Origin of the sequence: Elioraea rosea (genome assembly GCF_007644105.1) — a bacterium.
GTDB classification, from domain to species: Bacteria; Pseudomonadota; Alphaproteobacteria; order Acetobacterales; family Acetobacteraceae; genus Elioraea_A; species Elioraea_A rosea.
Window position 1 is genome coordinate 111,199 of the sequence record NZ_VFAC01000006.1, and the last position, 43,152, is coordinate 154,350.

Annotated in this window: 38 protein-coding genes (1 of these 38 only partly in view); 14 read left to right on the forward strand and 24 right to left on the reverse strand. The window is 70.1% G+C overall.

What is annotated here, in order from left to right; genetic code table 11:
- The 8 genes from FIF60_RS06555 to FIF60_RS06590 form a co-directional block, all read right to left on the reverse strand.
- Nucleotides 1-62 carry the start of an ABC transporter permease gene (locus tag FIF60_RS06555; RefSeq protein ID WP_144185077.1) on the reverse strand. Its footprint begins 880 nt before the window's first position, so 62 of the gene's 942 nt are visible here — the first part of the coding sequence; it begins with the start codon at nucleotides 60-62; its stop codon lies off the left edge, out of view.
- A gap of 57 nt (nucleotides 63-119) precedes the next feature.
- The gene (locus FIF60_RS06560) at nucleotides 120-1,709 is read right to left on the reverse strand and encodes an ABC transporter substrate-binding protein (protein ID WP_144185079.1); all 1,590 of its coding nucleotides are present in this window, start codon (nucleotides 1,707-1,709) and stop codon (nucleotides 120-122) included.
- Between the two features lie 24 nt (nucleotides 1,710-1,733).
- Nucleotides 1,734-3,347: an ABC transporter substrate-binding protein gene (locus FIF60_RS06565; RefSeq protein WP_144185081.1), complete on the reverse strand. Its 1,614-nt coding sequence runs from the start codon at nucleotides 3,345-3,347 to the stop codon at nucleotides 1,734-1,736.
- Nucleotides 3,348-3,494: 147 nt separating this feature from the next.
- Nucleotides 3,495-5,093: an ABC transporter substrate-binding protein gene (locus FIF60_RS06570; protein WP_144185083.1), complete on the reverse strand. Its 1,599-nt coding sequence runs from the start codon at nucleotides 5,091-5,093 to the stop codon at nucleotides 3,495-3,497.
- Between the two features lie 208 nt (nucleotides 5,094-5,301).
- Nucleotides 5,302-6,888 (reverse strand): ABC transporter substrate-binding protein, encoded by a 1,587-nt coding sequence (locus FIF60_RS06575; protein WP_144185085.1) that lies wholly within the window; start codon nucleotides 6,886-6,888, stop codon nucleotides 5,302-5,304.
- 18 nt (nucleotides 6,889-6,906) lie between these two features.
- A complete protein-coding gene (locus tag FIF60_RS06580) occupies nucleotides 6,907-8,487 on the reverse strand; it encodes an ABC transporter substrate-binding protein (protein WP_408869789.1) in 1,581 nt (526 codons plus the stop codon).
- Nucleotides 8,487-10,076 (reverse strand): ABC transporter substrate-binding protein, encoded by a 1,590-nt coding sequence (locus FIF60_RS06585; RefSeq protein WP_144185089.1) that lies wholly within the window; start codon nucleotides 10,074-10,076, stop codon nucleotides 8,487-8,489. Before FIF60_RS06585 ends, FIF60_RS06580 begins: the two co-directional genes overlap by 1 nt.
- A 14-nt stretch (nucleotides 10,077-10,090) precedes the next feature.
- The gene (locus FIF60_RS06590; RefSeq protein ID WP_144185091.1) at nucleotides 10,091-11,695 is read right to left on the reverse strand and encodes an ABC transporter substrate-binding protein; all 1,605 of its coding nucleotides are present in this window, start codon (nucleotides 11,693-11,695) and stop codon (nucleotides 10,091-10,093) included.
- Between the two features lie 97 nt (nucleotides 11,696-11,792).
- Here FIF60_RS06590 and FIF60_RS06595 point away from each other — a divergent pair, with 97 nt between their 5' ends.
- Nucleotides 11,793-12,422, forward strand: a complete 630-nt coding sequence (locus FIF60_RS06595) for a histidine phosphatase family protein (protein WP_144185093.1) — start codon at nucleotides 11,793-11,795, stop codon at nucleotides 12,420-12,422.
- On the opposite strand, the gene FIF60_RS06600 is transcribed toward FIF60_RS06595, so the two are convergent.
- Genes FIF60_RS06600 through FIF60_RS06610 form a run of 3 tightly spaced genes read right to left on the reverse strand, consistent with a single transcriptional unit; the run spans nucleotide 12,419 to nucleotide 15,553 of the window.
- Nucleotides 12,419-13,966, reverse strand: coding sequence for an aldehyde dehydrogenase family protein (locus tag FIF60_RS06600; RefSeq protein WP_239451523.1), 1,548 nt, complete (start codon nucleotides 13,964-13,966; stop codon nucleotides 12,419-12,421). The two genes, FIF60_RS06595 and FIF60_RS06600, sit on opposite strands and share 4 nt — an antisense overlap.
- On the reverse strand, nucleotides 13,959-14,801 hold the full coding sequence (locus tag FIF60_RS06605) for an NAD(P)-dependent oxidoreductase (protein WP_144185095.1): 843 nt from the start codon (nucleotides 14,799-14,801) through the stop codon (nucleotides 13,959-13,961). Before FIF60_RS06605 ends, FIF60_RS06600 begins: the two co-directional genes overlap by 8 nt.
- Nucleotides 14,801-15,553 carry an SDR family NAD(P)-dependent oxidoreductase gene (locus FIF60_RS06610; protein ID WP_144185097.1) on the reverse strand — a complete coding sequence of 251 codons (753 nt, stop codon included), beginning with the start codon at nucleotides 15,551-15,553 and terminating at the stop codon, nucleotides 14,801-14,803. The genes FIF60_RS06605 and FIF60_RS06610 overlap by 1 nt, the downstream gene beginning before the upstream one ends.
- A 112-nt stretch (nucleotides 15,554-15,665) precedes the next feature.
- On the opposite strand from FIF60_RS06610, the gene FIF60_RS06615 reads away from it, so the two are divergent.
- From FIF60_RS06615 to FIF60_RS06635, 5 genes are all read left to right on the forward strand, one after another.
- Entirely contained in the window at nucleotides 15,666-16,526 is an 861-nt protein-coding gene (locus FIF60_RS06615) for a metallophosphoesterase family protein (protein WP_158639095.1), read from the forward strand.
- Nucleotides 16,527-16,621: 95 nt separating this feature from the next.
- Entirely contained in the window at nucleotides 16,622-17,092 is a 471-nt protein-coding gene (locus tag FIF60_RS06620) for a GtrA family protein (protein ID WP_144185101.1), read from the forward strand.
- Nucleotides 17,093-17,583: 491 nt separating this feature from the next.
- Entirely contained in the window at nucleotides 17,584-19,197 is a 1,614-nt protein-coding gene (locus tag FIF60_RS06625) for an undecaprenyl-phosphate glucose phosphotransferase (protein ID WP_158639096.1), read from the forward strand.
- Nucleotides 19,198-19,270: 73 nt separating this feature from the next.
- A complete protein-coding gene (locus FIF60_RS06630; protein ID WP_144185167.1) occupies nucleotides 19,271-20,263 on the forward strand; it encodes a glycosyltransferase family 2 protein in 993 nt (330 codons plus the stop codon).
- Nucleotides 20,263-21,291 (forward strand): glycosyltransferase family 2 protein, encoded by a 1,029-nt coding sequence (locus FIF60_RS06635; RefSeq protein WP_144185105.1) that lies wholly within the window; start codon nucleotides 20,263-20,265, stop codon nucleotides 21,289-21,291. Before FIF60_RS06630 ends, FIF60_RS06635 begins: the two co-directional genes overlap by 1 nt.
- 57 nt (nucleotides 21,292-21,348) lie before the next feature.
- Here FIF60_RS06635 and FIF60_RS22030 read toward each other — a convergent pair whose 3' ends face one another.
- The 3 genes from FIF60_RS22030 to FIF60_RS06650 all read right to left on the reverse strand — a co-directional run bounded on the left by FIF60_RS22030 (nucleotide 21,349) and on the right by FIF60_RS06650 (nucleotide 24,218).
- Entirely contained in the window at nucleotides 21,349-21,999 is a 651-nt protein-coding gene (locus FIF60_RS22030; protein ID WP_144185107.1) for a PEP-CTERM sorting domain-containing protein, read from the reverse strand.
- Nucleotides 22,000-22,168: 169 nt separating this feature from the next.
- A complete protein-coding gene (locus FIF60_RS06645) occupies nucleotides 22,169-22,939 on the reverse strand; it encodes a WecB/TagA/CpsF family glycosyltransferase (protein WP_204251126.1) in 771 nt (256 codons plus the stop codon).
- Nucleotides 22,940-22,943: 4 nt separating this feature from the next.
- Nucleotides 22,944-24,218 (reverse strand): outer membrane beta-barrel protein, encoded by a 1,275-nt coding sequence (locus FIF60_RS06650; protein WP_158639097.1) that lies wholly within the window; start codon nucleotides 24,216-24,218, stop codon nucleotides 22,944-22,946.
- A 282-nt stretch (nucleotides 24,219-24,500) separates the two neighbouring features.
- Between FIF60_RS06650 and FIF60_RS06655 the strand changes: the two genes are divergently transcribed.
- From FIF60_RS06655 to FIF60_RS06680, 6 genes are read left to right on the forward strand one after another with little or no spacing between them, the layout of a single operon-like run.
- On the forward strand, nucleotides 24,501-24,959 hold the full coding sequence (locus FIF60_RS06655) for a hypothetical protein (protein WP_144185111.1): 459 nt from the start codon (nucleotides 24,501-24,503) through the stop codon (nucleotides 24,957-24,959).
- A gap of 10 nt (nucleotides 24,960-24,969) precedes the next feature.
- Nucleotides 24,970-26,718, forward strand: a complete 1,749-nt coding sequence (locus tag FIF60_RS06660; protein WP_144185113.1) for a type I secretion system permease/ATPase — start codon at nucleotides 24,970-24,972, stop codon at nucleotides 26,716-26,718.
- Complete coding sequence (locus FIF60_RS06665) at nucleotides 26,715-28,124, forward strand: HlyD family type I secretion periplasmic adaptor subunit (RefSeq protein ID WP_144185115.1); 1,410 nt, start codon at nucleotides 26,715-26,717, stop codon at nucleotides 28,122-28,124. Before FIF60_RS06660 ends, FIF60_RS06665 begins: the two co-directional genes overlap by 4 nt.
- Nucleotides 28,125-28,167: 43 nt before the next feature.
- Complete coding sequence (locus FIF60_RS06670; RefSeq protein ID WP_144185117.1) at nucleotides 28,168-28,458, forward strand: hypothetical protein; 291 nt, start codon at nucleotides 28,168-28,170, stop codon at nucleotides 28,456-28,458.
- Between the two features lie 9 nt (nucleotides 28,459-28,467).
- Nucleotides 28,468-29,409 carry a glycosyltransferase family 2 protein gene (locus FIF60_RS06675; protein WP_144185119.1) on the forward strand — a complete coding sequence of 314 codons (942 nt, stop codon included), beginning with the start codon at nucleotides 28,468-28,470 and terminating at the stop codon, nucleotides 29,407-29,409.
- A complete protein-coding gene (locus FIF60_RS06680; protein WP_144185121.1) occupies nucleotides 29,409-30,332 on the forward strand; it encodes a glycosyltransferase family 2 protein in 924 nt (307 codons plus the stop codon). The genes FIF60_RS06675 and FIF60_RS06680 overlap by 1 nt, the downstream gene beginning before the upstream one ends.
- A gap of 3 nt (nucleotides 30,333-30,335) precedes the next feature.
- Here the strand turns inward: FIF60_RS06680 and FIF60_RS06685 are convergent, their stop codons facing one another.
- The 6 genes from FIF60_RS06685 to FIF60_RS06710 are packed head-to-tail and all read right to left on the reverse strand — an operon-like array spanning nucleotide 30,336 to nucleotide 36,418.
- A complete protein-coding gene (locus FIF60_RS06685) occupies nucleotides 30,336-31,799 on the reverse strand; it encodes an oligosaccharide flippase family protein (RefSeq protein ID WP_144185123.1) in 1,464 nt (487 codons plus the stop codon).
- A 25-nt stretch (nucleotides 31,800-31,824) separates the two neighbouring features.
- Nucleotides 31,825-32,754 (reverse strand): polysaccharide pyruvyl transferase family protein, encoded by a 930-nt coding sequence (locus tag FIF60_RS06690; protein ID WP_144185125.1) that lies wholly within the window; start codon nucleotides 32,752-32,754, stop codon nucleotides 31,825-31,827.
- Nucleotides 32,754-33,821 carry a polysaccharide pyruvyl transferase family protein gene (locus tag FIF60_RS06695; protein ID WP_144185127.1) on the reverse strand — a complete coding sequence of 356 codons (1,068 nt, stop codon included), beginning with the start codon at nucleotides 33,819-33,821 and terminating at the stop codon, nucleotides 32,754-32,756. The genes FIF60_RS06690 and FIF60_RS06695 overlap by 1 nt, the downstream gene beginning before the upstream one ends.
- Nucleotides 33,814-34,680, reverse strand: coding sequence for a glycosyltransferase (locus FIF60_RS06700; protein ID WP_144185129.1), 867 nt, complete (start codon nucleotides 34,678-34,680; stop codon nucleotides 33,814-33,816). The genes FIF60_RS06695 and FIF60_RS06700 overlap by 8 nt, the downstream gene beginning before the upstream one ends.
- Complete coding sequence (locus tag FIF60_RS06705) at nucleotides 34,677-35,438, reverse strand: glycosyltransferase family 32 protein (protein WP_144185131.1); 762 nt, start codon at nucleotides 35,436-35,438, stop codon at nucleotides 34,677-34,679. Before FIF60_RS06705 ends, FIF60_RS06700 begins: the two co-directional genes overlap by 4 nt.
- Nucleotides 35,435-36,418 (reverse strand): glycosyltransferase, encoded by a 984-nt coding sequence (locus tag FIF60_RS06710; RefSeq protein WP_144185133.1) that lies wholly within the window; start codon nucleotides 36,416-36,418, stop codon nucleotides 35,435-35,437. The genes FIF60_RS06705 and FIF60_RS06710 overlap by 4 nt, the downstream gene beginning before the upstream one ends.
- A gap of 239 nt (nucleotides 36,419-36,657) precedes the next feature.
- Between FIF60_RS06710 and FIF60_RS06715 the strand changes: the two genes are divergently transcribed.
- Entirely contained in the window at nucleotides 36,658-37,101 is a 444-nt protein-coding gene (locus tag FIF60_RS06715) for a hypothetical protein (RefSeq protein ID WP_144185135.1), read from the forward strand.
- Here FIF60_RS06715 and FIF60_RS21500 read toward each other — a convergent pair.
- Genes FIF60_RS21500 through FIF60_RS06730 form a run of 3 tightly spaced genes read right to left on the reverse strand, consistent with a single transcriptional unit; the run spans nucleotide 37,083 to nucleotide 41,735 of the window.
- The gene (locus FIF60_RS21500) at nucleotides 37,083-38,468 is read right to left on the reverse strand and encodes a hypothetical protein (protein WP_158639098.1); all 1,386 of its coding nucleotides are present in this window, start codon (nucleotides 38,466-38,468) and stop codon (nucleotides 37,083-37,085) included. The genes FIF60_RS06715 and FIF60_RS21500 overlap by 19 nt on opposite strands.
- Nucleotides 38,461-39,447: a UDP-glucose 4-epimerase GalE gene (gene galE, locus FIF60_RS06725; RefSeq protein ID WP_144185137.1), complete on the reverse strand. Its 987-nt coding sequence runs from the start codon at nucleotides 39,445-39,447 to the stop codon at nucleotides 38,461-38,463. The genes FIF60_RS21500 and galE overlap by 8 nt, the downstream gene beginning before the upstream one ends.
- Before the next feature lie 11 nt (nucleotides 39,448-39,458).
- Complete coding sequence (locus tag FIF60_RS06730) at nucleotides 39,459-41,735, reverse strand: GumC family protein (protein WP_144185139.1); 2,277 nt, start codon at nucleotides 41,733-41,735, stop codon at nucleotides 39,459-39,461.
- Nucleotides 41,736-42,059: 324 nt separating this feature from the next.
- Between FIF60_RS06730 and FIF60_RS06735 the strand changes: the two genes are divergently transcribed.
- Nucleotides 42,060-42,629, forward strand: a complete 570-nt coding sequence (locus FIF60_RS06735) for a polysaccharide biosynthesis/export family protein (protein ID WP_144185141.1) — start codon at nucleotides 42,060-42,062, stop codon at nucleotides 42,627-42,629.
- Nucleotides 42,630-42,632: 3 nt separating this feature from the next.
- Here FIF60_RS06735 and FIF60_RS06740 read toward each other — a convergent pair.
- A partial coding sequence (locus FIF60_RS06740) for a DUF882 domain-containing protein (RefSeq protein ID WP_144185143.1) occupies nucleotides 42,633-43,152 on the reverse strand: 520 nt, incomplete at its 5' end.

A 43,152-nucleotide genomic window follows, 5' to 3' on the forward strand; every position in this document is an offset into this window, starting at 1 on the left:
AAGGCGACGATCAGCATCACCGGAATGGTGGCCAGAACGCGCCGTGCGATGTACGCGAGCATCGCCCTAGCCGCCCCGCGGCAACGAGATTGCGCCGATGTCGATCACGCCACTCACCCTCATGTCTTCTGAACACCCCAGAACACCGGCATCGGCCCCTTGCCGACGCCGCTGACGCTCCGCCGCCACGCCTGATACGACATGAAGAGCCCGTTGGGCACCCATGTCATGAACTCCATCGAGGCGGCGTTCAGCCGTGCCACCGCCTCGCGCTCTTCCGCAACCCCCTCGGCCGCGAACCACCCTGCGATCGCCGCCTCGATCCCCGCGTTGCTCGGCCAGCCGAACCAGGCATCCGGCCCGTTGGTGCGGAGCGCGGTGTAGGAGGCAGGGGTCGCACAGTCCGCGCCCGCGTGCCAGGTGTGGAACACGTTCCACCCGCCCTGGTCCGGCCGGTCCTTGCGGGCACGGCGCTGCGCCACCGATCCCCAATCGGTCGCAACCCGCTCGACGGAGAGGCCGAGCTCGCCGAGCAGGCGCTCGCTCACGTCCGCCATCGCCTTCAGCGGCGCCACATCGTCCGCCGACAGGAGAACGACCGGCGCGCCCTGCTGCCCCGCGGCGACGACGAGGCGACGCGCGCCCTCGAGGTCACGCGGGCCGCTCAGGATCTCGCCCCCCTCTTCGGAGTAGAGCGGCGTGCCAGGCGTGAAGAAGCTCGGGCAGAACCGCCAGAGCACGTCGTCGGCCCCGACCACGGCGCGCATGAAGTCGCCCTGGTCCGCCGCGATGGCGACGGCGCGGCGGACGCGCACGTCATCGAAGGGCGGGAAGAGGTGGTTGAAGCGGATCGCGCCGATCGCACCCATCGGATCGGCAATCTCGACCGCGACGGAACGGTTCCGCCTGAGCCCGGGTGCGAGATCGGGAAGCACGGTCTCGACCCAGTCGACAGTGCCTGAATCGAGGGCAGCCGCGGCTTCGTCAGGCACCGCCATGCTGCGCCACTCGATGCGGTCGAGCGCCATGCGCTTGCCGCCCGAGAGCCAGTCGGGCTGCTCCTGCCGTGGCGCATACTCGGCGAAGCGCTCGAACACCGCGCTCCGCCCCTTGTCCCAGAGATCGGCGCGGAACCGCATCGGTCCCGAGCCGACCGCCTCGTCGATCTCGGCGAACGGGTCGGTGCGCGCGAGGCGCTCGGGCATGATGAAGGCGCAGGGCGCCGATTGCTTGCCGAGCGCGTGGAGGAGCTTCGGATAGGGCCGCGACAGAACGAGCCGGACCGTGCGGTCATCCGATGCGGAGAGCTCCTGCCTCAGCGCGCGGATCATCTGCCCCATCGGGTCGCGCACCATCCACCGCTCGAGGCTCGCGACCACGTCCGCCCCGCGCACCGGCGCGCCATCGTGGAAGCGCAGGCCCTCGCGCAGGCGAATGGTCCACACCAGGGCGTCGGCCGAGGTCTCGTGGCCCTCGGCCATCTGCGGCTGCGGGCGGAACTGGCTGTCGATGCCGTACAGCATGTCCCACACGAGCAGCGCGGCGTTGCGAACGACGTACTGCGTGCCCCAGACCGGGTCGATGCTGGAAAGACCCGCCTGCGGCACGAAGCGGAGCGTGCGGGCCGCGGCACCTTGCGCGTGCACGGACGGTGCGGCGAGGCCGAGCCCCGCCGCAGCAACGGCCGTGATCAGCGCCCTGCGCCGCATGCCCGCTCCGCTCCCGCCCTCCGTTCAGCCGCCGCCCTTGCCCATGTTGTAGAACAGCACGACCGGGCTCTTGATCACGCCCGTGACGTCGCGCCGCCATGCCGAGGGCGAGAGGAAATGCCCGAGCGGAACATGCGGCACCACCTTGAACGCCTCGATCTGCAGCTCGCGCGCGAGCCGCTGCTGCTCGGCGAGGTTCGGCGCCTCGAACCACTCCGCGCGCAGCGCCTCCATCTTCTCGCTCGAAGGCCAGCCGAACCAGCCGCCCGGTCCGGTGCCGACCGCGCGCATGCCCACAGCCGCCGGCGGGTCGAGCCAGTCAGGCCCAGCCCAGGTCGTGTGGAAGATGTTCCAGCCGCCGCGATCGACCGGCTCGCGGCTCGCGCGGCGCTGCACCACCGTGCCCCAATCGGTCGCGACGAACTCGTGGTTGACGCCGAGGCGGCGCATGAGGTCGGCCGTCACCTGGCTCTGGGCGGCGATGGTCGGGAAGTCCGAGGCGTGCAACTGCACGATCTTCTGGCCGGAGTAGCCGGCCTTGGCGAGCGCCTCCTTCGCCTTCTCGATGCTGCGCACCTGCAGCGCCTCCGAGCCGGCTTCGGTGTGCATCGGCCCACCGAGCGACCAGTAGGAGTAGCTCGTCTTGTACATCGAGCTTTCGTCGCCGACGACGGCGCGCAGGAAGTCCTCCTGGTTGACGGCGAGCAGGAGCGCCTGGCGGATCTCCGGGTTGTCGAAGGGCGGATGCAGGTGGTTGAGCCGCATCATGCCGATCGTTCCGATCGTGTCGCGGTTCTCGACGACGACCTGGCGGTTGCGTCGGAACAGCGGCAGCAGGTCATGCAGCGGCAGTTCGATGAAGTCGACCTCGCCGTTCATCAGCGCGTTGCCGGCCGTGGCCGGGTCGGTGATGATGTGCCACTCCATCCGCTCGGCGTTCGCGCGCTTGCCGCCGGCCGTCCACGACACCTCCTCCTGGCGCGGAACGTAGGCGTCGTTCCTCATGTACACGGCGCGCGAGCCGGGCACCCACTCGTCGCGCATGAAGCGATACGGCCCGGAACCGACCCAGGAGGTGATCTGGGTGTTCGGGTCGGTCGCCGCGACGCTCTCTGGCATGATGAAGCAGGGGCTCGCATTGGGCTTGGCGATCGCCGCGAGCAAGTGCGTGAAGGGCCGCTGCAGCTTGATGCGGAAGCGGCGGTCGTCGATCGCCTCGATGGTGTCGAGGCGCTTGGCGATCTCCTGCCCGAACCCGTCGCGCGCCCACCAGCGCTTGATCGAGGCGACGCAATCCTGCGCGCGCACCGGCTCGCCGTTGTGGAACTTCTGCCCCTCCCGCAGCGTGAAGACATAGGTCTTGCCGTCGTCCTCAATCTGCCAGCCGTCCGCGGCCTGCGGCTTGACCTCGAACTTCTCGTCGACGGAGAGGATGGTGTCGTAGACGAGATAGGAGTGCGTGCGGGTGATCGTCGCGGTCGTCCACACCGGGTCGAGGCTGGTGAGGTTCGCCTGCGGCACGATCCTGAGCGTGCGCGCGGCCGCACCCTGGGCGACGGCAGGCGCGCTGACGGTGCCTCCGAAGCCCGAGGCGGCGAGGCCGCCGGCGGCGGCTCCAAGAAGTTGACGACGGCGCATAACGAGCACTCCCTCTCTCGTGTTCCCCAAAGCAGAAGCCGCGCGGCGGGCCAGTCCCGGCACCTCCTCGCAGCCCCCTCCCCCTCGCCGGCATCGTTGCGCCGGCAGCACGGGGCGGCGCACGCGCGCCGCCCCGCCAGTCCGAGCTCAGCTCTTGGTCACGCCCCAGAAGAACGGCAGCGGACCCTTGGTGATGCCGGTGACGTTCCGCCGCCACGCCTGGTAGCCGAGATAGAAGCCGTTCGGGATGTAGACGACGTGCTCCATCGCGGTCTTGTTGATGCCGTCGAACGCGGCCTTCTCATCGGCCGGCGTCGCGGCATTCAGCCACTTGTCGATCTCCGCCTCCACCTCCGGGCTGTTCGGCCAGCCGAACCACGCGCCGTCTCCGTTCGCACGCACCGCGTTGTACGAGGCGGGCGCGATGCAGTCGGCGCCGGCGTGCCAGGTGTGGAAGATGTGCCACCCGCCCTGGCCCGGAGGCGCCTTCGAGGCGCGCCGCTGCCCGACCGTGCCCCAGTCAGTCGCGACGAAGTCGACGGTCATGCCGAGGCTGCGGAGGAGCGCGTTCGTCACCTCGCCCATCGCCTTCAGCGGCGCCTGGTCCTGCGCCACGAGAACGGTGATCGGCTGGCCGCTGTAGCCGCTCTCGGCGAGCAGGCGCTTGGCGCCGTCGATGTTGCGCGGTCCCTTCAGCACGTCGCCGCCGACTTCCGTGTAGGCCGGCGTGCCCGGCGTGAAGAACGACGGCAGCGTCTTCCAGAGCGCCTCGTCATTGCCGACGACGGCGCGCATGTAGTCCTCCTGGCTCAGCGCCATCTGCACGGCCCGGCGCACGCGCACGTCGTTGAACGGGGCGTGAAGGTGGTTGATGCGGAAGCTGCCGATGTTGCCGAGCGGGTCGGCGATGTCGACCATGATGTTGCGGTTGCGCCGCAGCACCGGAACGAGGTCGGGGATCGGGGTCTCCCACCAGTCCACCTCGCCGTTCTGCAGCGCGCCGGCGGCCGTCGCGGGGTCGGGGATGATGTTCCACTCGATCCGGTCGAAGTTGATCTTCTTGCCGCCGGAGAGCCAGTCGGGCGCTTCGTCGCGCGGCTGGTAGTCGGCGAAGCGCTCGAACACGGCCTTGGAGCCGGGCACCCACTCGTCGCGCTTGAAGCGCATCGGGCCGGAGCCGATCACCTCCTCGGGCTTGATCTGGGTGAAGCTGTCCGTCTTGGCGACAGCCTCGGGCATGATGAACGCCATCGGCGTGTTGTTCTTGCCGAGCGCGAAGATCATCTTGGTGAAGGGCTGGTTGAGGCGGAACCGGAACGTCCGGTCGTCGACGGCCTCGAGCGCATCGAGCCGCGCACGGATCAGCTGGCCGAGCGGGTCGCGCGGCATCCAGCGGATCAGGCTCTGCACCACGTCCTTGGACAGGACCGGCTCGCCGTTGTGGAACTTGAGGCCGGGGCGGAGCCGGAACGTCCAGGTCTTGAAGTCGGCGGAGTGCTCCTCGCTCTCGACCATCTGGCGCTTCGGCTCGAGCTGGCTGTCGACGCCGTAGAGCGTATCCCAGATCAGCGCCGAGCCGTTGCGCACGACGTACTGCGTGCCCCAGATCGGGTCGAGATTGGCAAGGTTCGCCTGCGGCACGAAGCGCAGGACGCGCGTGGCCGAGGCCTGCCCGTGCACCGACGGTGCGGCAAATGCTGCTGTACCCGCCGCGATGCTGCCGGCGAGAAAGTCACGACGTTTCATTGTATTCAGCCCCCACTGCCTTTCTTCGGCCTGAGGACCGGCGCCCCCGCACGGCGGGCGCAGCCAGGCTTGCCGCCAGGTCCGCCCCCGCCATGTCCGGGACCCGCATTCGGGCCCCAAGCCATCCCACCGCGCACTTTACGGGCAGGGCAGCGCGGCGCAAGCCGTTATCGCAACCCTGCCCTGCCCTTTCCTCATCCGTTACGGTTCAGCCCTTGCGGATGTTCCAGAACACCGGAATACCCTTGAGCACGCCCTGCAGGTTCCGCCGGTAGGCGGTGAACTGCTTGTAGTGCCCAAGCGGGATGCCGGGCGCAGCCTGCAGGGCCGCCGCCTGGATCTCCGCCGCGATGCGCTTCTGCTCGGCGAGGTCGGTCGAGGCGAGCCACCGGTTCCGGAGCTCCTCGAGCTTCGGCACGTTCGGCCAGCCGAACCAGGCCTGGTCGCCGTGGCCGCGGATCTGGCTGTGCACCAGCGGGTCGAGGAAGTCGTAGCCAGCGAAGCTGGTGCAGAGCACGCTCCACCCGCCCTGGCCGGGCGGCTGCTTGCTCGACCGCCGCTGCAGCACCGTTCCCCAGTCCATCGCCTGGTAGTCGGTGTCGAAGCCGATCTGGCGGAACACGTCGCCCATCACCTCGGACGCCGCCTTCGGCGCGAGGATGTCGGTGGGCCCGAGGAAGACCACCTTCTCGCCGCGATAGCCGGCAGCCCGCACGGCCTCCCGGGCGGCGGCGATATTCTTCTTGAACGCATCGAGCCCGGCCTCGTTCGCCATCGGCGTGCCCGGCGTGAACCAGCCGACGCCGGTCGTGTAGCCGGCGGGGTCGTTGCCGTTGATGGCGACGACCACGTCCTCCTGGTTCACCGCGGCGATCACCGCACGGCGAACCGCTTCGTTGTCGAAGGGCGGGTGAAGCGTGTTGAACCGGAGCGCCGAGATCAGCCCGATCGGGTCCTGCACGTCGACCACGATGTTCCGGTTGCGGCGGAGCAGCGGCTGGATGTCGACCTGCGGCTGCTCCCACCAGTCGATCTCGCCTGCCTGCAGCGCCGCGGCGGCCGTTGCCGGGTCGGGTAGGATGCGCCACTCGATGCGGTCGACGTTCATGACCTTCGGCCCAGCCGTCAGGCTCGGCGTTCCGCTGCTCACCGGCACATAGTCGGCGAAGCGCTCGTAGACGAGGATCTGGCCGGTGATCCATTCCTCGCGCTTGAAGCGCATCGGGCCCGAGCCCGTGTAGTCGGTGATCTGCTGGAACGGATCGGTCTTCGCGACCCGCTCGGGCATGATGTATAGCCCGTTCGAGGGCTTCGCCAGCGTCGGGATCAGGCGAGGATAGGGCGCCTTCAGCCGGAAGCGGATGCGCTTGTCGTCGAGCGCTGTGACCTCGTCCGTCGCCGCAGCCGCGGCCTGGCCCATCGGGTCGCGCCGCCACCAGCGGGTGATCGAGGCAACGCAGTCGGCCGCCCGCACGGGCTCGCCGTCGTGGAACTTGAGCCCGTCGCGCAGGGTGATGACGACCGTCCGCCCGCCATCCTCCTCCTGGTGGCCTGCCGCCATCTGCGGGTGCACGTTGAGTTCGGCGTCGGAGCCGTAGAGCATGTCGTAGACGAGCAGGCCGTGATTGCGCGTCACGTAGGCGGTCGTCCACACCGGGTCGAGGCTGCCGGGGTTCGACTGCGGAACGAACCGCAGGACCCTGTTCGCAGCCACGCCCTGCGACACCGCGGGGGCCGACAGCCCCGCCGTTGCCGCCAGCGCGGCACCACCCTTCAGAACGTCACGACGCTTCATTCCGTACCTCCCTGTTCGCTACGCGCTCTCCACTCCCCAGAAGCGCGGTATGCCCCCCGGCTGGGCGACGCCGCGCAGTGTGCGACGATATGCCATCGGCTGGAAGAACTGTCCGAGCGGGACGTAGGGCACGTCCTCGAAGGCCTGCTCTTGCATCGCCGCCGCAATGAGCTTCTGTTCGGCGAGCGCCACCGCCTCGAACCATTCCTCGCGCAGCCTCTCGAGGCGCGGGCTGTCCGGCCAGCCGATGAAGCCCTGCGCGCCCTGCCCGCGCAGCACGAGATGGCCGGCGGGGTCGACATGGTCGAGCCCTGCCCAGTTCGAGAAATAGGCGCTCCAGCCGCCGCGCGAGACCGGCTCGCGCGAGCCAAGGCTGCGCACCACGCTGCCCCAGTCCATCGCCTTCTCCTCGACGGACAGGCCGATGCGCCGGAGCATGTCGATGCCGACGGCAGACAGCGCGGCGAGGGCCGGAACATCGGTCGCGGTGAGCACGACGACGGGCTCACCCCTGTAGCCGCTCTCCGCGACCAGGCGTCGCGCCCGCTCGAGGTCGAAACGGAGTGCGTCCATGCCGGCCTCGGTCGCGAGCGGCGTGCCGGGGGTGAACACGCCGACCCCCGTTCGCCAAAGGGAACGATCGGTTCCCATGACCGCCTGCATGTAGTCTTCCTGGTTCACCGCGGGCAGCACCGCGCGGCGAAGGGCCGGGTTGTCGAAGGGCGGCTGCAGGTGGTTCATCCTGAGCGTCGAGATGAAGCCGAGCGGATCGGGGATCTCGACGGCAAGCGCGGCGTCGCGCCTCAGGGAAGCCAGCAGGTCGGGCGTGACGCGCTCCCACCAGTCAACCTCGCCTGCGCGAAGAGCCGCGGCCGCGGTCGCCGGGTCGGGAATGATCGTCCACTCGATGCGCGCGACGGAAGCGCGCTTCGGCCCCGCGAGGAACGAGACCGCCCCGTCCTCGCGCGGCACGTAGCCGTCGAAGCGCTCGTAGGCCACGCGCGCGCCTGGGTTCCACTCGTCGGCGCGGAACCGGAACGGCCCTGAGCCGATCGCTTCCGCCCCGCCGAAGGGCTGGAACGGATCGCGTGCCGCGATCCGCGCCGGCATGATGAAGGGGGCGAGGCTGCCGGGCTTGCCGAGTGCTGCGCGCATGTGCGGAAACGGCGCGCGGAGCCGGATCGCGAAGCGCCTGTCGTCGAGGGCGCGTATCTCCTCGGCGAGCGCGGCAAGCCGCGAGCCCATCGCGTCGCGCCTGCTCCAGCGCATCAGGGAGGCGACGCAATCCTCCGCGCGGACGGGTTCGCCGTCATGGAAGCGCAACCCCTCGCGGAGCGTGAACACCCAGCGCCGTCCGTCCTCCTCCACCCGGTCGCCGGCGAGCATCTGCGGTTGCGGCTGGAAGCCGTCATCGAGCGCGTAGAGCGTGTCCCACACCAGGAACCCGTGGTTGCGCGTGATGTAGGCGGTCGACGCGACGGGATCGACCACGGACAGGTTCGCGTGCGGGACGAAGCGAAGCGGCCGCGTCGCCTGGGCACGGGCCACGCTGGGTGCCGCGAGCGCCGCTGCGCCCGCGAGGAGGGAACGACGAGGGATCATGCGCGCCTGACGTTGAGGGGAAGAACCATGCCCTTGAGCACGCCTGTGAGCGAGCGCCGCCAGGCGGAGGACACGAAGTACTGGCCGAGCGGCCAGTAGGGAACGTCCTGCCAGAAGCGCGCCTGGATGCGCCGCCCCAGCAGGGCCTGCGCCTCTGCGTCCGGCGCGTCGAACCATTCCTCGCGAAGGGCCTCGAGCTCGGGGCTGGTCGGCCAGCCGAACCACGCATCCTCGCCATTGCCGCGCAGAAGCAGGTGCGCGCCGGGGTTCATCAGGTCGGCGCCTGCGAACAGGGCGATGACGACGTTCCAGCCGCCCTGGTCCGGCGGGTCCTTCTTCGCCCGCCTGCCGAGCACGGTGCCCCAGTCCGACGGCGCAGGCTCGACGGCAAGCCCCGCCCGTCGCATCGCATCCACCGCGACGATGCTCAGCGCGTTGTTGTTCACGACATCGGTCGGGTGAAGGAACACCACCTTCTCGCCGCCATAGCCCGCCGCGTCGAGCGCCGCCTTCGCTGCCTCGAGGCTCCTCGCGCCGGTGACGGTCTCGATGCCCATGTCGGAGGCCATCGGCGAGGCGACGGGGAAGCAGCCCACCCCGTCGCGCCAGACCGACCCGTCGGCTCCCATGATTGCGGTCATGTAGTCGGCCTGCGCGATCGCGGGCCAGAGCGCGCGGCGGCGCTCCGGCGTGTCGAAGGGCGGGTGCAGGTGGTTCGGCCGCATCATCGCCATGATGCCGGAGGTGTCGACGCGGTCGACCACCACCTCGCGGTGGCGCTGGACGACGGGGCGGAGATCGTTGGCGACCTGCTCCCACCAATCCACCTCGCCTGCCTGCAGCGCCGCAGCGGCCGTACCGGCATCGGGGATGATGCGCCACTCCATCCGGTCGAAATGCGCGAGCTTCGGCCCCGCCGTCATCGAGGGCATGCCCTCGCGCGGGACGTAGCGGTCGTAGCGCTCGTAGACGAGCTGCGCGCCGGAGACGCGCTCATCGGCCCTGAACCTGTACGGCCCCGACCCGATGATCTCGGCGATCGCCGTCGTTGCGGGGGTGCGGGCGAGCCGCTCAGGCATCACGAAGCAGGGGTAGCTCGACGCCTTGGCGAGCGCGTCGAGCATCGGGCCGAAGGGGCGCGTCAGGCGCATCTCGAAGCGCCTGTCGTCGAGCACCTCCATTCCCGCAAGCCGCGCCTTCAGCGTCTGTCCGTGCGTGTCGCGCGCCATCCAGCGCTCGATCGAGGCCATCGCATCGGCCGCGCGCACCTTCTCGCCGTCATGGAAGGTCGGGCCGTCGCGGAGGGTGAAGGTCCAGCGATGGCCGTCATCCTCGACGACATGGCCCTCGGCGAGCTGCGGCTGCGGGCGGAAGTGCTCGTCGAGCCCGTACAGCGTGTCCCACACCATGTGGCCGTGGTTCCGCGTCGGGTAGGCGGTGGTCACCATCGGGTCGAGGATCGTGACATCCGCCTGCGGAACGAACTTCAGGACGCGCGCGGCCGCGGGCTGCGTGATCGCCGGGGCCGGAAACGACGCGGAGGCGGCAAGCGCCGCCCCCGCGCGGAACAACTGGCGTCGTCGCATCAGCTCGGCACCGCTCAGCTCTGGCGCCGGACGTTCCAGAAGACCGGCACCCCGCCCGCGGCCATCGGCCCGGCGAGGCTGCGGCGATAGGCGATCGGCTGGAAGTACTGGCCGAGCGGGATGTAGGGCACGTCGATGAAGAGCTGGCGCTGCAGGTCGGCAGCGATCGCCTTCTGCGCATCGAGCGTCGGCGCCTCGAACCAGGCATCGCGAAGCTGCTCGAGCCGCTCCGAGGTCGGCCAGCCGATGAAGCCCGCGTCGCCCTGGCCGCGCAGCATGTGGTGGCTTGCCGGGTTCAGGTGGTCGAGCCCTGCCCAGAAGGTGAAGAACACGCTCCAACCGCCACGGTCGAGTGGCTCCTTGCTCGCGCGCCTCTGCACCACCGAGCCCCAGTCCATCGCCTGGGTGTCGAGGTTGACGCCGAGGTCGCGGAACATGCCGCCGCCGACCTGCGAGAGCGCGACGAGGCTCGGCAGGTCGGTGGTGGATAGCAGGACCAGCCGCTCGTTGTTGTAGCCGCTCTCGGCGATCATCCGCTTCGCGAGCGCTGTGTCCTCCTTGTACACATCGGCGATGCCGACATCGGTCGCCAGTGGCGTGCCTGGCGTGAAGGCGCCCACCCCCTTCCTGTGCAGCTTCGGGTCGGTGCCGATCACGGCCTGCATGTAGTCGGACTGCTTGACCGCGCGGATCAGCGCCTGGCGGAACTTCGGGTTGCTCATCGGCGCGTGCAGGTGGTTCGGCCGGAGCACGGCGACGAGGCCGAGCTCGTCCTGCACCTCGACGGAGATGTTCCGGTTGCGCCCGAGCAGCTGGAGGTAGTCGCCCGTCGGCTGCTCCCACCAGTCGATCTCGCCAGCTTGCAGCGCCGCTGCCACCGTCGCGGCATCGGGGATGATGCGCCACTCGATCCTGTCGAAGTTGACGACCTTCGGCCCGGCGGTGAAGGAGGGCTGCCCCTGTTCGCGCGGGCGGTACTCGGCGAACTTCTCGTAGACGACGAGCGAGCCCGAGTTGAACTCGTCGCGCTTGAACCGGAACGGACCTGAACCGATCATCTGCTCGGGGCGGATCTGGGTGAACGGGTCGGTCGCAGCGATCCGCTCGGGCATGATGAAGGGCGGGTTGGACGTGGGCTTGGCCAGCGCGTCGAGCATCAGCGGGAAGGGCTTCGAGAGGCGGATCTGGACGCGCCTGTCGTCGAGGGCGACCATCTCGGTCACCACGGTTGCCATCTTGGCGCCGAACGCGTCGCGCGCCGCCCAGCGCTTCAGCGAGGCGATGACGTCTGCCGAGCGCACAGGCTCGCCGTCATGGAAGCGGAGGCCCTGGCGGAGAGTGAACGTCCAGCGCTTGTCGTCATCCTCGAGGGTGTGGCCCTCGACCATCTGCGGCTGCGGGCGGTACTGCGCATCGAGGCCGTAGAGCATGTCCCACACCATGAACCCATGGTTGCGGGTGACGTAGGCGGTCGTCCAGATCGGGTCCATCACCGTCAGGTTCGCCTGCGGCACGAAGCGCAGCACCCGCGCCGAGGCCGGCTGGGAGAGTGCCGGTGTTGCCAGCGTCGCCCCGGTCGTGACCGCCGCCGCAGCGGCAAGCAAGTCGCGTCGCTTCATCGCTCTGTCTCCCTTATCCTTAAACCCCCGTCTTGGCGGGGAGCATGACGGGGAGCGGCGCCTGCTGTCCACACCCCTGCAGTCCGGGAGAATTGCGATGATCCGACGACGCGTCCTGCTCGCCGCCGCCCTCGCCTCGCCTGCCGCCGCGCGGGCGGCCATCCCACCCGTCGACACGGGCGCCGAGGCCCTCGCCGCGTCCCTGCGCGGGGGCGGGGCGGTGCTCTTCATCCGCCACGCCATCACGACGAGGACCGACCGCGACAGCGGCGTTCTCGGCCCGCGCGAGGGGCAGAGGAACATCAACGCCGCCGGGCGCGCCCAATCCCGCCGCCTCGGCGCGGCATTTCGTGCGCTTCCCGTGCCGCATGGGCGCGTGCTGGCAGGGCCCGTCTGGCGGGCGCGCGACACGGCAGAGATCGCCTTCGGCGCAGGCAATGTCGAGATCGTGACAGACCTGGTGGCGGACGACTATGCCTCGGGGCTCGACTACCGCGCCATCGTCGAGGCGATGCGACGCCGCCTCGCCACCCCGCCCCCGCCGCGGCTCAACACCGTCCTGGTCGGCCACCGAACACCGCTCGAGCACTATGTGGGCGCGCAGCTTCCGGACACGATCATGCCGGAGGGCGCGATCGCGGTGATCGAGCCGCTCGGGCCGGAGGGGTTCCGCTGGCGCGGCAGCGTGACGACCGAGCGGCTGGCAGAGATCGCACGCGTACCTTAGGCCTTCGCCGGCCCGTAGCCGAAGGCTACCGCCGGGTCGGCTGCCGTCTCCACCCAGATCGCCTTGCTGCGCGTGTAGGCGGCGAGCGCCTCGGTGCCGGATGAGCGCCCGTGGCCAGAGGCGCCGAAGCCGCCGAAGGGAACCGAGACATGGATGGTGCGGTAGCCGTTCACCCAGAACGTGCCGGCCCGTACCGCAGCCGCCACACGATGGGCGCGGCCGACATCGCGCGTCCACACCGCTCCAGCGAGGCCAAATCGCGTGGCATTGGCGAGCGTGATCGCCTCCTCTTCCGTGTCGAAGGGGATTGCGGCGAGCACGGGGCCAAACACCTCCTCCTGCGCGATCGTCATGCTGTTGCCGACATCGGCGAGAAGCGTCGGCGACAGCCAGAACCCCTCGCGCGGCAACCCCGCGGGCGCATTGCCGCCGGTCGCGAGGCGCGCCCCGTCCGCCAGCCCCTGCGCGACCATCGCCGTCACCTTCGCGTGCTGCCTGGCATTGGCGATGGGGCCCATCTCGGTGTCGGGGTCGAGCGGGTGGCCGAGCCTGATCCGCGCGGCGCCCGAGGCGACCTCGGCGACAAGCCGCTCATGCACGGTCCTCTGCACGAGAAGGCGGGAGCCCGCGACGCAGCTCTGCCCGCAGCCGGCGAAGATCGCCGATTGCGCGCCGAGCACGGCGCGGGAGAGATCGGCATCCTCGAACACGATGTTGGCGCTCTTGCCGCCGAGCTCGAGCACAGCCGGGATGCCGCGCGCTGCCGCAGCGGCGCCCACCGCCGCACCGCCCTCGGGGCTGCCGACGAACACGACCTGCGCGACCTCCGGGCAGCGCAGCAGCGCCGCGCCCGTGGTCGCGCCGAAGCCGGGGACGACCGTGACCACGCCCTCAGGGACCCCCGCCTCGAGCGCGAGCTTCGCGAAGGCGAGCGAGGTGAGCGGAGTGAGCTCCGAGGGCTTCAGGATGCAGGCATTGCCGGCCGCAAGGATGGGCGCGACGTTCCAGCCCGCGGTGAAGAGCGGCGCATTCCACGGCGTGATGGCGAGGATCACGCCATACGGCTCGTGGCGGACCGTGACGTGGTGCGTCGTCGGCACGGGGATGACGCGGCCTTCGAGCTTGTCGGTCCACCCCGCCCAGTAGCGAAGCATGTCGGCGACCGCCGCGACCTCGCGCAGGCAGTCCCGCACAGGCTTGCCCGACACCGATGCCTCGAGCCGGGCGAGCGGCTCGGAGGCCCCGGCGACACGCTCACCCCAGGCCCAGAGCGCGCGGCCACGCGCTGCGGCGGTGAGCGAGGACCAGGCACGGAACCCTTTCCCCGCAGCCTCTGCCGCGCGCGCGGCGACGCCCTCGCCCGCATCCGGATAGGCGAGGATGGCCTCGCCGGTCGCCGGGTCGGTCAGCGTCACCGGATCGCCGGACCCGCGGACGAGGCCTGCGCCGACCCAGGACCCCGGCTGCGCCCCCTCGCCCACCAGCGCGTCGAACGCTGCCCTCGCCGCCTCGGCCGAGCTCGGCCGCATCACCCCGTCACTCATCGCGAAACACCGCCTCCGCCACCCTGTTGAAATCGGCCCCGTTGGTGACAGCGCTCTCGGCCCAGGCCGCGAGAACGGATTGCGAGACAGGCCCCGCCCCGCCCTGGGCTTCGGCGAGCGCGGCGGCGAGCCGGAGATCCTTCCGCATCAGCCCGGCGGTGAAGCCGGAATCGAACGCGCCGGAGGCGATCCAGCGGGGGAAGTTCACCTCCGTCGCAGCACTCCGGCCCGAAGCGCCGTTGACGACCGCCAAGAGCGCCTCGAGATCGACGCCCGCGCGAACGCCCATCCGAAGCGCCTCGGCTGCGGTGAGCAGGTGCGCCGCGACGAGCAGGTTGTTGACGAGCTTTGCCACCGCCCCCGCGCCCGGGCCGCCAACGTGCACGACCTTGCCCGCGATCGCATCGAGCACGGGCCGGGCACGGTCGAGCACGCCAGGCTCCGCACCGGCCATCACGGTCAGCGTTCCCGCCGCCGCCCCGGCCGGCCCGCCGGAGACGGGGGCGTCGACCCAGGCAAGCCCCGCTTCGGCGAAGCGCGGAGCCAGCGCGCGCGGCGTCTCGGGTGCGACGGTGGAGCAGTCGAGCACGACGCAGCCCGGTGCCGGCCCCGAGGTGAGGATCGTCTCCGCCGCGCCACGAACGGCATCGTCATGCGGAAGGCTGAGAACGATCACCTCCGCCCCGCGCGACCCCCTCTCGACAAGCGTGATGCCGAGCGCCTCGTTGCGGCGTGCTACGGAGAGGTCCCACGCCGTCACGTCATGGCCTGCGGCGAGGATCCGCCGCGCCATGGGCAGCCCCATCGCGCCCAGCCCGATCACAGCAACGCGCATCAGATGACGAGCCCCCCGCTCACATGCAGAACCTGGCCGGTGATGTAGCCTGCCTCCGCCGAGAGCAGGAAGGCGATCGCGGCGGCGACGTCATCGGGTTCGCCGACGCGGCCGAGGGGAATCTCCGCCTCCACCGCTGCGAGGCGCTCGGGCGGCATCGCCCGGTGCGAGCCAGGGTCCTTGCGGATGAAGCCTGGCGCGACCGCGTTGACCGTCACCCCGCGCGGACCGAGCTCGTAGGCCAGCGACTTCACCATCGCCTCGACGGACGCCTTGGCCGCGGCGGAGGCCGGGAAGGCCTGGACATGCCTGCGGAACACATGCGCGACGAAGGAGCTGACCGCGACGATCCGCCCGCCCTGGCCGAGCTGCGGGATGGCGGCGGAGGCAAGGCGGAAGAACCCCGCCCCGATCGCCGCGGCGGAGCCCGCGTAGCCCGCCTCGTCGAGGGCGGCGAACTCGGTCCTGTCGGCAAAGCCGGCATTGGCGACGACGGCGTCGAGCCTGCCGAACCGCGCGATTGCCGCCGAGACGAGGGTCGCCCCGGAGGCCGGGTCGGTGAGGTCGGCAAGGATGGTCTCGACGGCCGACCCTTTCGCGCGGGCCGCGTCGGCGACGGCAGCCAGCCCCGTGTCGTTGCCGCGCGTCGCCAGCACCAGCGCGTCGGATGGTGCGGCCAGCCGCCGCGCGAGTGCCGCACCGATGCCGCTTGCCGCGCCCGTAATCAGGACAACGCGCCGCCCATCCGCCATGCCGGTCCTCCTCTGGTCGCGGGACCGTAACCGCTTCTCGCCAAGACGCCAGAGGCAGCGGGGCAACCGATCGGGTATAGGTAACGTTGCGTCGGTCAGGAGTGGCCCGCCCGTGTTCACCGTATTGCAGATCTCCGACACGCATCTCTCGCAGCGCCTTCCGCGCTTCAACGCGAACTGGGCGGCGGCGGCGCGCGTGGTCGCGCAGCAGGCGAGCGAACTGATCGTGCACACGGGCGATGCCGCGCTCGACGGGCCCGACCATGCAGCCGATCTCCGCTTCGCCGCCGCCGCGCTCCGCGCGGGCATCGGGCCGGAGGGGCCGAGGCTGCGTTGCGTCCCGGGCAACCATGATGTCGGCGACCGTGCCTTCATCACCCCGCACCAGCCGACGACGGACGAGACGATCGCCGCGCACGCCGCGGCACTCGGCCCTGCCTCCTGGGTCGAGGACCCGCCTGGCTGGAGGCTGATCGGCATCAACACCCAGGTGCTCGGCACGGCGACGGCGGCGGAGGAAGCTCAGGCGCAGATGCTCGCCGAAGCCGCCCTGACGCTCGGCGACAGGCGGCTTGCCCTGTTCCTGCACAAGCCGCCCTTCCTGCATCACGCGGAGGAGGGCGACGCGGGATACTGGACGGTGCCGCCGGAGGAGCGCGGCGTGCTCGCGCCCCTTCTCGAAAGCCCGCATCTGCGGCTGATCGCGAGCGGGCACCTGCATGTGCAGAGACTGGTGCGGAAAGGGCCCGTGATGCATGCCTGGTGCCCGGCGACCAGCTTCGTCGTCGGCCCGGCCCTGATGCCCGACACGCATGGCGGCGAGCGCTGCCTCGGCATCCTCCGCCACCGGTTCTGCGCAGACACGGTGGAGACCGAGGCACTGCCCGTGCCCTTCGCAGAGCCCATCGTCCTCGACCCGATCGTCGACGAGATCTACCCCGCCCCGCGCGCTCGCGAGACCGCGGCGGACTGATCGCCGCAGCCCTGCGGCGACGCGTTGCCCGCGCCGCCCCAGCGTGGGAAAAGCCGCGCGGTTTCGCCCGCCGCACCTACCGCAACGAGGAGACGATGCCGCGACCGGAGACGGATGCCGCGCCAGAACACGGCGCGCCGAGAAGGACCGACCTCGCCGCGCTGATCGGCCAGGCGCTTCGCTTCGGCGTGGTCGGCGTGATCGGCTTCATCGTCGACACCGCGACCGTCTACGGGCTGCACTATCTGGCCGGGGCCGATCTCTACACCGCAGGGGCTGCCGCCTACGTGGTGGCGGCGACGACGACCTGGGCGCTCAACCGGATCTGGACCTTCGCCGACGCGGCGCGCGAGCGGCCGGCCAGGCAATGGGCCCTGTTCCTCGCGGTGCAGCTGGTCGGGTTCGTCCTCAACCGGGGCACCTATGCCGCGCTGATCGCCTTCCTGCCGCTCGCTGCGGCCCATCCGGTGATCGCTGTCGCGGCAGGCTCGATCGCCGGAATGGGCGTGAATTTTCTCACGGCGCGGCTGATCGTCTTCCGGCCGTCGGCAGGGAACAAAATCTGATCGCGCGCAAGCAACTGCGTCGCTACGCGGTATGATGGTAGCGGAATACGCAGATTTACTCTCTCAGTAGTTGCGACCGTATGCAGGGCACGTCGCGATCGCGCGATGTGTCGCCACCCTCCGTGCGGTGTCTCGCCAGACTATCCAATGCTCGCAAGTGGAGGCTGACGCCGGTCAGGAAACGTCGGGCGGGGCAGATGCGTTAGGCGTTCCGAGATCAGACGGCCCGGAGCGATGCGCGAGATGGGCGATGACCACATCCCCGACACGTTCAGGCGAGGCCCGCCATGCACGCAAGGGCGCGACCAAAAGATTGCGGCTTCTACATGTCTTCTACTTGCCGAAGACCTGATATGTCAAAATCGTGGCGAAGCCGTGACTTGGTTGCCGCGCTGCAGCATGAAAATCCGACCTGCTGACCGTGACCGCCTTGACTTTGCCATATCCAGATGGATACGAAGCGTCATGCGCTTCCTGGGACCCTGCACCGGATGCTGAAGAGCACCGAAGAAGCGACAGCGACCGCCGGTTCCGTCCCCGGGCAACGGGGTTCCGCGGCTGAAGAGCAGCCCGCCACGCCGCGCGCCGTCGGCGCGCAGGCCTCCGGCGTCCTCACGGGCGATGCGATCACCGACGGTACGCTCGACATCCCGGCCCGCTCGGGCGAAACGGCAGGCCATCGCCAGCAGGACGACGGCGCCTTCGCGCTTCCGCCCGCTCCGGTTCCGCATGGCATCGTCGCCACCGCCGTCGCCGCGGCCGATACCGTCATCGTCGTCGTCTGCGCGCTCCTCGCCTCGGCGCTGACCGGCGCTGGCGGCGTGCTCCGCGACGAGACCATCCTCGTCACCACCAGCCTCGGCATCGGCCTGCTGATCTGGCTCGGCGCGTATACGCATAGGACCATGTTCTCGGCTTCGCGCCAGGTGCATGCCATCGTCTCGGGCGGGGCGGGCGCGGCCGGCATCGTCGCCTTCGTCGAGACCGTGTTCGGTCTTTCCCACCAGGTCGATGCGCGCTGGGCGATTGCCTGGGCAGGGCTGTCGTTCGTCGGCCTCGTCTCGGCGCGGGTCTCGCTCGCAGCGGTTCTGAAGTCGGACCGCCAGGGCCGCTATGCGCTGCGCACCGTCATCGTCGGCGGCGGGCCGCATGGCGCACGGCTCGTCCAGTTCCTGCGTCTGCGCAATGACCGCTCGCTGAAGCTGCTCGGCTTCGTCGATGACCGGGTGACGCGGATCGGCGTCGAGATGGGCGCGATCCCCTATTTCGGGCCGATCGACGAGGTGTTCTCGATGGTCCGCGCCGGGATGGTCGACAAGGTGATCGTGGCCCTGCCCTGGTCGGCAGAGGAGCGGATGCTGCAGCTGCTCCGCCAGCTCGCCGAATACCCGGTGCATGTGCGGCTCGCGCCTGACCTGATCACCTACCACTTCCCGGGCCGCGTCCTGTCGGATGTCGGGGGCGTGCCGCTCCTGCACCTGCTCGACAGGCCGATCAGCGGCTGGGGCTACCTGATCAAGCGGGCGGAGGACCTCGCCATCGCCGGCACGGCGCTGCTCGTGCTCGGCATCCCGATGCTGCTGATCGCGCTTGCCGTACGGCTCGACAGCCCCGGGCCGATCCTGTTCCGCCAGCCGCGCATCGGCTTCAACAACCGCCCCTTCGAGGTGCTGAAGTTCCGCACCATGTACGCGCACATGTCCGAGCGGCGGATTTCCGAGCAGGCAAAGCGCGACGACCCGCGCATCACGCGAGTCGGCCGCGTCCTCCGGCGCCTGTCGCTCGACGAGCTTCCGCAGCTCTTCAACGTCCTCAGGGGCGACATGTCCGTCGTCGGCCCACGCCCGCACGCGCCCCAGACGCGGGCCGCCGGCCGCCCCTTCGAGGAGGTCGTCGCGCGCTACGCCGCACGCCACCGCGTGAAACCCGGCATGACCGGGCTCGCCCAGGTGCGCGGCTGGCGCGGCGAGACCGACACCGAGGAGAAGATCATCCGCCGCGTCGAGAGCGACCTGGAATATGTCGAGAACTGGTCGGTCTGGCTCGATGCGGCGATCCTGGTGCGCACGCTCCTGATGGTGCTGCGCATGAAGAACGCGTACTGAGCGCGGGCCCCCTCCAGCGACGGCATCGCACCGGGCGCCGGGGCGGCCTGTGGCGCATCTTGAACGAGGCATGATGCTCGAGCAGAGCGGACAACGCGACGTGACCGCCGCCTCCGACGGCCAGCGCCCGTCGGTGGCTGTGCTCATCCCCTGCTACAACGAGGAGGTCGCGATCCCGAAGGTGGTGGCGGATTTCCGCGCCGCGCTGCCTGACGCGACCATCTACGTCTACGACAACAACAGCCGCGACGGCACGGTGGCCGCCGCGCGCGCCGCCGGCGCGATCGTCCGCACCGAGATGCTCCAAGGCAAGGGCAACGTGGTGCGGCGGATGTTCGCCGACATCGACGCCGACATCTACGTCCTGGTCGACGGGGACGACACCTACGAGGCGGCGGCCGCGCCGGCGATGGTGCAGCTTCTCGTCGAGAACCAGCTCGACATGGTCAATGGCGCGCGGGTGACCGAGATCGAGGCCGCCTATCGCCGCGGCCACCGCTTCGGCAACGCGATGCTGACCGGTATCGTCGCCTGGATCTTCGGCAACCGGGTCTCCGACATGCTCTCGGGATACAGGGTGTTCTCGCGCCGCTTCGTGAAGAGCTTCCCCGCGCTCGCCGCCGGCTTCGAGACGGAGACGGAGTTCACCGTCCATGCGCTCGAGCTGAAGATGCCCGTGGGCGAGGTCCGCACGTCCTACAAGGACCGGCCCGCCGGCTCGACCTCCAAGCTGCGGACCTACTCGGACGGGTTCCGGATCCTGCGGACCATCCTCGTCCTGGTGAAGGAGGAGCGCCCGCTCCAGTTCTTCTCGCTCGCCGGCGGGGTGCTGCTGCTTGCCGCCATCGCGATCTTCATCCCGGTGCTTCTCGAGTACATCCGCACTGGCCTGGTGCCCCGCCTGCCGACGGCGATCCTCTCCACCGGGCTCGTTCTCCTGTCCTTCCTGTCCTTCGCCTGCGGGCTGATCCTCGACACGGTCACGCGCGGGCGGAAGGAGGCCAAGCGCGTCGCCTACCTGGCCGTGCCGGCCCCTGGAGCGGCGAGGCGGGACGCGGGTCGCTGATGGGTGCGGCGGAGCCCGCGCCGGCGCCGGCGAGCGGGCCGGACGTGGATGCCGACATCGTCATCCTCTCGCTCGACCGGATCGACGACACGCTCGCCGCCATCGAGAGCGCGCTCGGCCAGTCCGGCATCACGCGCCATGTCTGGGTGGCGGACCAGGGCTCGCGGCCCGAGAACCTCGCCCGCCTCGAGGCGTTCTGCGCCGGCCGCGAGGGGCTGACGCTTCTCGCCTTCCCCGACAATCGCGGCGTGGCAGGCGGGCGGAACCGCGTGATCGCTCCGGGGCGCGGGCGCGTCATCATCGCGCTCGACAATGACGCCGAGTTCGGCGCACCCGACACGGTGGCGAAGGCGGTTGCCGCGCTTGATGCCGAGCCGTCGATTGCCGCCATCGCGTTCCGCATCCTCCGCTACGGCGACCGGCAGGACGACCTCTCGAGTTGGGGCTACCCCTCGTCCCTGCTTCCCCGCGCGGGCGAGACCTTCGAGGTCTGCACCTTCGTCGGCGCGGGACACGCGATCCGCCGCGCCGCCTTCGAGGCTGCGGGCGGCTACGACGATACGCTCCACTTCACCTGGGAGGAGTTCGACCTCTCCCTCCGCTTCATCGCCGCGGGAATGACGGTGCTGTACCGGGGCGATCTCGAGATCCTGCACAAGGTGAGCCCGGAGCGGCGGTTCGACTGGGGCGGAACGCGCTGGTTCTACCATGTGCGCAACCGCCTCTACATAGAGGGCAAGATCGGCACCTCCCTTCCCCGGCGTGCGGTGCGCTGGCTCGCCTACCTGGTGAAGGGAACGCTGAACGGCGCGGGAATGCAGACGGTCCGCGCCCTGCCGCAATCGACCGCCATGCTGCGCCGCTTCCGCAGCGACCCCGCTTCCGTGGCCCGCTACAGGCTCGGCGCGGACGGGCGGGCGTATCTCGCGCGCAACGATGCCGCCCATCGCGGCTCTGCGCTCGACCGGCTCGGGCGCGAGGTGCTCTCCGCCATGCCTGGTGCGAAGGCGCGGCGGGCGGCCTCCTGAGACGAAAACGGCGGCGCCTGCAGGCGCCGCCGTGACGTAAGGCCTGTTCCTGCGCGATCAGGCGCGGCGGCGACGGGCCAGCCCGAGGCCGAGCAGCCCGGCGCCGAGAAGCGCGAGCGTCGCGGGCTCCGGCACGCCGGTAGACGTTGTCTGGGCGAAGGCGAAGATCAGGTCGTTGAAATCTCCGTCCGCGTTGCCTCCTGGAGGAAGGACGCGGTCCTCGAACGCGATCACGGTGACGTTGCCGATCAGGGCGAGGGCGGCAAGCGCAGCCTCGGCATCGGCGTTCAGGTTCACGCCGAGCGCGGCCTCGATGACGGCCACGTCGCTCGTCGTCATGTAGGCGACGTTGGTTGAGCCTACGCCGGTCGAGAACGTTGCCGGTACCGTCAGGTCATTCAGGGTGAAGGTGAGCAGGTCGCCCGGGATGACGGGGGTGATGCTCACCGTACCGCCGATCGCGGTCGCGTTCGCGGTGACGGAGTTCGAGTTGGAGAACAGGAACGACGCGCCACCGAGGTTGATGGTCACGTCGAGGTCACTGTCATCCGCCGCATCGGCGAACAGGAACGCCGCCACCACCGGGTCGCCGGTCGCGAAGATGTCCTGGCCGACGATGCTGGCGGGCGGAAGCGGCGCCGCAGAAGCACCGGCGGCAAATGCGAGCACCGCAACGGTGCTGGCTGAGGCTGCGAGGAGGGACTTCATTGGGGATCTCCGATCTTGCTAGGCAGGGCACAGGCTGCCTACAAAGGTTGGAGCAATTTATATGCCATTATCTAAGCCATTGATTGGAAAAGCTTTATCTGGCACAGGCTTGCGACATGTCAAAATCCCCGACAATCGCATGCCACGGATTCATGACCATTCAGGGCCGCTAGCCTCGCCGTCGCGCTCGCGCCTCGGCAAGCAGCATCCTCACGATCGGCAGGTCGTCGACGAGGTAGCGCCTCGCGAGCCGCCCCGGATTGGTGGCGAGCCGGTGGAACCATTCGAGCCCGGCCTTCTGCATCCAGAGCGGAGCGCGGGCCTGCGCACCGGTGAGGAAATCGAGCGAAGCTCCGATGCAGAGGCCGACCCCGGTCGCCCCGCCTGCCTCGAGAACGGCATGGGCGAGCTTCTCCTGCCGCGGGCTGCCCACGGCGATGAAGGTGAAGCGCGCCCCCGCCACACGCACGGCGTCCGCCGCGCGGGCGAAGGCGGCCTCGTCCCTGTCGAAGCCCATCGGCGGGTCGTGGTGGATCAGGTCCACGATGCCGTGGCTGGCGAAAAGCGGGCGGATCGCCGCCTCGCTCCCGCCGATGACGGCAACCCTGTCGCCTGGCCGAAGCACCTCGGTGAGGATCGCCGCTGTCAGATCGCTCCCCGTCACGACCGGCGGCACGGCGAGCCCGAGGCGGCCGGCAAGCCGCGCCACCACCCGGCTGTCGAGCAGCGTGAGCCCCGCTGCGTCGTAGAGCGGCGCGGGGCCGGGCGTTCGGGCGAGCCGGACGAGATGGTCCGCGTTCGGTGTCACCACATAGGCGAAGGGCGCATCGGATGGGCGGGCGGCGAGCGCGGCAAGAACACCGGCGAGGTCGAGCGCGGCGAAACGGCGGCCGAGCAGCTCCACCGCGCCTGCTGCCGGCGCGAGGACGAACCCGGCCACCGGCTCAGAGTTCCGCCGTCAGGCGGAAGGCGATGACGTTGCGGGAGGGGTCGCCGCCATTCTCGTTCAGCGTGTCCTGGCGCAGGTAGTAGGCGCCGACGCGGAAGTTCCGGTCGAGCAGGACGTTCACGCCGACCGTGGGAGCGAGGTACCAGGAGGAGCCGCGCGTGCCGCGATACTCGTCGTAGCGGCCCGATATCCCGGCATTCACGAGCACGTTCCGGTAGAGCTCGTAGGTCGCGTTGACGCCGAACTCGTTCGAGAAGAAGCCGTTCTCGAAATCCGCCGCGGTGCCGGTCTGGACGAGCTGCTGGCGGATTGAGCGGGCGAGGTTGGCGCGGATGGCAAGCAGCGACGTCGGCGCCCAGGTCACGCGCAGGCTTCCCGAGGGGCCGCTGAGGCTCTGGATGCTGTCCTCGTCATAGACCTGGTTGATGTAGCCGACGTCGAACTCGTAGCGCCACACGCCGTCGAAATCGTAGTTGAAGCCGACGAAGCCGTAGACGGCGTTCGAGGAGAGGTCGAGGAAGCCGGTCGGCACGTCGGTGTAGCGGAGGCGGAACACGCGGAGGCCCGCGAACACCGTCCGGAACGGGCCGAGCGCGTAGCCGACCGTCGCGGTCGCGCCGTAGATCTCGTAGTCGTTGAACTGGCCGCTGCCGCGCACCTGCACGCCGTCAAACGAATAGGCGTCGTAATCGTAGACCCGGTAGAAGCCGCGCAATCCGAGCCTGTATCGGCTCAGCGACTGTGCCACGCCGGCCCCGAAGGACTGGACGCTGTACTCGATGGGTTCGTCGGAAGGCTGGGAGTCGGGGTCGGTCCGCAGCACGTGGTAGACGGCCGAGCTCGCCTCGCCGGTCAGTTCCGTGTCGGGCGTGAGGTCGTAGCGTCCGTTCAGCCCGGCTTCGTAGTTGGTGTAGGACTGGTCGGTCAGCTGCCAGTACTGAAGCCGCTGGACGGAGGCGTAGCCGCCGATGCCGTGGCGGGACCAGTTGCTCGCGATGCTTCCGCGCGCCGTCATGAGCGAGACGCTGTCGCTCTGTTTGTTGGTCGAGCTGTAGAAGACGTTGTCGTTGTAGGCTTGGTCGAGCTGGGCGGTGCCCCGGATGGTGAAGGCGCCGACGCGGATGCCGAGCGGATCGTACTCCGGCCGTTCGCGGTTGAGCACGGTGACGCCGCGCTGCTCGTCCTCCGGCCGGCCCTGAGCGAAGGCCTCGACGGTTCCGGCAAGCAGCAGAAGCACCGCGGGGACAAGGCGCCGCGCGCCAGCGTTCATCCTCTGCACACCCTCTCCGCCAGCGCCTTTGTCCTGCGAATCCAGACCTCTGCTCCGCGTAGCACGATCCCCCGCCATCCGGCTACAGCGCGGTTCCGTGTTGCAGCGCCGCAGGGTTCCTATGCATGGGCCCGCTCAGGTATGATTGCCTCACGGACGTGTGCGCGAGGACACGGTTCTGAAACGGCAGCCCGGCATACCGTCGAAGGCGGGATACCCGGGGGAACACGCCATGCCGGGGTCGGACCGTGGAGGCGCGGCGCGAGGATGACGAGGAGCCTGATGCAGGTCCATGACGTGAACGACCGGGCCCCGGCGGCCGAGGCGGCGACTGCTCCGGCCCTGCCGGTCAGGGCCTTCCTCTCCGGCCGCGCAGACGATCTCGTGCCAGACCTTCTGGCCTACGCCCTCTACGTGCGCGACCGGGAGGCCCGCGGGCCCGTCGCCGCCGCCGCGCAGGCCGAGGAGGACCCCGTGATGCGGTTCCGCCGCGAGGCGACAGCGGACCTGACCAACTTCACCTACCGCTTCTTCCACAACCAGATCGAGGAGATCCGCCACGCGGCGGTGCGCGACCATCTCGGGTCCCTGCCCCGCCCGCCTGGCTTCCTGCGCATGGTCGCCGCCTCCGCCGTCGGGGTGCTTCTCGTCGGCGCGGCATCGCTCTGGGCAATGGGCCAGGGCGGCATCCTCTCCGAGATGGTCGCGCGGGTCGCCGCGGCAATCGGCGCGGGGGGCTGAGACAGCTTCCATGGCAACGCTCGACGCCCAGCCGCCGAACCTCCTGCAGCAGGCGGTGCGCGCGTGCCGCTCGCAATTCGCCGTGGTCGGCGTGTTCTCGCTGTTCGTGAACCTGCTGATGCTGACGACCAGCATCTACATGATGCAGGTGTTCGACCGGGTGCTCGCCACGCGCTCGACCGACACGCTCCTGTTCCTGACCGTGATCGCGATCGGCGCGACGCTTCTAATGGCGCTGCTGGAGTTCGCCCGCGGCCAGCTGCTCGGCCGCTGCGCCACCTGGATCGAGCAGACCGTCGCGCCGGAAGCCTTCTCGCGCGCCATCGAGGCGCAGCTCCGCAACCGCCCCTACCGCATGGAGGCCATGCGCGACCTTGCCGTCTGCCGCGGCTTCGTCCAGAGCCCGGGCATGACGGCGCTCTACGACGTTCCCTGGGTGCCGATCTATCTGGGCTTCATCTTCATCCTCCACCCCGCGCTCGGCTGGATCGCGACGGCGGGCGCGGTCGTGCTGTTCCTGCTCACCCTCGTCAACGAGTGGACCACCTCCTCGCTTCTCAAGCGCGCCAACGTCGCGGCGATGGCGAACCAGCGCCGGAGCGAGAGCGTGGTGCGCAACGCCGAGGTGATCGACAGCATGGGCATGCTGCCCAACGTGCTGAAACGCTGGCACGAGGGCGTGGCGCGGATGCTTCCCGCGCAGCAGACGGCGGCGGATCGTGCCGGCGTCATCATGGGAATGACGAAGTTCTTCCGCCTCACGGTGCAGATCGGCGTGCTCGGCGCAGGCGCGCTCCTCGTGCTCGAGAACGCGATGACGGCGGGCGCGATGATCGCGGGCTCGATCATCATGGGCCGCGCTCTCGCGCCGGTGGAGCAGATGATCGGCGCGTGGAAGCAGCTCGTCGCCGCGCGCCAGTCCTATCGCCGGCTGTCCGCCCACCTCACCGTGCCGCGCATCCGCCCGGGTGGCATGCCGCTCCCCGAGCCCACCGGAAGGCTGACGCTCGACCGCGTGACCTACGCCTTCCCCGGCACGAACGTGCCGATCATCAAGGGCGTTGGCTTCAACCTCGAACCGGGCGAGAGCTGCGCGATCATCGGCCCCTCGGCTGCGGGAAAGACGACGCTGATCCGCCTCGTCATCGGCGTGCTCGAGCCGAACGCTGGCACGGTGCGGCTCGACGGCGCCAACGTGTTCCAGTGGCTGCGCGAGGATTTCGGCCGCCATGTCGGCTACCTGCCGCAGGATGTCGAGCTGTTCGACGGAACGGTAGTCGAGAACATCGCGCGCATGGGTACGCCCGACGCCGAGAGCGTGTTCGCCGCCGCCAGGCTTGCCGGCTGCCACGAGATGATCCTCAAGCTCCCGAAGGGCTACGAGACCGAGATCGGCGAGAGCGGCACCTTCGTCTCCGGCGGGCAGAGGCAGATGATCGGGCTCGCCCGCGCCCTCTACGGCCGGCCCAAGCTCGTCGTTCTCGACGAGCCGAACTCCAACCTCGACGGCGACGGCGAGCAGGCGCTGCTTCGCGCTCTCGAGCAGATCAAGGCCGCCGGCACCACGGTCGTGCTCGTCTCCCACCGCCCCGCCCTCGTCCAGGGCGTGGACAAGGTGGTGGTGCTGCGCGACGGGATGGTGGAGATGTTCGGGCCGAGGCAGGAGGTGCTCAAGCGCCTGCTCCAGCCCGCAAGGCCGACGGAGGTCACCGCCGCGGGCGGTCCGCCAAGGCTTGATGACCGGAGGACCGCGCCATGAGCGGCGAGGTGCAGGACACGGGTTCGCGCGGCAGCCTGGTGCCGGCGGGGCAGCGCGCCCTCGCCCCGGCCGGCTTCGGCGCAGCGCTGGCGATGCCGAGCGCGGGCCCGATCGCGCCGAAGCGGCCGCCCACGCGCTTCGCGATGATCTTTGGCCTCGCCGCCCTGATCCTGTTCGCCGGCGGCTTCGGCGCCTGGGCCGTGCTCGCACCCCTGTCGGAGGCCGCGGCCGGCCCTGGCGTCATCAAGGTCGAGGGCAATCGTCGCACCGTGCAGCACCTCGAGGGCGGCATCGTCCGCGAGATCCTCGTGCGCGACGGCGACCGCGTGCAGGCGGGCGACATTCTGCTGCGCCTCGACGATGTTGCCGCCGGCGCCCAGTTCCAGGCGCTCGACGCGCAGAAGCTCTTCCTCCTCGCCCAGGACGCGCGCCTGTCGGCGGAGCTCGCCAGCGCGCCGGCGATCGACTGGCCGGAGGAGCTGGTCGCCCGGCGGAACGACCCGCGCGTGGCCGACGCCATCGCCGGGCAAACCGCGCTCTTCATCGCCCGCCGCACCGCCTTCGAGAGCAACCAGCAGGTGCTCGCCGCGCGGGTCGACCAGCTCCGCGCCTCGACGGAAAGCGCCCGCTCGCAGCTCGTCTCGCAGGAGCGCCAGATGGAACTGATCCGCGAGGAGATGCGGGGCGTGGCCGAGCTTCTCCGCCTCGGCCTCGAGCGCCGCCCGCGCCTTCTCGCGCTGCAGCGGGCAGAGGCGAGCCTGGTGGGCAACCGCGACGACATCATCGGCCAGATCCAGCGCAACGAGGCCTCGATCGCAGAGACAGAGGCGCAGATGAAGGCGCAGGACGACATGCGCCGCTCCGAGTACTCGAAGGAGCAGCGCGACGTCCGCGACCGTCTCGCCGAGGTCGACGAGCGGCTGCGCCAGGCGCGCGACGTCGCCTCCCGCCGCGACATCGTCGCTCCCGCGACCGGCACGGTGCTGAACCTGCGCTTCTTCACCATCGGCGGCGTCGTCCGCCCGGGCGACCCGGTGCTCGACATCGTTCCAGTCGAGGACAGGCTGGTCGCCGAGGTGCAGGTCTCTCCAACCGACATCGACGTGGTCCACCCCGGCCTGCAGGCAGAGGTGCGGCTTCCAGCCTTCAAGCAGAGGCTCGTTCCGTTCCTGCACGGCAAGGTCACGTTCGTGTCGGCCGACGCCGTGTATGATGAGCGGTCGAGGACCAGCTACTACCGCGCCAACGTCATCATCGACGAGGACCAGTTGAGCCGGCTCAAGGGGGTGGAACTGACCCCCGGCATGCCCGTCGAGGTGATGATCCTGGTCGGCGAGCGCACATTCTGGCAGTACCTGACCCAGCCGCTCCGCGACAGCTTCGCCCGCGCCTTCCGCGAGCAGTGATTGCGCCCGAAGACATCAGCCCGATCCGACAGGAGTTCCAGAGATGACCGAGCGTGTGCCCGTGCTGTTCTGCGACGGCATCATCGAGGCGAACGTTCTCAACGGCGTGGTGCGCATCACGCTCGGCCAGGCCGGCGGCGACGGCAAGCCGAGCCCCTGCGGCCAGATCGTCCTGCCGCTGACGCAGCTTCCCGGTGCGACCAACGCGATGGTCGCGCTCGTGCGGCAGATCCAGGACAAGATGAAGGAATCGGCTCCGAAGCAGCAGGGCGCCGCGCCGGCCGAGGCTCCCGCCGCGCCGTCCGACATGCCGAGCGCCTTCAAGTTCTCCTGACGTCGCGCGATGGCGCCGCCGGAAGCGCCGTCGCTCTCCGTCATCCTCTGCACCCATGACAGGCCGGGCTATCTCGCGGCCTGCCTCGCTGGGCTCGCACGGCAGGACCTGACGGGCGCGGCGTTCGAGACGATCGTGGTCGACAGCGCCTCGCCCCCCGAGGGGGCGGCGAGGATCGCCGCGCTCGCCGGGCAGGCGGGCGCGCGGCTCGTGCGCTGCGCCGAGCCAGGGCTCAGCCTTGCCCGCAACGAGGGCCTCGCCGCCGCGGCCGCACCCTGGGTCGCCTATCTCGACGACGATGCGGTTCCGGAACCCGACTGGGCGTCCTCGCTTCTCGCCGCTCTCGCCCGCGCCCCGGCCAACACGGCAGGGATAGGCGGGCGCATCGTCCCGCACTGGGAAGCACCGCTGCCCGACTGGTGGCCGCGCGACGCCGTGGGTACCCTCACGGTGATCGAGCACGAGGGCGAAGGCGTGGTGGGGGATGGCACGCTTCCCGAAGGGGTGGAGCCCTACGGCGCGAACATGGCGTTCCGTGCCGATGCGCTCGCCGCCATCGGCGGTTTCCCGCTCGACCTCGGCCGCGTCGGCGACAGGCTGATCTCCGGCGAGGAGGCCTATGTCATCCGCCGCCTCTCCGCCGCGGGCCACGCCATCGTCTATTCAGGGGCGATCGTCGTACGGCACTCGATCCAGGCCAAGCGCCTGACGCGGGAGTGGCTGTTCTCGCGCCTCTACTGGCAGGGCGTCTCGGAGGCGATCCTCGCGGCACGGCTCGGCCAGCGCGGCGCGATGTGGCACAAGGCCATCCGCATGGCCGCCAAGACCCTCCGCTCCCTGCCGCTTTTCCTGCGCGACCAGGACAACCCCGCGACGATCCGCCGGCGCGGCTGGATGCTGTTCGCCGCCGGCTACGTGCGCGGCGCGCTCGGCGCCGCGGCCGGAAGGTGATGCGCGAGCGGATCTCGGTGCTGGTCTGCACGCGCAACCGCGCGCGCGCACTCGAGACCATGCTTGCCCGCCTGCCACTCGAGACGCTCGCCCGCGAGGGGGCCGAGTTCGTCATCGTCGACAACGGCTCGACCGACGACACGCCGGCCGTGCTCGCCCGCTTCGCGGAAGGCACGGGCCGCCCGCTCGCCCCGGTTCTGCTCCGGGAGGAGGCGCCTGGCCTGTCGCGCGCACGCAACACCGCCGCCCGGGCGGCGACCGGCACCCTGTTCTGCTTCCTCGACGACGATTGCTACCTCGACCAAGACTACTTCACGGTCGTCCGCCGCATCTTCGCCGACCCGGCGATCGGCTACGCCGGAGGGCGGATCCTCGCGCATGACCCGGCCGGCCGCGGCACCGGCGAGATGACCGAGACCGAAGCTTTCGTGCAGCCGCCGCACAGCGGCATCTGGCCGGGCAAGTTCCAGGGCGCGAGCCTGATCGTCCGCCGCAGCGTGTTCGAGCGCATCGGCCTGTTCGACCCGGCACTCGGCGCCGGTGCGCCGTTCCGCTGCGAGGACATCGAGTTCGTGGCGCGCGCCTCGATGGAGGGCTTCACCGGCCGCCACGAGCCCGACCTCGTGGTGCATCACGACCATGGCCGGACCACGCCCGCGCTGATCGAGCAGATCAACCGCGAGAACGACGTCGCCGGCGGGGCCTACTTCATGCTCTGCGTGCTGCGCGAGCTGCCGCGGCTCCGCTTCGCGTCGCTGCGTGCCTGGGAGGCGGAGCGGAGGCACCGCAACTACCCGCAGCGCTTCCGCCGCCAGATCAAGGGCGCGCTGCGCTACGTCGTGTCTCTCGTCACGCTCGAGCTCAGGAGCTACCGCGCAGGCACGGGATGGAATCGCCCGCTCCCTCCCCCGCCGCAGGGCTAACCGCTACTCCGGCACCTTCCCGGCCGGGGAGACGTTCTTCCAGACGAACAGGACGAGGTCCTTCAGCCTGTGCCAGGCGAGCGCCGTGAGCACGGCGAGCGCGACGAGCCCGGCCGCGCCCCCGAGAACGCCGAGGGTCAGCACAGGGTGCAGCGGCGGCAGGAAGGGCTCGACCAGCAGGTGACCGACCGCGAAGCAGGCGAGCGCTGCGAGCGCCGGAACGAGAAGCTGCGCAACCGGGCGCCACATCGATTCCTCCGCCGCGCGTCCGAGTAGCCAGGCATTGGCGAGAAGCTGCGGCACCGCACGCGCGACCGTCGCCCAGACATAGACGAGCACGCCGAAGGGCGAGAACACGAGCGCGACCGCGATCGACAGCGTGACCTCGATCACCTTGAGCCGGAACACCCAGGCCGTCCTTCCGATGCCGACGAGCGCGGGCCAGGTGACGGTGGACAGCACGATCAACGGCGCGTGCAGGGCGAGCACCCGGAACAGCGAGGCAGAGACCTCCCAGCCCGGGCCGAAGGCGATGCGCGTCAGCGGCTCGGCCACCACGGCGGCGATCGCGTACATCGGCAGCACGGGCAGGGCGAGCGCGTCGATCACGCGGCGGGTGATGGCGCCGAAGCGCTCACGGTTCTGCGCCGTGCTCGAGAACACGGGGATGAACACGCGCATCACCGGCGAGATCACGAGCTGGGAGAGAAGCTCGATAAGCCTTTGCGCGATCCGGAGCTGGCCGACCACCTCGACGCCGAGATTGCGGCCGATCGCGGTGGAGGTGACGACGCCTGGAAGCGCGATCACCGCCTGCGAGCCCATCAGCGGTAGGGCGAAGCGCACCGCGCCGATGAATTCCTGCCTGTCGAAGGCGAAGAGCGGCCGGTAGCGCGTGACCACCGTGACGCCCGCGGCGTAGAAGGCGACGCCGGCGACACGCTGCGCCGCAAGCGCCCAGACACCGAGGCCGGAGACGGCGAGAACGATCGCCACCGCGCCGCCGAACAGCGTCGAGAGGACCGAAAGCAGCGTGATTGGCCGGTAGCGCAGGTCGCGCGCAAGCAGCCCCGCGGGAATGACGACGAACACGTTCAGCACGAGGCTCGCCGAGAGCAGGAGCATCAGCGGCTGGAGAAGCGGCTCCTCGAGCGACCAGGCGAGGAGCGGGCCGATGCCGGCAAGGATCAGCACCACGGGCACCGAGATCAGCGCATGCGTCCAGAACAGCGTGGCGGTGATCCGCGCGTCGATGGCGCGCCGCTGCATCACCCGCTCGCCGAGGCCCGAAGTCGAGACGGCGTTGGCGAGATCGACGAATTGTGCAGACAGCGCGACGAGCCCGACATCCCGCGGGTCGACGAAGCGGACGACGATCGCGAAGACGATGAAGCCGATCACGCGGTCGCCGAACGCCGCGCCGATGGAGAGCAGCGCGCTCTCCATCGCCTTCCGGGCGAGGCTCACGTCGGGCGTCGCGTGCGAGGCGGCATCAGGCGAACTGCGCCTTCCAGGCAGCAATCTCTGCTTCCGGCAGGTGCAGCCGCGTCGGCGCGGGCCGCTCGATCCAGTCGGAGATGGCGGCGAGGTCGGTGAGCCTCGCGCTCGGCAGGCCGGTATGGGCGGCAATGTCGCGGGCGCGGTTGTCGACCTCGAGGATCAGCAACCGCTTGCCCATCTGCAGCGCCCGGATGCCGCCATGCAGGCGGGAGCCGATGTAGTCGACGTCGTTCTCGGCAAGGAAGCGCGAATAGGCCTCCGTGCTCGCACGGATGCGCTTGAGATGGCCGAATCCAAGCCGCTCGAGGTGGGGGATGTCGTCGCCCATCTGCGGATAGAACCACACCGTCCGGTAACGATCCGTCACCAGCTTCAGGAAGGCGGCATCGGCCTCCGGCTGGTTGCGGTAGGCGGTAACGGCAACGACGGCATCCTGCGCCTTCGCCTCGGGGATGCGGGCGGTCGCCGCCGCGTCGAGCCGCCAGAGCGTCGGGCAGGTGGCGTTGACGGCGCGGAGGCCGAGCGCCTTGAGGTTCTCGGCCGCCGGAGCGTCGCGCACCGCGTGCAGGGCCGAGGCGTGGAGCGAGCGCCTGAGGATCTTGCTCGCCTCTCGCGTCAGCTTCGTCGCGTCGTGCTGCCAGCCAGCGCCGATCACGACGAGCCCCTCGACGAACATCGAATCCGACAGCGTGATGCGCCACTGCCCGCCATCGGGAGGCAGCAGGTTGGAGCCCGCGACGAAGATCCGCTCGGCAGCCCGGAGCACCTTGTGGCTTCGGTTGCTCATCGGCTCATGCGTGGCAATGCGGTGAAACCACGCGTTCGGAAACAGGTCGAACAACAGGGATTCGACGGCCTGGTAGATCACCTCATCGCCGAGGTTGTCGGTCGCGAGGCTCGGGTCGAGGATCGCGATCTGCATCAGCCGGGCGTCCCCGCGGCGGGCGCGATCAGCGTAGGTTCCACCCGGCGAATCGTCGGCACGTTGGGCAGCCACGCTTCGACATACCGCGACAGCTTGCCGTAGCTGTTGTCGATGTAGGACACACGCCGCTCCAGCAGGCACGCGAGCAGGATGGCGTGGAGGCGATCGGTGTGGATCTCGTGGTGCGGGGAGAACAGGCGCACCCCCTTCCTGACGAGCAGATGCCCGTCGAGCGCGATGGCAACCCAGGGCCCCGGAATAGGCAGGAAAGGCAGCCGCCGACGCCACCGCTCGAGACGCCATTCCTGGTGCTTGAGGAAGTGGCGCCGGCGCCGGTCGGTATCGTCGAGGAAGGTGAGCCAATCGGTGCCGATCGTGGTGGCACCGTCCAACGTCGATTCCTTGTCACGACGCATGAGGTGCACGGGCTTGGTGCGCGTGGCCTGGCACGAGGCCTTGAGGTGCCCCCACAGCGCATGCGCCATGTCAGGGACCAGCATGACCTTGTCGGTGAAATGGGCGCGCGCCACCGCCTCACTCGGCTGATCGCGAACGCACAGCGTGACGTCACGGTGCGCGCGGAATATCGCCGAACTTTTGGCAAGCGAGGCATCGTCGTCGAACTGGATGCTCTGGGGCAGGACGACGATGCGCCTGTCGGGAAAGGTGCGGAGGATGGCTTCCCGGAAGCGCTGGTAGCGCGGCCAGATCGTCCCGAAATTGCCGCCGCCGTGGAGGGCGATGACCGTGTCCGGCCGAAGCGCCGCGCGAAGCTCGTCCTCGCGGTAGGAATCGACGGTGCAGCGGTAGCGCACCTTCACGCCGTTGCGGCGGAAGAACCGCTCTGCGCCAGCGTGGATCAGCCGGTCACCCACGTTCTCGTGGTCCGGAATGTCGAGATAGACGATGTCGCGCGCAGGACCGAGCGCGGGCAGGATGGCATCGAGCGCACTAGACAGTTCGCCCATCCGGGCGCGAAGCACGGCATGGTCCCCGGCCGCCCCGACGGCGGTGTTGCCGTCCTGGGTCGGCGCTGCCGCCGTAGCGTTGCCGCGGTCAGCCATCGACTGCCCGCCTCCCTGCCCGCTTTGCTGTCGTGAAATCGCGTTTGCCCGGCTCGACACGCCTCCGCATCACACCTTGCCCTCGATGGCGAGAGCGGCCTCGCGCGCGGATGAACGCGCGTCGCTGCAGCGCCATGCCGAGGCGCGGCAGGCGGTTCGCGTAGCGGAGCCGCCAGAGATCGGCCGAGGTCAATGTCTTCGGCCCCTTCCCCGACCAGGAGGCCTCCCAGTGATGCACCGCGACCGTATCGGGCGTGACGCAGGAGGGGTCATAGGTGCCATCCCACGGGTAGGGATAGAACCAGCGGGTGGGAAAAAGGGTGAGCTCGGGGTGGCGCTGCAGCACGTCGCGCATCGGCTCGGGTGCGAGCCGCTCGCGCAGCACCGTCTGGGTCAGCAGGCCCGGCCCAGTGAAGGCGTCGTAATTCCAGGTGGGGACCATCGCGTGCTCAAGATAGTCGAGCACGCGCTCGATCAGCCTGTGGCCGGGTGGGGCGCCGATCACCGTGCCGTTCAGCCAGTCGAGGCTCGGCCCGGTCGTCTGGATGCCGAGGAAGGCGGGCTCGGTCAGGAGCGGGTCGAGCGGCTTGAGCAACTCCACGTCGGTGTCGAGATAGACACCGCCATGGCGAAGCAGGACCTGCATGCGCACGAAGTCGGAGACGACGTTGAACTTCCGCGCCACATAGGCCGAGCAGAGCCAGTTGGAGGAGAAGTCGATCGTCGCGTCGTTCCACTCCATGAACGTCCAGCCTGGCAGCATCCGCTTCCAGCCTTCGACGAAGGCGCGATGCGCCTTCGGCATGGGCCGCGGCCCGCACCAGACGTAGTGGATGATCTTTGGGATGATTGCGCTCATGCCGGCTCGCGCTGCCTTTCGACGAGCTTCCGCTGCATCGAGAAGAACGGATCGGGGCTGAAGCGCACGACGCGGCGCAGCACCTTCCACCAGAGCGGCGGGCTGCGCACCGCGCCCGTCCAGCTCTCCGCCCAGCGATGGACGGCGTAGGTGCGCGGCGTGATGCAGGAGGGGTCGTACTCCTCGTCCCAGCGATAGGGATAGAAGTAGTCGGTCGGCACCACCGTCACGTCGCCCACCTCCTGCGGCTCGTCGGCGTAGGAGGAGAGCCCGCGCTGGCGGAGGAGCGACGTCAGAAGCGACGGTCCTGTCTCGGAGCCGATGTTCTCCGTGCCGCGGAAGCGCGCGAGAAGGGATGCGCGCGCCTCGACGAGAAGCGGGTGGCCGGGTGCGGCGCCGATGACCGCGTTGCACACCCAGTCGCCCGACGGCACGACCGGCTCGCGAGACTGGAAGCCGACGACGCAGCCATGCCGGCGCAATGGCTCGAAGCTGCGCACGGCGAAAACATCGGTATCGAGATAGAAGCCGCCCTCGCGGGCGAGCACGTCGAGCCGCACGAAATCGGCGACGGTTGACCAGCGGCGAAGCGCATAGGCGCGGCGCAGGAAGGGCTCGGAGAAGTCGATCGTGTCCTCGTTCCAGCAGGCGATGCGGAACTCGGGCATGGCCGCGCGCCAGGAGGCGAGCGCGTCGATCAGCATCGGCGGCATGCGCCGGGGGCCGACCCAGATGTAGTGGAGCACGGCGGGGATCATGCGCGCGATGCCACTCCCGACAGCGCGGCGGGAAGGCCGCGCAGGAAGCCCAGCGAATAGGCGAGCCCGCAGCGCCGGCCGATGAAGCGGGGCGAATCCGGGCTCATCAGCGCAAGCGGCGCATGGGTGAGAACCTTCCAGAGATGGCCGAGGCTTTCGCGCAGCACCTTACCGCGCCCCTCGAAGGCCTGGCCGAGCATCGCCTCGGTCGCCCCCTGCCCGGCCATGCGGCGCAGCAGCCAGCGGGGGGAGAGGCGCGGGGCCTGGATGGTGTGCAGGGCGCGCATGCGGTCGTCGTACCAGATGCCGTGGCCGGACGCCTCGACGCGCCGCGCCGCATAGGCCTCCTCGCCGGAGAGAAGCGTCGAGCCCGTCCGCGAGGGCCAGTCGGGGAAGCCGCCGGCCGCGCGAAGCGGGGCGACGGCGAAGGCGAGGTTGGCAGCGATCGGCCAGACACGGCCGGGAAGCGGGTCATGCCCCACCCTGCCCCGGCCGGCGACCGGCTGGACAGACAGCATCCCCATCAGCGCGGGCGGCCACCAGGCGGGAAGCGGCACCTCGTAGTCCGGGTCGATCCGCCCGGCGATCACGGCGGTGCCGGAAGGGGCATCGGCGATCGCGGCGGCAAGGCCGATCAGCCAGCCCGCCTCCGGCACGGCGTCGTCGTCGAGGAAGGCGAGCCACTCGGTGGACGTCTCGGCAAGCGCGACGTTGCGGGCGTAGGAGATGCCCTCGCGCGCGCAGGCGACGTAGCGGGCGCCCGGAAACGGGGCGATCAGAGCATGCAGCCGCTCGGCCGAGGCGCCGGAGACGTCGTTGTCGACGACGAGAAGGCGCCAGGGCGGAGTGCCGTCGGAGAGGGTCTTAAGCGCGCCGAGGCAGCGGGCGACGTAGTGCAGGCGCGCGCGCGTGCACACCGCCACGGTAACGGCGGCTCCTTCGTCGCTTTGGGCGGCGCTCGGCGTGTCGTCCAGTGTCATCAGCCTTCCGGTCGGCGCCGCCCCGGGGGCGGCATGGGCGAGAGAGCTGCACCGCCAGGGTCACGGATCGGACAAGCCGGCCTGGAAGCTGGAGGCGGTGCGCTTCCGCGGGCGTCTATAACGCACTTCCGCCGCGCTGCACCATGGTGGCCAGGCGCGAGGCAGCCAGACGCCCAGGCGGCAGGCGTGCGCCTGCGGGCGTTGACGCCCCGTTCACGCTTCGGCGCAATTGTCCGGCCATGCCCGAGGCTCCCGTCCCTCGTCCCCCGCCGCCGGAGCCTGACCCGCTGTTCATCGCGCGGTTCAGGGCACGGATCGACCCGGACGTGGGCGAGACCTTCACGCAGGAGCAGCTCTCGGCCATCCACACCGCGTTCGCGCTGCGCACCCTCCCCCGCCACAGCCTCGATTTCCGCCGCTCGATCCCACTTCCCTGGGGCCGCTTCTACCTCGCCATCGTCGCGGGGCCGGAGAAGCGCGGCGAGGCCCGCCGCGCGGCGGACCGCGCGATGACCGGAGCACGGGTGGTGGCCGACGCCGCGCTGATCCTCGGCACCGTGCTGGTGCTCGCGGTGATCGTCGCGGGCTTCCTCTATCTCGGGAAGATGACGGTCGGCCTCGATCTCGTGCCCGGCATCGACATGCTGCCCGACAGGGAACTGCGTCAGATCCTGCTGCGCTGATCTTCGCGCGGCAGCATCCCGAGCGCGCAGGCGAGAACGGCGAAGGGCAGCAGCCAGGCGAGCCGCGCCGTGTAGCGGTCATGCACCGCGGAAAGCCCGCCAGCGAGCACGGCGTTGCCGAACAGCGCGGCGAAGATCGCGAGCACGAGCACCACGCCAGGCCGCTCCCCCCGCCAGGCGAAGAGGAACAGCGCGATCACCGCAAGCGGCACGGAGCCCTGGATGATCACTTCATGGAGGTCCCTGAGCGGCGGCAGGAGACCGAGCGTGCCGGTCGCCTGGCGCGCGGCGAGGAAGGCCTCGCGGTCGCCAGGCAGGTAGGCCTCGATCACCGGCTGCGGCCCGGGTGTGCCGACCCAGGGCGCGAAGTCCATCGCCGGGCCGGTCTTGAAGCTCTTGAGCTGCGCGATCGCGTTGTCGACGAAGCGGCCGAACTGCCACGCGCCGTGCCTGCGCAGCGTCTCGGCGACGATGTCGGCCGCCTCGGGGGCGAAGTCGCGCGGGTGGCCCATCCTGTAGAACGGGCTATCGGGCTGCCACAGGAAATGGTCCGACGAGGGGAACTGGCGCGAGGCGGGCGGCAGGTCGGCGAGGTGGGCGCAGAGCCGCCACGCCTTCTCCGGGCAGGCCTCGACCAGCGTTGCCGCGCCCGGGCCGTCATAGATCACGCGCGCGAGCAGGAAGTTCGCCCCGAAGGGCGAGAGGGAGAACTTCCCGTGCCCGACGAGGTTGACGAACATCAGGCCGGCGATTGCGAGCACGAGCGGGGCAAGCACCATCAACACGCCCGCGACGCCGAAACCGCGCCGAACCGAGAGGAGCCAGCGGCTCGCGAGCAGGACGATGACGAGCCCGCCCGCGAGCGGCACGTGCGACTGGTGCAGAGCGATCGCACCCGCGCCGAGCAGAACGAGATAGGCCTTCTCAAGCCGCCCGAGCCTCTCCGGCACGGCGGCGAGAAGCCAGAGCGTCAGGACGACGACGCTTGTGAAGACGTCCGGAATGATCCAGGAGACGAACCATGGCAGCGCCGTGCCGATGGCAAGCGCGGCGATGGTGACCCCGAAACGGAGCGGCCCTCCCGCGCCGAGCGTGCGCAGGACGAGCCAGACGAGATGGGCGACGACCGCGCCCTGCACGAACGGAACGGTCCAGAGCGTCACGCCCCAGTGCAGGCCGTAGAGCAGGAACGAGTAGAACACCGGCCTGTCCCAGCCGAGATAGCGCTGCAGCGCCTGGCCGAGATACGTGCCGGTATCGGCGAAGACGAGAGGATAGCCGTTGTAGAGCGCGACCCAGGCCAGCGCGACGGCAGCGAGCGCGATCGAGGCTGCGGCGATCAGCGGCGAGGCGCGCCGCTCAACCATAGCCCTTCGGGTGCGCCTGCCGCCAGGCCCAGGCATGGCCGACGATCGTTGCAAGATCGGCGTAGCGGGGACGCCAGCCGAGCTCGTCGGTGATGCGGCGTGATGCCGCGACGAGCACCGCAGGGTCGCCTTCCCGCCTCTTCCCGATCGTGTATGGCACCTTGAGCCCCGTCACCTGCTCCGACGCGGCGATCACCTCGCGCACCGAATGCCCCTTCCCCGTGCCGAGATTGTACCTGACGCTGCGCGAACGCAACGGCTCGAGCACCGCGAGATGCGCGGCGGCGAGATCGGCGACGTGGATGTAGTCGCGGATGCAGGTGCCATCCGGTGTGGGATAGTCGTCGCCGAAGACGGTCAGCGGGTCGCGTCGCCCCGCCGCGGCGTCGAGGACGATCGGGATCAGGTGCGTCTCGGGGCGATGGTCCTCGCCGGCCTCGCCTTCGGGATCAGCGCCGGCGGCGTTGAAGTAGCGCAGGCACGCCCCGCGCACGCCGTGGATCCGGTCGGCCCAGTACAGCAGCCGCTCGAGCATCGCCTTGCTCTCGCCGTAGGGCGAGCCGGGGATCACCGCCTCGTCCTCGTCGATCGGCATGCGCTCGGGCTCGGCGAAGAGATTGGCGGTGGAGGAGATGACAACCCTGTTCACCCCATGGGTGACGCAGGCCTGCACGAGCGTCGCTGCGCCGGCGAAGTTCTCGGCCATGTAGCGCACCGGCTCGCGCATCGATTCGCCGACGAGCGTGAGGGAGGCGAAGTGGAACACCGCCTCGTAGGGACCGTCTGCGAAGGCACGCTCGACCGTCCCTGCGTCGGCGACGGAACCGCGCAGGAGCCGTGCGCCCTCCGGCACTGCCGCCTCGTGGCCGGTGGTGAGGTCATCGAGTACCGTCACGGAGGCGCCTGCGCGAAGCAGCGCAAGCACGAGATGACTGCCGACGAAGCCGGCGCCGCCGGTCACCAGGTAACGCCCGGACATGCGAGGAACCCCTATTCGCGGAAGTAGCCGCCGTAGCGCGGATGATAGACCTCGGCGTCGGAGTAGCCGGAGCGGGAATGCGCCTTCGCATCGACGCGCGTCATCACGGCGCCGACCACGCGGGCCTTGGCGTCCTCGAGCATGTCGAGGGTCGAGCGGACGATGCTTTGCGGCGTGTCTCGCCAGCGCACGCAGAGCACGGTCGCATCGGCGAGGCGGGCGATGATCCGGGCATCGGCCATGGCGAGGGTCGGCGGCGCGTCGAGCACGATCAGGTCGTACTCGCGTCGGAGCTGGTCGAGCAGCGCGCCCATCGCATCGGCCATGAAGAGGCCCGAGCTGTTCGTCTCCGCCGCGCCCGCGGGGATGAAGTCCATAGGCGTCAGCGCGTCGCGCCGCTTCACCGCGGGCAGAGGGGCATGGCCGAGAAGGTAGTCTGCAACGCCCTGGCTTCCCTCCGTCTTGAGGATTCGGTCGAAAGAGGGCTGGCGGATGTCGCAGTCGATCACCACCACCTTCTCGCCGTTCAGCGCCGCGGTGCGGCCGAGCGTGATCGCCGTGGTCGTCTTGCCCTCGTCCGGCCTGGCGGCGGTGATGACGATGCATTTCGGCGGCGTCGCGCCCAACCACAGCGCGGCGCGCAGGCTTCGCAGCGATTCGGAGAAGGCGGAGACGGGCTTGCGCACCACGTAGTCCTCGACCTTCGTGCGCCCGAGCCCGCGCTTGACCGACGGGATCAGCGCGAAGCAGGGCAGGCCGAGAACGGAGCGGATCTCGTCGCCGGAACGGAACGTGCTGTCGGCAATCTCGAGAAGCCAGACGATCAACGCGCCGAACATCAACCCGAGCACGATCGAGGCGGCGAGGATCATGTTCCGCCTCGGCCAGGAGGGCGTGCCGGGCAGCGTGGCGGGCGAGAGCACGCGGGCATCGGGCTTCTCGATCGCCGTCTGCTGCACCGTCTGCTGCGTACGCGCGAGCACCGACTGGAGCAGGCTGCGCGCCGCTTCCGCCTCGCGCTCGATGGCGCGGACCTGGATCTCCGATTCGCCCGCCTGAACGAGCTGCGCCTGGGTGCGCGCGAGCGATTCCTGCAGGCTCTGGATGCGCAGGCGGGTGGCGCGCACCTCGGCCTCGAGCGCGCCGGTCACGCGGTTGATCTCGACGCCGATTGAGCCGAGGATTCCGGTCAGCTCAGCCTGCTTGCGCTGCACGTCGGGGTGGCGGTCGCCCAACTGGTTGCGGAGCTGGGCGAGCTCCGCGCGGGCGATGGATTCGCGCTGCCGCATGCCCGAGACGGTCGACGCGCCGAGCACGGTCGTGAGCGCCTCGAGGTCGGCCGGTCCGCGCGCCGTCCTCGCCTGGGCGAGCCGCCCTTCCTGGGCCGCGAGGTCCGCCTGGGCGGCGAGAAGGTCCGACTGCAAGCGCGAGACCTGCTCGTTCAGGAGGTTCGAGCTCGCGCCTCGCACAAGGCCTGCCTGCGCGCGCGTCCGCTCGACGCGCTCCTCCGCGTCGAGCACCTCCTCGCGAAGCTGCGCGACCCGCTGCTCGAGCCAGGTGTTCGCCCGCCGCACCGCGTCGAATTTCTGCTCGAGCTGGTCGTTGATGTAGAGCTCGGCGAGCAGGTTCGCCCCGGCCTGGGCCACCTGTGGACTCTGCGAGGTGAAGCTTATGTTGATCACGCGCGAGTTAGCCACGACGGAGGCCGAGATGCGGTCGAGCGTCGAGAGGATGACGCCGTTGCGCACGTCCTCCGGCCGCGGCGTGCCGCGCCGCGGCGGCGCGAGCGAGGCGGCAAGCTCGGCCGAGACGAGGCCTGCGATGGCAGAGGCCTGCGTCTGCACCCAGCGCCGCGCCTTGGCCATGTTGGACGGCTCGGCGGTGGACCAGTTGAACTCCGGCCGGCGGGCCAGATCGAGCCGGTCTGCCACGCGCTCGGCCATCGGCAGGGACTTGATGATCTCGAGCTGGCTCTGCAGGACGACGGAGGTGGTGCCGCCCTCGTCCCGCAGGATCGACTGCATCTCGCGGATCTGGAATTCCTGGGCCTCGTAGATGACGGTGGCCGTGCCGGTGTAGCGGGGGGTGAGCTGGCCGAGCGCGACAAGGGCGATGACGGGGAAGATGATGACGGAAAGGATCATCCCCCACTTCCGCCGCTTCAGCACCGCAAGCAGCGCCGCGGGGCTGAGCCCGCCGACGGGCTCGATCTGCTGCGTGTAGCCGAAGGCGCCGGGGGGGCGGCGCGCCTGGCCTTCTGGCAGCGTCTCGGACGGCTGGTTCAGCATCTGCGGCTCTCCGGCCTCACTTCGCGCGTCTGCCCCGACGGTGGGCCGGGGCACCTTGCCGGCGGCGCGGAGAGGCGCGGTCCGACATGGGTATGCGGCACCGTTTCGCGGGCAACGGCTGCGCACGATGGGCTGCGGTGCCTTACCGTAGAGTGAAGCGGCGCGTCAATCGGCGCGCCGGAACCGTGTGCCCCTCCGACCATGCATGGCGATAGGCCATTGTTTTCAGGCTTTTCAGCGGCAGGATCGCAAGGCAATGTTCGCCCGACCCGCGGCGCGGCGCGTCCTGCGCCCTGCGCCCGGGCCGATCGAGGGGACGCATCGATGGTCATCGCCCGCCTGAAAGGACTGCTCGCCGCCGCCGCGCTGCTCGCCATCGCGGCCTGCTCGAGCCCGGGCGCGGACCTGCCCCCCCTGCCCGAGGGAACGGCCTCCGAATACCGCCTCGACACGGGCGACCAGGTGCGGATGACCGTGTTCGGTGACCCCCGGCTGTCCGGCGAGTTCCGGGTGAACGATGCCGGCAACATCGCCGTGCCGCTCGCCGGCAGCGTCAAGGCCGTGGGTCTGACGAGCAGCGAGCTCGAGCGCTCCGTCGCCGAGACGCTGCGCAGGAACAATCTCGTGAGACAGCCGGAGGTTGCGGTCGAGATCACCTCCTACCGGCCGGTGTTCATCCTCGGCGAGGTACGCTCCCCCGGCCAGCTTGCCTACCAGCCAGGCATGACAGTGCTCACCCTCGTGGCGCGGGCGGGCGGGTTCACCTACCGCGCCCAGGAGGAGTATGTCGGCATCACCCGGATCGAGGACGGCGTCGCGCGCGAAGGCAAGGCGACGCGGCAGACCATCATCGAGCCGGGCGACGTCGTTCAGGTGTTCGAGCGCCGCTTCTGAGGCCTACCAGCGCCTGACCGGCCCGGTATCAAGGTGTACGTAGGGGCTCCCGCCCCGGTATAGCCCGACGCCACCTGCGCGGAGCTGCACCGCTGCGCCGACGAGCCCGAGCGCATGCAGCCCCGGCCGGCGGACATCGACCGCACGCCCCGCGACATGGAAGCTGTTCGCCGCCGCCCTGCCCCAGCGGGCCGACAGGGCCGCCTGGGTCTCCGCGGTCCGATAGGCGGAGACCACGACGAAGCCGCGGCCGACGAGCCGACGGTCAAGCAGGGCGAGGATGTCGAAGAGCGAGGGGTCGATCTCGCCTGCCGCATCGGCCGTCCGGTCGCGCAGAAGCTGCGAAAGCGCCGCGAGCGCCTCCGGAACGTAGCTCCCCTCGCGCCAGTACACCCCCTCCCAGCGCTCCGCGTCGGCCGCATGGGTGAGCGAGAGCCGCCGCTCGGGCCCCAGCGCCTCGAGCGCGCGCGCGGGTTGAGCGGGCAGCCCCGCCTGGGCGGGCGCCGCGGCGGCGAGCGCGGCG

What these genes read in the sequence shown, in the direction of transcription:
- FIF60_RS06710 (WP_144185133.1), bottom strand. Translation starts at nt 36,418, where the DNA reads ATGACACTGGACGACACGCCGAGCGCCGCCCAAAGCGACGAAGGAGCC.
- FIF60_RS06595 (WP_144185093.1), top strand. Translation starts at nt 11,793, where the DNA reads ATGATCCGACGACGCGTCCTGCTCGCCGCCGCCCTCGCCTCGCCTGCC.
- FIF60_RS06570 (WP_144185083.1), bottom strand. Translation starts at nt 5,093, where the DNA reads ATGAAACGTCGTGACTTTCTCGCCGGCAGCATCGCGGCGGGTACAGCA.
- FIF60_RS06700 (WP_144185129.1), bottom strand. Translation starts at nt 34,680, where the DNA reads ATGAGCGCAATCATCCCAAAGATCATCCACTACGTCTGGTGCGGGCCG.
- FIF60_RS06665 (WP_144185115.1), top strand. Translation starts at nt 26,715, where the DNA reads ATGAGCGGCGAGGTGCAGGACACGGGTTCGCGCGGCAGCCTGGTGCCG.
- FIF60_RS06560 (WP_144185079.1), bottom strand. Translation starts at nt 1,709, where the DNA reads ATGCGGCGCAGGGCGCTGATCACGGCCGTTGCTGCGGCGGGGCTCGGC.
- FIF60_RS06600 (WP_239451523.1), bottom strand. Translation starts at nt 13,966, where the DNA reads ATGAGTGACGGGGTGATGCGGCCGAGCTCGGCCGAGGCGGCGAGGGCA.
- FIF60_RS06635 (WP_144185105.1), top strand. Translation starts at nt 20,263, where the DNA reads ATGGGTGCGGCGGAGCCCGCGCCGGCGCCGGCGAGCGGGCCGGACGTG.
- FIF60_RS06655 (WP_144185111.1), top strand. Translation starts at nt 24,501, where the DNA reads ATGCAGGTCCATGACGTGAACGACCGGGCCCCGGCGGCCGAGGCGGCG.
- FIF60_RS06730 (WP_144185139.1), bottom strand. Translation starts at nt 41,735, where the DNA reads ATGCTGAACCAGCCGTCCGAGACGCTGCCAGAAGGCCAGGCGCGCCGC.
- FIF60_RS06650 (WP_158639097.1), bottom strand. Translation starts at nt 24,218, where the DNA reads ATGAACGCTGGCGCGCGGCGCCTTGTCCCCGCGGTGCTTCTGCTGCTT.
- FIF60_RS06625 (WP_158639096.1), top strand. Translation starts at nt 17,584, where the DNA reads ATGCTGAAGAGCACCGAAGAAGCGACAGCGACCGCCGGTTCCGTCCCC.
- FIF60_RS06630 (WP_144185167.1), top strand. Translation starts at nt 19,271, where the DNA reads ATGCTCGAGCAGAGCGGACAACGCGACGTGACCGCCGCCTCCGACGGC.
- FIF60_RS06735 (WP_144185141.1), top strand. Translation starts at nt 42,060, where the DNA reads ATGGTCATCGCCCGCCTGAAAGGACTGCTCGCCGCCGCCGCGCTGCTC.
- FIF60_RS06590 (WP_144185091.1), bottom strand. Translation starts at nt 11,695, where the DNA reads ATGAAGCGACGCGACTTGCTTGCCGCTGCGGCGGCGGTCACGACCGGG.
- FIF60_RS06695 (WP_144185127.1), bottom strand. Translation starts at nt 33,821, where the DNA reads ATGGCTGACCGCGGCAACGCTACGGCGGCAGCGCCGACCCAGGACGGC.
- FIF60_RS06690 (WP_144185125.1), bottom strand. Translation starts at nt 32,754, where the DNA reads ATGCAGATCGCGATCCTCGACCCGAGCCTCGCGACCGACAACCTCGGC.
- FIF60_RS06585 (WP_144185089.1), bottom strand. Translation starts at nt 10,076, where the DNA reads ATGCGACGACGCCAGTTGTTCCGCGCGGGGGCGGCGCTTGCCGCCTCC.
- FIF60_RS06605 (WP_144185095.1), bottom strand. Translation starts at nt 14,801, where the DNA reads ATGCGCGTTGCTGTGATCGGGCTGGGCGCGATGGGGCTGCCCATGGCG.
- FIF60_RS22030 (WP_144185107.1), bottom strand. Translation starts at nt 21,999, where the DNA reads ATGAAGTCCCTCCTCGCAGCCTCAGCCAGCACCGTTGCGGTGCTCGCA.
- FIF60_RS06675 (WP_144185119.1), top strand. Translation starts at nt 28,468, where the DNA reads ATGGCGCCGCCGGAAGCGCCGTCGCTCTCCGTCATCCTCTGCACCCAT.
- FIF60_RS21500 (WP_158639098.1), bottom strand. Translation starts at nt 38,468, where the DNA reads ATGGTTGAGCGGCGCGCCTCGCCGCTGATCGCCGCAGCCTCGATCGCG.
- FIF60_RS06575 (WP_144185085.1), bottom strand. Translation starts at nt 6,888, where the DNA reads ATGAAGCGTCGTGACGTTCTGAAGGGTGGTGCCGCGCTGGCGGCAACG.
- FIF60_RS06610 (WP_144185097.1), bottom strand. Translation starts at nt 15,553, where the DNA reads ATGGCGGATGGGCGGCGCGTTGTCCTGATTACGGGCGCGGCAAGCGGC.
- FIF60_RS06565 (WP_144185081.1), bottom strand. Translation starts at nt 3,347, where the DNA reads ATGCGCCGTCGTCAACTTCTTGGAGCCGCCGCCGGCGGCCTCGCCGCC.
- FIF60_RS06670 (WP_144185117.1), top strand. Translation starts at nt 28,168, where the DNA reads ATGACCGAGCGTGTGCCCGTGCTGTTCTGCGACGGCATCATCGAGGCG.
- FIF60_RS06705 (WP_144185131.1), bottom strand. Translation starts at nt 35,438, where the DNA reads ATGATCCCCGCCGTGCTCCACTACATCTGGGTCGGCCCCCGGCGCATG.
- FIF60_RS06715 (WP_144185135.1), top strand. Translation starts at nt 36,658, where the DNA reads ATGCCCGAGGCTCCCGTCCCTCGTCCCCCGCCGCCGGAGCCTGACCCG.
- FIF60_RS06680 (WP_144185121.1), top strand. Translation starts at nt 29,409, where the DNA reads ATGCGCGAGCGGATCTCGGTGCTGGTCTGCACGCGCAACCGCGCGCGC.
- FIF60_RS06620 (WP_144185101.1), top strand. Translation starts at nt 16,622, where the DNA reads ATGCCGCGACCGGAGACGGATGCCGCGCCAGAACACGGCGCGCCGAGA.
- FIF60_RS06660 (WP_144185113.1), top strand. Translation starts at nt 24,970, where the DNA reads ATGGCAACGCTCGACGCCCAGCCGCCGAACCTCCTGCAGCAGGCGGTG.
- galE (WP_144185137.1), bottom strand. Translation starts at nt 39,447, where the DNA reads ATGTCCGGGCGTTACCTGGTGACCGGCGGCGCCGGCTTCGTCGGCAGT.